The sequence below is a fragment of the uncultured Gemella sp. genome, assembly GCF_963515875.1.
In the GTDB taxonomy this organism is placed as follows: Bacteria; Bacillota; Bacilli; order Staphylococcales; family Gemellaceae; genus Gemella.
This window is the reverse complement of the sequence record NZ_CAUPZX010000001.1, coordinates 57,672-115,342: the sequence shown is the minus strand read 5'-3', so window position 1 is coordinate 115,342 and position 57,671 is coordinate 57,672. Positions and strand designations below refer to the sequence as shown.

Below are 57,671 nucleotides of genomic sequence, written 5' to 3'. Positions count from 1 at the left end.
TGGATTAGAGAACCCTTTTTAAGCAGTGAGAAAAAATATGATAAAAAAGTATTTCATGGACATAGTCCTGTAAAAGTTGAACCATATTATGAGATAAAGGATAATCGAATTAATGTTGATGGTGGTTGTGTTTATGGAGGGAAATTAAATATTATAGTAATTGAAGGTAGTAGTATAAGTATAAAACAAAGTGAGATTCTAAAAGAGGATATATATAGTAATAAATAATAAAATGGAGCTGACTAAAAAGTCCTTAATTTTTAAAAAGATATATAAAAACTCATGGTGCAGTGATTTATTGATATCTAGGTTCATTTATAGAGGCTTTTTGGACATATAATAAACATTGCGGGAGTGACTCGATAAAATCGATTTCTAAGAAATCGTGATTTTTGAGTTACTCCTATTTTTAATTTTATAATAAAAAAAACCGAGCACAATTGTCTCGGTCTCTTATAGAAAAGGAAAGTTTATGAAGTTTATAACTATTTACTAGTTATGTATCATATTATAAGACTTATACCTTAAATATACTTTAAATTTAGTTTTAACTATAATTAAATTAAAAATAGTACAAACATTGTTAAAACAATGTTTATATACATATATGAAAATGAAAATTAAAAATGATAGTTTTATATAAGTAATGAAAATAAAATAACAAAACATTTTGAAATATTTCTAAATTGTTACAAAATGTATTTTGTATTACAAAATTTAAAATCTATTGATTAGAGATGTAGGAATAGATTATAATATAGGAGAAGTAATTATTAAATTAATAATAATGAGGAGAAGAGATGTAATGAAAAAGAAGAGCTTAAAATTAACTGGTAAAGTATTAGCAGGACTGGTATTATTTTCAGGAATAACATCAGTGCCTACAAAAGCAATTGATGTTAAACCAGTTGCAGTAGATGTAAATGTAGCTAATGTGAAGGCAAATGTCTTTGAAAAAGATGGACACTTCTATGCTAAATTAGTAGCAGATAGAGAGGTAGCTAATGTTGTAGCGCGTATTACAACTGAAAGCAAAGCTGAGTTTTTAATTAAAAGAGATGTTCTTAAAGCAGGTGAAGAAGTTGTTGTTGAATTAGATTTAGCAGCGCAAGTACCTACTAGAAAATTACCTCACACTGGGGTTAAAAAAGAATCATTTACTACAGTAAATGAAGTAGGTGGTCATACGTTTAAAATCACGGTTCGTTACGAAGTAGCGACAGAAGAGGGTAAGGCTCAACAAAAATCTAACAATGACCTTAAAAACAAGGTAAAAGAAGAAAAAACGGAAACACCAACAAATGTGCCAAGTATATCTGATTTGGCTAAAAAACCTGCACCTACAGTAGCTGATCCAGCACCAGTTGCAACTCCAGCTGAACTTGAAAAACCAAAAACAGCAGATAATGTAAAACCATCTGATAAGCCAGCAGGGTTATTAAATACTCCGGTAACAACTGCTACTACAGAGCCAAAAACAATCATGACAAGTGCTCCAAAGACAGGAACAACTCAGCCAAAAGAAACAAAAGTAGAGCTTCCTAAGCAAACTACTCAAGCAACGGTTGCTTCATCTTTTGAAGAACAAATCAAACAATCATTTTTAGCTCAATTAAATCAATTACGTGCTAAAAATAATCTTGGGCCATTAACTCAAAATGCGGCCTTAAATACAGCTACTGCAAATCGTGCGAACTACGTAGCGAATAATGGTGGAGTACATGCAACAGTTCATGGAGATGGTGGAGCTTTAGAAAAAGCAGCAGCAGCTAGTGCAGGCTTCCCTGGAGCTAATAGTATTCTTTATAATGTTGTTCAAGTAGGGCAAAGTGGTACAGCTGATCAAATCGCTTATCAATTGTTATTTGAACTATTTTCAGAAAAACATAATGTTACAACTGCACACCCATATGGGCACAGAAATACACTTCTTTCTTCTACGTCAAAATTTGTGGGAGTAGGTGTTAAGATTTCAAATGGTTTAGTAACATTAGTCCAACACCAAGATAATTTTGGTGGATATAACGGATCTACACCAACTCCAGGCGTATTCTTAGATGGTAACTCTTATATTGAAAAATAATATATAGAAAGTTTTAAAAACAGCTAATTAAGTAGTCTTAGTTAGCTGTTTTTTTGCTCTTTGTCAAGTTCAGGGCATGGGGGAAAATCACTCTAGAAATCTAGGTAGCATTTTGTTGCTTAGATTTTTTATTGAAGCTTTATAATATTAGTTGTCTATTTTATATTAAAAAAACGAATAATACTTTTAAAATGTGTTGTGTAGTAGTATAATTATAGATAAGTAGTAGAGCAGGAGGTAAATATGTCAGAGAAGAAAATGAATATGATAGTTTGCGGAGGTTGAAACTCGAAAATAGGGCCGGGAGCCTTATCAGATATACTAAGAGACCTTCCTAAAAAAGAGGATAAAAACTTAATAGTTGGATATGAATCTTCAGATGATGCAGCAGTTTATAAAATATCTGAAGATAAGGCGATTATTCAAACATTAGATTTCTTTACAACAATGATAAATGATCCGTATTTATATGGACAAATCGCAGCGACTAATGCACTTAGCGATGTATATGCGATGGGAGGAGAAGTTATTTCGGCGTTGAATATAGTAGCTTTCCCAGAAAATATGGACTTAGAAATTTTGCATCAAATATTAAAAGGTGGAGCGGAAAAGGTACATGAAGCAGGCGGAGTTCTTGCTGGAGGACACTCTATTCATGATGCAACACCAAAATACGGATTATCAGTAACAGGAATAGTTCATCCTGATAAAATATTACAAAATAACAATTGTAAAGTAGGGGACTTATTAATCGTAACAAAACCTTTAGGAGTGAGTATTATTAATACAGCTCATATGGTAAAAGAGTGTTCAGAAGAAGCATTTGCTCAGAGTGTTAAACAAATGACTACACTTAATAAATATTCAGCTCAAATGATGAAAGATTTTAACGTTAATAGTTGTACAGATATTACAGGATTCGGTTTTTTAGGACACCTTGTAGAAATGTTGGATGGAAAATATTCAGCAGAAGTATATTCGAAAGATATTCCATATATCGAAGAAGCGTATAAATGTGCAAATGAGTTTATAATTACTGCAGGGGGTCAACTTAATAGAACATTTGTTGAACCAAATGTAGAATACCAAATTAAAGATTTTGCATTAGAAGAAATAATGTATGATCCACAAACATCAGGAGGACTTTTAATTAGTTTACCAGAAAGTGAAGCGTACGAATTATTAGAAAAGCTAAACACTCTTGAGATTAAGAGTGCTATAGTTGGAAAAGTTATAGAAAAACAAGAAAAAGCAGTTATTGTTAAATAATAAAAAGATAAAAGGAGAATATAAGTATGAAAAAAGAAATTTTAGATGCACAGGGTTTGGCCTGTCCACTGCCAGTTATTCAAACAAAAAAATTATTGTTGGAGAATGATGTAGTAGAAACAATCGTAGACAATGTTATAGCTACTCAAAACTTAGAAAAAATGGCTACACAATTAGGCTTCAATTTCTCAGTGAAAGAAGAAGCAAAAGATAAATATATCGTCACTATTTCTAAGGGAGAAGCGAGCGACGGTGTAGTAGTGGATACATTGTGTGATAAATGCGTTGTTCCTGTAACTCAAGCTACACGTGCACTAGAAGAAGATACAAAAGTAACTTTATTAGTAAAAGCTGAAGATAGTGTAGAAAGTCTTAGAAAATTTGCTGATAAAAATAGTTATGAGTTTAAAGTTTCTGATATTGAAGGTGGCTTCAAAGTTGAAATTACAAGAGAAGAAACTCCGCAATTAGAGGCTTTACCAGTAGTTAAAGATGACAGCTATATCGTTGTGATTAACAAAGATCAGATGGGACATGGTAGTGAAGAACTAGGTAAAAGATTAATTAAAGCATATCTTTATGCTTTAGGTGAACAAGAAGTTCTTCCTAAAAAAATTATTTTCTACAATAATGGTGGAATTTTAGTAGATAAAACTCGAAGCCACGTACTAGAAGAGCTAAAAACACTAGAAGAAGGTGGAGTAGAGATAGTTTGCTGTGGTGCATGTATTGACTACCACAATATTGATTTAGCGGTTGGAAATCCAACAAACATGTACTTCATCGTAGAAGACATGAGAAAAGCTAATAGAGTAATTCAACCGTAGGAGGAAACATGGTAGAAGAAGGATTAGTAGTTTTTAATAGTACACACGATTCAATAAAAGCTGACAACATTTGTCTAGAAAGAGAAATGGGAGCGTCTCTTATTCCAACACATCCATCTATAGGTGTTGGTTGTGGATTTATGCTAAAAACAGCTTGGGATAATTTTGATAATGTTGTAAGAATGTTAGATGATGAGAAAATCGAATATCGTGGTTTGTATTATTCTAGAAAAGCTGGAATCAAAAGAATTATAACAGAATTAAAAGATTATAAATTAAAATAAAATTTTGAATAGAGGTTATTATGGAGAACGATGAAAATCTATTTAGAAAAATTCTCTCGCGTAATCTCTATTCTTAATATAATATGTAAAGGTGAATTGAATGAACAACAATGTAATTATTGGGACTGCGGGGCATATAGATCACGGAAAGACAACTTTGATAAAAGCTCTAAGTGGAATTGAAACTGATACTACGCAAGAAGAAAAAGATAGAGGAATGTCGATAAATCTTGGATTTGCTTATTTTGACCTACCAAGTGGAAAAAGATGTGGTGTAGTTGACGTTCCAGGGCATGAAAAATTTATTAAAAATATGTTAGCTGGAGTTAGTGGAATAAACTTAGTATTATTACTAGTTGATTCAAGAGAAGGTATAATGCCTCAGACGAAAGAGCATATTGATATATTAACGTTACTAGGAATTGAGAATTACATTATTGTAATGACGAAGATAGACTTAATTGAAGAAGAGTATCGTGAACTTGTAAAAGAAGATATACGAGAATTTATCGCTGGAACAGTTCTTGAGAACTCACCTATTATAGAAGTAGATTCAATTAGTAAAAAAGGTTTAGACAATCTGTTAGAAACAATTGATAAGAAAACAGAAGATATTGAAGCTAAAAATGTAGAGAAAAATGCTAGATTAAATATCGACCGTTCATTCCAGGTAAAAGGATTTGGAACAGTTGTTACAGGAACGCTTACAGAAGGTGTAGTGAATGTAGGAGATGAGCTAGTTATTTATCCAAAAGGAATTAAAACAAAAGTTAGAAATATTCAAGTCCACGCAAAAGATGTAGATAAGGCTTATGCAGGGCAAAGGACAGCAATAAACTTAGCGAATATAAAATTTGATGATGTAAAACGTGGAGATACTCTTGCAACAGTAGATTCGTTAACGAAGACTTATATGTTAGATAGTGAGATTAAATTAATCAATGATGAGAGAGCTAATCTTGAACTATGGGATAGGGTGCGTGTATATATAGGTACTGAAGAAGTTATGGCAAGGGTTGTACCACTTGGAACAGACTTATTAAAAGCTGGAGAGAGTAGTTTTGCACAACTTAGATTAGAAGATGAAATAGCGGTTAAAAATTATGACAAGTTCATCATTCGTACTTATTCACCGATGATCACAATTGGTGGAGGAGTGATTTTAGATGCTAGTCCTAACAAACATAGAAGATTTAATGAAGAAATTCTTGAAAAACTAAAAGTACAACTTGAAGGAAATTCGACAGATTTAATAGCTAATTATATACTATCTCACAATAACTATTTGGTTTCAAAAGACAGTATCATAAAAGATTTACAACTTCCAGAAGAAGAGATAGTGGAATCAATAGCACAACTAATAGAAACAGCTATAGTTTATGAGACAAAGTTAGGTTATATTCATAAGAAAAAATACGAAGAAGTATTAGAAAAACTGAAAAAATTATTAGTAGAATATCACAATAAATTTAAATTAAAAGTTGGTATTCCTAAGATTGAAGTACTTTCTAAGTTTAAACTTTCTCAAAAAGAAACATTAGAGTTGCTCGATTTATTTATAGCAAATAACGAGATTCGATTAGAAGGTAACTTAATAGCCGAAAAAGATTTCGTAGTTAATTACGATAAGAAACAGTTAGCAGAAAAAGAAAGAATAGAGAAGGCCTTATTAGAAGGAGGATTTACACCACCGACTATTAAAGATTTAACAAACGGAGAAAAACCGAAGGTTGAAATACTAGAATCTCTAATCGACAATACAATAGTCAGATTAGATGCTGATTTAGTATTACATGCTAATGTATTAAAAGAAGCTATTCAAAAAGTAGAAGAACATTTTAAAACAAATGATCAAATGGGCTTAGCGGAATTTAGAGATATGTCTGGTTCTAGCAGAAAATATTCAATGGCAATTTTAGAGTATTTAGACAAACTAGGTATTACTCGACGTGTAGAAAATTATCGAGTATTATCGAAAAATAATTATGAAGGGAGTTAAGTCAATAAAAAAAGTGACTTAGATAAGGTAAGGGGTATGAGTTATTATTTTGACTATGGTGCAACATCACTAAAAAAACCAAAAGAAGTTGCTGACAAAGTATATGAAGTGTTATCATCGGCAAGATACGCTAATGCTTCAAGAGGTAGTTATTATGAAGCAAATAATGCATTTCGTGAAGTGTTTGAAGCAAGAAGTGATATTGCGAAATTTTTTGGTATGAAAGATGAAGATAGAGTAGTATTTACAAGTAATTCTACAGAGAGTCTAAATATTGCTATATTAGGATTATTAGAAAAAGAAGATCATGTAATTACGACTTCTATGGAACATAATTCAGTATTAAGACCAATTTATTTAGCTCATGAAACAATTGGATGTGACTATACGGTTGTTCGAGCTGGTAAAACAGGATTAATCGACTATGAAGAACTAGAAAAAGCCATCAAACCTAATACAAAAATGATTGCTATCACTCATGGTTCAAATGTTACAGGCAATATAGTAGATTTGAAAAAAGTTGCTGCTATCTGTAAAAAACACAATATTATTTCAGTTGTGGATGCCTCGCAAACAGCAGGAGTAGTACCTATTAATATGGATGAATTAGGCATAGACGTACTATGTTTTACTGGGCATAAAAGTTTATATGGACCACAAGGTATTGGTGGATTATGTGTAAGGCTTAGAGAACCTGAAATCAAGAGATTTAAAGTTGGTGGGAGTGGAGTTAGAACTTTCGATGAGAAGCATCCGGGAGAATATCCATTGCGCTTAGAAGCGGGAACACTGAACACTGCGGGAATCTTAGGTTTACATGAGGGAATAAAATATATAAATAAACAGGGAATAGAAAATCTTTATAAAAAACAGATGAACTTTGCAAATAAATTTTATAATGAATTAAAAGACTTAGACTGTTTAGAGTTTTATGGAGATTTTACGAAAGAACGTACGGCAGTAGTTTCGTTGAATTTCAAAGGTATTTCAGCTTCGGATGTTGCAGATGTTCTTGCTGAAGAATATGATATTGCAGTTAGACCTGGAGCACATTGTGCCCCGTTGATGCATGAGGTATTGGGAACGAAACAACAAGGTATAGTAAGATTTTCTTTTTCTAGTATGAATACAGAAGAAGAGGTAGACTATGCTATCAACGCTATTAGAACATTAGCAAAAGAAATTTAGGAGAATTATTATGTCAAAACAATTGTTATCACAAATTCCCGCAATAAATAAGATTTTATTATTAGATGAAGTAAAAGAACTGATAAATGAATATGCAGAAGTTGCGGTGAAATCAGCGATAAAAGACTATATTGATAGAATTAAACAAGAAATACTAAATGAAGAATTATTCGAAGTTCCAAGTTTAGAGAAAATAGTCGCAGAAGTTACACAAATAGTGAAAAAAGAAGATAGAAATTCTTTACGCCGAGTTATAAATGCAACTGGGACAATATTACATACAAACCTAGGCCGTAGTTTATTAAGTCAGAAGATTAAAGAAAATATTGAGAGTGTAGCATTTAACTATTCTAATCTTGAGTTCGATATAGACAATAAGAAACGAGGAAGTCGTTATGTTCACCTTATTGATATTATCAAAAAATTAACAGGTGCAGAAGACGTACTTGTAGTTAACAACAACGCTGCAGCAGTATTATTAACATTAAATACGTTAGTTAAAGATAAAGAAATAGTGGTTTCTCGTGGAGAATTGGTAGAAATCGGTGGAGCATTCAGAATTCCTGAGATTATTAAACTAAGTGGTGGAACACCTATCGAAGTAGGGACTACGAATAAAACACACTTAAAAGACTATGAGAACGCGATTAATGACAATACAGGAGCGTTGTTAAAAGTTCATACTAGTAACTATAAGATTGTAGGATTTACTAAAGAAGTATCTAATGAAGAGATATCTTACCTTGCACGTGAGAACGAATTAGTGTCTATAAATGACTTAGGAAGCGGTCAGTTCGTTGATTTTTCTAAATATGGATTACCTTATGAGCCAACTGTAAAAGAAGTGCTTGATAGTGGTATTGATATAGTAACTTTCAGCGGTGATAAACTGCTAGGAGGACCACAAGCAGGTATTATCGTTGGTAAGAAAGAATATATAGAAAAAATGAAAAAGAACCAACTTACTCGTACGTTACGTGTAGATAAGATGACTTTAGCTGCATTAGAAGCTACATTAAAACTATACTTAGATGAAAAAGAGGCATTAGAACACATTCCTACATTACATATGATTTCATTATCAAAAGAACGTTTATTTGGTAAAGCAGAGGATCTAAAAACAAGACTTAGTGACTTAGACTTCAAGATTACAATAGCTGAAGATAAAGCAGAAGTCGGTGGCGGAAGCTATCCAGCAAGTTACTTAGAAAGTGTTGTGGTAAAATTAGAACATCCAAGACTAAGTGCTACAGAATTAGAACGTCGACTTTTAGAAGTAGAAATACCTATTATTACACGTATTAAAGACAACGAATTAATATTTGATATGAGAACACTTCGTACAAGAGAATTCGATTTAGTTAAACAAGCTTTAATAGAAGTTGCGAAGTAGATTAGAATTTAAGTTGCAGTAAGTTGCATGTTAAAATAAAAATGCAGCTGTAAAAAAGTGAAAAGCTTGATGTATCAATGTTTTTAGCAGATAAAACAGAATAATTTAAGTTGCAGTAAGTTGCACGTTAAAGTAAAAAATTAGCTGTAAAAAAATTAAAAGCTTGATATATCAATGTTTTTAGATGATGAAATAGAATAATTTAAGTTGCAGTAAGTTGCACTTTGAAGTGGAAATCTAGCTGTGAAAAAATCAAAAGCTTGATATATCAATGTTTTTAGATGATGAAATAGAATAATTTAAGTTGCAGTAAATTGCATGTTAAAGTAAAAAATCAGCTGTAAAAAAATTAAAAGCTTGATATATCAATGTTTTTAGGTGATAAAATAGAATAATTTAAGTTGCACATTAAATATTTGATGAAATTAGAAGGTGAGTATATGTTTAGGGAAATAAATATAGAAGATACACAAGAAGTAGCAGAAATTTGCAAAGTAGCATTAGGTTACGATGTAGATATTGAAAATGTAAAAATACAGATAGAAAAATTAACTAATGATAAAAATCAACATATTATTATCGGTTATGAAGATGAAAGCACAAGGAAGATTATTGGTTTTGTTCATGCTCAAATGTATGAAAGCTTTTATAGCGATTTAGGATTAAATATTCTAGGGCTCGCTGTTAACCCTGATTTTCAAGGTAGGGGAATAGGTAGAAAACTTATGAGTAAGTTAGAAAACTATGCCGTAGACAATAATATTAGTTTTATTAGGTTAAATTCTGCCTTGAAACGTGAAGAAGCACATAAATTCTATGAACATATTGGATATACCTGTGATAAAGTTCAAAAAAGATTTATAAAGGTATTTGAGTAAGGATGTTGAAACAGAAGTTTTGATGTTTTAGCTTACCTTTAGAAATATTAAAATAAGATTTATATAATCAAGTGCAAAGTGTTTGATTATGTAAATCTTTTTTGTTTATTTTTTGTTTTATAGAGAAAATAGGTAAATGTAAAATACTGCACGAGGATCACATGAATTCGCACGAGAATTATATTAATAAGCTTTTTTTGTAAGTATGAATAAAATAAATTTTTATAAAAAACACACGAGAATCACACGAGATTGTAAAAAATCGCACGAGAATTATTTTAAGTGTTGTGATGGAGAATGTTGATTTAAAGCTATTTTCTATATGAGGAAACAAAATAAAACCTTATGAAAAACACACGAGAATCGTACGAGATTGTAAAAAATCACACGAGAATTTTGTTAGAGATGAAGCTTTATGAAAATAATATTTGTTTTAATAATAAAATATTCACTCTTTTGTAATATTAGGTTATAATAGTAAAATATTAGAATTTAAATTGTTGATTTATATAAAATAGGAAGATGTGATATAATTAAATTATGAATGATAAATTAGAAAAATTACAACCATTTACAAAATGGACAGGAGGGAAACGAAAGTTACTTCCTAAACTAAAAGAGTTATTACCGGTAGATTATAATAATTATTACGAACCTTTTATAGGAGGAGGAGCTCTATTTTTTGAATTAGCTCCTAAAAATGCGACTATTAACGATTTTAATGAAGAGTTAATTAATTGTTATATTCAAATAAAAAATAATCCTAAGGAATTAATTGAGGTTCTAAGGAAGCATAAAGAAAGAAATAGTAAAGAGTATTATTTAGAGATAAGAGGATTAGATAGATTAGATACTTTTAGTAATCTATCAGATATAGAGCGAGCAGCTCGAATAATGTACATGTTGAGAGTTGATTTTAATGGATTATACAGAGTTAATTCAAAAAATCAATTTAATGTTCCATATGGGAATTATTCTAATCCTAAAATTGTAGATGAAGAATTAATCAACAGTATTAGTGATTACTTAAATCTAAATGAAATTAAAATTTTAAGTGGAGATTTTGAAGATAGTTTAAATACAGTAAGAGAAGGAGATTTTGTTTATTTTGATCCACCGTATATTCCTTTAAATGAAACTAGCTCGTTTACATCATATACTCATGAAGGATTTTCTTATGAAGATCAAGTTCGCTTACGAGATACAGTTAAAAAATTAACAGAAAAAGGTGTAAAGGTTATGGTGTCAAATTCTTCGAGTGAGTTAACGATAGAATTGTATAGAGAATTTAATATACATTATGTAGATGTAACTAGAACCAATGGAGGGAAATCTAGTAGTAGAGGGATAGTAAAAGAAGTCATAATTACAAATTATTAAGGGAGGATAATTATGGATATATATTATAAAAAAGATAACTGTACACTTGCTTTAGGTGATACGTTTGAGGTTATCGAAAAAATTAAAAGTGAAAGTATCGATATGATTTTTGCTGATCCACCATATTTTTTAAGTAATGATGGATTTTCTAATTCTGGAGGTAAAGTAGTCTCTGTTAATAAAGGTGATTGGGATAAAATCTCATCTTTTGAAGAAAAGCACAACTTTAATAGAGAATGGATAAGAAAAGCTAAGAGGGTTTTAAAACCAAATGGAACGATTTGGATTTCAGGGACATTACACAATATTTATTCAGTGGGAATGGCTTTAGAGCAAGAAGGATTTAAAATTTTAAATAATATAACATGGCAAAAAACTAATCCTGCACCAAATTTATCCTGCAGATATTTTACACATTCTACAGAGACTATATTATGGGCTAGGAAATCTGATAAGAAATCTAGACATTACTATAATTATGATTTGATGAGAAAAATAAATAATGGGAAGCAAATGAAAGACGTTTGGACAGGGTCTTTGACAAAAATTAGTGAAAAATGGGCGGGAAAACATCCTACTCAAAAACCTGAGTACTTATTAGAAAGAATTATTTTAGCCAGTACAGAAAAAGGGGATTACGTTTTAGATCCTTTTGTAGGGAGTGGAACAACAGGAGTTGTAGCTAAAAGATTAGGTCGTAAATTTGTAGGAATAGATTTTAAAGAAGAATATTTAGATATTGCTAAAAGAAGATTGGAGGCAGTAAAATGATTAAAGACGGAATAGGTGGAGTAAATACGAAGACTGGTTTGGAATTTGAGCTGCAGACAGATTTAAAAGAAATTATTTCTAAATTAAAGAATTACGAAGTGAGAAATTGTGATTTTGATACTTCTAGAAAAAAAGGAAAAGTCGTAATAGGGAAAAAGCTACGTTCAGAAGAAAAATCAGCTAGATGGATAGTATTATATAAACAAGAAGAAGTAGCTAGAATTTACAGAAAAGAAGGTTTATATAGGTATTTTGATGAAATTGATGGTTACGACTATACTGAAATAATATCTAGTAAATTATTGCCAGATGATGCAATTTTTGTGATAGAAAAAAATACAGTATTTATAATAGAGAAGAAAACTCAAAGTGGGAGTGGTAGTGTAGATGAGAAATTACAAACTTGTGATTTTAAATTAAAACAATATAGAAAGCTATTTTCTCCATTAAATAAAGAAGTTAAATACTATTATTTATTAGAGAAAGAATGGTTTTCACAACGAAAATACAAGGATGTATTAGATTATGTTATTTTAGTAGGTTGTGGATATTATTTCAACTATATACCATTAAGTGCGCTGGGATTGCCGATAGAGGAGGAATGTATAGATGAAGTTTAGTGAATATTTATCTAGTCACGTTAATGACAAATTAGATTATTTCTTTTCCACATTATCAGTCACTAATAGAACCCCAGAATATTATGTGAATTGGGATAAAGTAAGAAGAGAAACAAAAGCATTTGAATTAGAGTTACACACTTTAAATTATTTAATAGGAAAAGAAAGTATTTATAGTGAGGCTTTAAGGTTATTTCAAAAGCAACCACAGCTTTTGAAAGCTATTCCTAGTTTAATAGCCAGTAGAGAAAAAGTTTTAGATATATTATTCTTTGATGTAGATGATATTATGAATTTTTACCAACTAGATTTCAAAAATATTGATAATAGTCAATTAGAAAAGTATGTAGATTTCATGAAAGATGCAGGTCTTTTAGAATTTTTACAAAAAGATGCGAATCGTTCATTAGTTGATTATGTTTATGGTGTAGAAGCTGGTTTAGATAGTAATGCGAGAAAAAATCGTAGTGGTACGACAATGGAGAATATATTAGAGCGTAATGTAGAAAAAATTTGTATTGAACAAAATCTAGTTTATAAGGCTCAAGCAACAGCAAATTATATAAGAAGCTCTTGGGGAATTGAAGTACCCGTAGATAAATCGGAACGTCGTTTCGATATTGCAGTATTTTCAAAAGAAAAAAATAAAGTATGGCTTATTGAAACTAACTACTATGGCGGAGGTGGAAGTAAACTGAAATCTGTCTCTGGAGAATTTACAGAACTAAGCAAATTAATTCAAACAGCTAAAGATGATGTAAGTTTTTCATGGGTAACTGATGGACAAGGCTGGCATACAGCACGTTATCCTCTATCTGAAGCTTTTGGACATATAGACAATATTTTTAATTTAGAAATATTAAAACAAGGGTATTTATTTGACTTGTTTAAAAAATAATATATAGGAGGAACCATGTCAGATTTAGAAAAATTATTTTTTAAGATAGATAAACAGGTAGAAGAGAACAAAGGCGAAGGGTTGTATTTTGACTCTTTAGTGAATTACTTAGCTTTGGAGAATGATGAAGATTATTTTGATATTGTAGACAATTTCTCTAAAGAAGACATTAAGAAAGCCTATCAGTTTTTACTTTTAAAAGCTCTTAAAGAGTTGAATAACCCAAGTTATGACATCACACCAGAAGTTATAACGATGTATGTATCTCATATTTTAGAGTGTTTATACAATAATGAGAGAATTTCTGTAGCTGATTTTGCTAGTGGAAGTGGAAACTTCTTAATTAATTTATCGGCTTTATCAAAAGGAGAGTATGAACTAACTTCTGTAGATGTTGATAATAATTATGCAAAATTACAACAAAATATTTTCAATTTATTAGAAACTAATGTTGAGATCATTAACCAAGATGCTCTTAAGCCTTTAAATATTAAAAAACAAGATGTAATTATCAGTGATGTGCCTTTTGGCTACTATGCTGATGAAGATAATAGCTTAAATTATAAACTTTGCAGTGCTGAAGGATATAGCTTAAATGCCTTATTATTCATCGAGCAAGCTGCGAATTACTTGAATAATAATGGGGTAGGGGTATTAGTAGTACCTAAAAAGGTTCTAGAACTTGAAGATAATTTTAAGAAATTCTTAGAAGAAGAAATTAACTTAAATGCGGTAATTACTCTACCTGATGAGATGTTTAAAAATGCGTCTCAGCAAAAAGCTATTATTCTTATAACTAAAAAAGGTCAAACAAAATTGCCAAATCAAGTATTCTTAGCTCAAGTGCCAAGTCACAATAATAAAGAAGGATATGCTAATTTTATTGAAGAATTTAAAAAGTGGTTATCTGAAAAGTAGTATCATCAATGAACAAATGAAAAGGTTATTTTCGTAGAAATATGTTAATAAATTGCTATTAAAGGTTGACAAGAACGTAAGAATATAATACAATATGTAAGTAGATTGCTTAAAAGCAGTCTTATTGATTAAATGTTTTGTATTTATTTTATATCTTAAACATTTAATTAAGTATTAAATTAAGATTTTGTAGTATCGGAGGGAGGGAAATCCAATGTCAAAAACTGTAGTTCGTAAAAATGAATCACTAGAAGATGCACTACGTCGTTTCAAACGTGCTGTTTCTAAAAACGGAACTATCCAAGAAGTTCGTAAACGTGAGTTTTATGAAAAACCAAGCGTTCGTCGTAAGAAAAAATCTGAAGCGGCTAGAAAACGTAAATATTAATAATTGATAATAAAAACGCAATTTATTAATAAAATCTAAAAACTTTCCCTCTTTTAGATTTATTTAGAAATAATGACCTCATCTTAAGATGAGGTTTTTTTATATAGGGAATATGACTGCTCTTGTTAAAAGAGAGAAATTGTGTTATTCTTATTTTAATTATAATTACTAGGAGAATAGTATGTTTGCAATTATCTGTTTAAATATTATGTTATTAATTTCATGTTGGTATCTAATTGCTGAGAATCAAAAAAATAAAACAAAAATCAATAGTATACAAGACGATTTAAATAAAGCAATTAAAAGAATAGCAACATTAGAAGAAAAAGAAGAGACTCAAAATTAGAATTGTTGAGTAAAAAAATACAGATTAAACTTAAAAAAGATTCCACCCTAAATGGATGGAATCTTTTTTTAAAATTCTACTTTTCTTATTTTCTTATCTAATTCAGCTATATTTTTAGCATTCATTAAAATCATTAAGAATTTAACTTCTTTTTTCCATTTTTCAATCTCTTGAATCAGAGCATCTTTTCCTTCGTTCACAAGAATTTCTAAGAATATTTTAGAAACACCAACTGCTTTAGCACCTAAAGCTAGACATTTCACAACATCAAGAGGATTACGAATACCACCGCTTGCGATAATATCAATTTTATCTTTATAAGCATAGGCTATCTCTAGGCTTTCTGCGGTAGTATATCCTATTGCTTCTAGATAAGTTGATTTATCAGTTCTTCGTCCATTTTCGATTCTTGCGAAGTTTGTTCCACCCATTCCACTGATATCAACTGCAGGGATATTTAAGTCGATAGCTAGTTTAATAGTAGCTTCATTCATACCAAAGCCTGTTTCCTTTAAAATTACAGGAATCGGAGACTTAGAGCTAACTTCTTTTAGGTTAGAGTACCAACTTTCGAAATTATGATCTCCTTCTGGCATTATGATTTCTTGAAGAGGATTAGTATGAAGTTGAATGTATTTTGCTTGTGATTTTTCAATTGCTTTTAAAACAAGTTTTGGGTCTTTATCCAAGCCTAAGTTTACTGAATAGCCTTTTGGATAAGCTTCTTCGTCCTCTTTACTCTTAAGAGCAGGAGAGTATGATCCTGGGAAAAATTTAATTCCACATTTTTCACTAACTTCCATAAAGTCTTGATTGATTTTATTACAATCTTCTCCACCAGCAGTTATAGCATTGATGAAGAATGGATATCCCCAACGATCCCCACAAACTGATGTAGAAGTATCCACATCATCTAATCCGAAAAGGGGGATACTGTTGTAATCAATTGCGTATGAGTCTAAGCTAGTTACTTTTGTTTTATCAGCAAGTGCTAATCTAATATGATCTTTTTTTCTCATAATTAATCCTTTCGTAGTATACTATAGTTTTTCTAAGTTCAGCTGTAGCTGATACTTATCGTTATTTTTCTCGAATCCTAATACAATATCACCACTACCAGAACCACTCTGTTTACCAGCAGAATGACTTTCTATATAGTTTTTCATTGCTTTTGTTTCCATTGGTATTTTAGAGAAACTTTCTAAATATAATAGATTTTCTCTAAGTTTATTTATCGTATTAAGAGCATTTGATGCATCTGTTTCTGCTAAATTCTCTTTTAAAGTTTTAACTAAAGTATTAGAAGTCTCTACAAAAACTTTAAATTCTTCTTTGTAATTATCTTTATGTTTTTTCCACAGTTTTACGTGTTCTTTCGTATCTACAGCTTCACCCGTCCAACGTGCTAGTATGCTTAAATCAGCTTTTGTATGAACTTTCTCAATACGAAGTCCATCCCAATCTGAGTTTATTATTTCTTTAATAGATTTGTCTTGACGTATCATATTATTAACGAATTCGGCATTGAATTTCTCGTAATATGTAATACCATCATTAATACTCGCAGCAACGTCTCCCATAGATCCACTTAGATTGTGTTTGATATTGAATAGGGCAACTAATTTGAAAATAGTTTGATCCCTATAACCTATATTTTCAAATGATAATATAGCGCGAGCTATAGCTACAAGAACAGCTCCAGACGAACCTAAACCGTATTTTTTATCGTCATTGTGAAGTTCATTGTAAATAGTAAGAGCAAAAGTCTTTTTACTATTTGTATATTCTGTTAAAAATAGAATAAATTGTTGAACTAGTGTGAAGTTACTATTATCTTCAAGAAGACCAACAGAAGTTTTATTGATTGTGTCAAAGATAGTAGTTTCATCACTTTCTTCTACAAATACTGTAATTTTTTTAGGAACACTTGTTATTAGTGCAGAAGCGTAATCTTCTAAAATCGCATATTCACCAGCGAGATAGAGCTTACCGTAGGCTACTCCATGCACAAAATTATTTTTTTCTTCCATAATTTTGAAATTTCCTCATGTAATTTATCTTGATCTTCCTTTAAGTAAAGTACTTTCACATTTGGGCCAGCATCCATAGTGAAGTAACATCTATAGCCTTTAGAACGCAGTTCTTTAACAATATTCATCGCTATATGACTCTCTTCGGTTAAGAATGAAAAGCTAGGAGTTGATGTAGATGTAGTAGCATGCATAGCTAAAGCATTATTTTCTGTAATTTCTCCAATTTTTTCGAAATCAGCTTCTTTTAAAGCTTTTTTCATTAATACGAAATCACTTTTTGCTTTTTCAACCCAAGCATCGAATGTTGTTGATGTTTGAACACAGCGCTCCATAGCTACACGACTAGAAATTTTCTTTCTATCTTCATTAACTACAAGAACCATCATTCCAAAATCTAAAGAACACTCTAATTCTTCAACATTCCCATCTTCAAGCCATGCAGCAAGTTTATAAAAACTTCGACAAGAAGAACCAGATCCTTCTTTAGCTATCTCGACTAATTCTTTAGTAGTTTTGTTTAATTTGAAATATTCATTACAAGCAAGAACTAAAGCCATAGTACCACTAGAACTTGAAGAAAGTCCTGCAGCAGTAGGCACTGTATTATAACTTCTTATAGTTATAGCTTCACGATTAGTTGGTGTGAATTTAGAGATGAATTTAATCATTTTATCTACTTCTTCTTGACTTTGTTTTTCGTCATTAATATAAAATTCATCAATATTATTATCGTTTTTTTCGATTTTTGTTTTTGATAAAAGATTGTCTAATCTTAAAGAAATATTAGGATTATAAGGTAAGACAGGATCTTTAGATTTTTTCCCCCAGTACTTAACTAAGGCAATGTTAGCATAACCTAAACTGTAACTATCCATGATGAATATCCTTTCTCTTTTAATACATTTTGAATTTCTAATGCATTTTCTTTTGTTTTACTAAGACTAATGCAGCAACCACCAGCGCCACCACCAGTTAGTTTGGCACCGACTGCATTGTTATTTTTACAAATTTCCACAACCTCATCGTTACTAGCGTGACTAACTCCAAGTTTGCGCAGTAAATCATGAGCTTTGTACATATATTGTCCAACAAGATCGATATTTTTATTTTTTAACGGTTCGATTACTAAATCAGTGATTCCACCTAATTCAGCAATATATCCTTCATATTTATCATAATTATCCGCTATATGTTTTAGAGTTTCTTTAGTAATTCCAACAACTCCTGTATCGATAATTAGTAAATAACTATTTAGATCAAAATCCAATTCACTAGCTCCCTCTTTTTTTGAAAATAAAAGGGGAGTATCACTAAGTACTTGATTAACATCTATACCACTTGGATTGCCGTGAATAAATTTTTCGCATTTATTTGCAATTTCTCTTACATTTGGGAGTTTTTTGGCACGTGCAATAGCTATGCTCAGCGCAGCAGAAGATCCTAGCCCACGGCCCACAGGAATGGTACTAGTAATATTAATTTTTGTTTTCTTATCAATTCCACATGTATCAGCGATAAAACTTAAAATTTTATCACGTTGTTGAATTGTCTCTGTGTCTTCTAATATAACTTCGACGTTCATCTGTGGAAGAGGAATAGTTATACCTTTATATCCATAAACGACGGCATGTTCGCCGAAGAATATTGCTTTTGCGTGTGTCATAAATTTAAAACTCCAATTTTATATTTAAGTATATTTTAAGCTATTTAATTAAAAGATAATTAATAGTGGTAAATACTTTTATATGTACAATAATTATACTTTTAGTATTTGTTTTTGTCAAACATCGCTATAGTAAAAAAGATGAAATTATACTAGAAATAACCTTGGTTAAAAGAAGTATAATTCCATCTAGAAATATTTTAATGTGAGTGACAAGTAATACCATGTGGTTCTAAGTGTACTAAAGTTTCACAATAATAAAATTCTTTAGATAATGCCTTTTCGATTTTTACGGTAATGTCGTGACTTTGTTTAACATTTAGTGACGGTTCGACAGTAACGGTGATATCGATAAAGTATAGTAAGCCATGAGTTCTACCTTTCGTATCGACTATCGAAGTAACGCCATTAATATCATTTACAATATCGTTAACTTTATCTATTACCTCTGTATCTACTCCATCTGTAAGAACATGTGTAGATTCCTTGAAAATACTAATTGCTGTGTAAATAATAAGTAATCCAACTATAATTGCGACTACTGAATCAGCGATAGGAAGACCAAAATATGTAGCGATGATTCCGACTAGTGTTCCGATAGAAACAAAAGCATCGCTTAGATTATCAAGAGCTGCAGCTTTTAGGGATTTACTCCCGATTTTCTTAGCTAGACGAATATTATAGAAATATACCCCAAGCATAATTACACTAGCTATAAATGCTACAACTGCAGATAGTATGCTAGGTTTTTCAATTGTTCCTGAGATGATTTTTTTTATCGCGTACATTACTACTTCAATTCCAGCGTATAGCATAATAAATGAAGCTATTAATGTAGATATAAGCTCGGCTCTAAAGTGACCGTAAAGGTGATCTTCATCTGCTGGTTTTCTAGAAATTTTCAAACCGATAAGAACACAAACTGATGAGATTACATCGGTAGCATTGTTAATACCGTCAGCAACAAGAGCCGATGATTTAAAGAATATACCCGCTCCAAGTTTTAAAACAGTCAACAACAAATATGATAGAATACTAAGTTTTGCGCCTTGCTCGGCACGTTTTAATTTATCAAAAATTGAGTTATTCATGGCTTCTCTCCTAAAATAATGTTTTATTATTATAACAGGTTTAAAAAAATTATTCAAGAGAAAATTTGTTATTCATTAAGTAAAATTATTTCTACAAGGTGAACTTTTATAAAAACTAGCTCGACCAATTGAATAATCGAGCTAGTTTACTATATCTTTTTAGAATAGTATTTTTTGAAAGTTAAAAAAATGTATATGCACGAAAGTGCACTAAAAATTCCATAGAGGTATAAGATGTTAGTTGATACTGTTACTTCTAGAGAAAGAAAGTCTGGAATTATTTTCAATTTATCTAGAATAGGTATTAGGACAAATGATAATTCAAAGATAATTAGTGATGATATATAAATAAACCATTTATTTTTCTCTGTTTTTTTATAAATTAGTATGTATAAACAAATCAATGAACCTAATACCCATAAGATTATAGATAATATTGTTAAAATTGGTTTGATAGTTTTAGTAAATATAAAAGGAGCCAAAGAACTAATAATTAAAATTAAAAGATAAACTAGAGAAAATCTAAATATTTTCATTTTGTTTTCTTTTGGGAGTTCAGCGATTATTGATGAAGATAATTTGTTTATATCATTTCCAAAAACATCGGTAAAGTTTTTTCCTTGTTTTTGATATAGAATCAAATCTTGTAATATTTCTAGCAATTGAATTTCTAGAGCAGATTCATTTTTTGTATTATTTTTCATTCGACAAGCGACTAAAAGCTCTTCATAATATTTCTTATTATTTTTATTAAGTTGAGATCTAAGTTCGTTATTTTGTTTTATTAAATCAGCGATGTTCATAATAATTTCTCCCTGTGGACGTTATTTATTTTCTAAAATTTTTGTTATTGTAGTACTTATATTCCCCCATACATTTTTAAATGAGGTTATATACTCTTCACCATTTTTTGTAATTGAATAATATTTTCTAGGAGGTCCAGAGTTACTTTCCTTTAAATAGCTAGTGACCATATTTTCCTTTTCTAATTTTAAAAGAAGAGGATAGATAGTACCTTGCGCAACCATATCTAGACCGTAATTGGAAAGTTGCTCAGTAATTTCGTAACCATACATCTCATTGTTTTTTATTAATTGTAAAATACATGCTTCTAATGTACCTTTTAGTATTTGAGAAGTGTTAATTTCCATTTTTATCCTCCTTTCCTGAGCTTTTATTATTAATATAAAAATTATAAATTTACACTATCTTGTTATACATAATAGTATCATAGTAAAAGTATCTTGTAAAGCAAAATAGTGGGTGAAAATATTAAAATTATATTAATAAAATGCTATAAGATAAAGGATGAAATAAAAAAAAAAGACAAGGCCTAAAAACCTTGTCTTAACTATTATACCAGCAGCCGGGGTCGAACCGGCACGATGTTGCCATCGCTAGATTTTGAGTCTAACATTATTAGTTTTAAATCTCAGAAATATTGATTTTATAAGCTTTTTTTCTATGATATGTTTTTAAACTTAGTATCACTTCTAAATTTTAGATACTTTTTAGTAACTATAAAATGCTAGAAAGCATACTCCTTATAAAAAAGAGTTTTGGCCTAGTTTTGTGCGATTTTATTATCCATATCTGTAATAAGAGAGGCTAAATTAATTGCCTTTAATGATTGTAGAAATTGGTTGTGAATATCATTTAGACGGGGGTCAAGAATAGCGTGAACAACACGCCCAACTTCGCAATTTGGATTGGTATCATCATGTGGTTTAAAAATAGTTTTATGAGGATCTTCAACAGCTAAAAAAATATCCCAGAGAGTAAGTTCCTCTGGCTTTTTCGCTAAATGAGCTCCACCTACTCCAGTTTCAACTTTTACCAATCCAGATTTTTGTAATTTTCCTAATAAATTGCGGACAATTACAGGGTTCGTTTGAATACTATCAGCAAGAAAAGTAGAAGTTACCTTCTCTTTATTTTCAAAATGATATATAGCTAGTAGGATATGAACTGAAGTAGCTAATCGTGTAGAATATGACATCTTTTCTTCCTTCTTTAATTTTCTTATACTAATTATATCACATTTCCGGTAACAAAAAAAGTTACAACTTTTTTGTTGTAACTATTGACATTACATCTAAAACTTGCTATACTGTAATTGTGAGTTGTAATAATAGAGGTTACAACTAATAGATGAATTTTTGGAGGAAAAATAATGTTAAAAGAGGAAAAAATAATGTCAAAAGTTGCAGTAATTAGTTCAAATGGTCGTGTAGCTCGTCTTATCGTAGAAGAGCTTGTAGGTCGTGGATACGATGTCACAGGTTTTAGTCGTGGAGAAACAAATGCTTCAAAAGCGCAAACATATATTCAAAAAGATATATTTGACATCACAAAGGAAGATGTAGCTGATTTTGAAGTTGTAGTTAGTGCATTCGGAACATGGGCTTCTGAAACTCTTCATCTGCATGTTGGAGTGATTAATCACTTATCAGATATCATGGCTAATTCAGATGCTCGTCTTGTAGTTGTTGGTGGAGCGGGTAGCTTATATGTCGATCCAGAGCTAACAGTTCAATTGGTAGAGACTCCGGATTTTCCGAAAGAATACTATGCACTTGCTAAAGCACAAACGGATGCACTTGATGTTCTTCGAAAACGTAATGATGTCAAATGGACATTTGTTAGTCCAGCAGCTGATTTCCAAGCAGATGGTGAACGCACAGGGGAATATATTCTTGGTGGAGAACAATTAACGCTAAATAGTCGTGGTGAAAGTATCATTAGTTATGCTGACTATGCTCTTGGTTTTGCAGACGAAATTGAAAAAGGAAATCATATTCAAGAATGCATCAGTTTAGTTTGTAAATAATCAATAAAAGCATAATATTTTGTAAATAAAAAAACGAGGTTGAGATTTTTCTCAATCTCGTTTTGGTAGGGAAATGATTTTGTTATCTATAAGGAGAAACTAATGAATCAAGAAGAAAGAAGATTGTATTTAATAAAGGTGCTCTTATCAGAAAGAGCAGAGTATGCAGATATTATAATTCCTGATAAAGTTGAACAGCAAAAAGTACTTTTACGAGCTTTGTTTAATGTTCGTACACCAGAAACTGTGTCAGCTGAGTTTTTAGATATTCAAAATGCATACCTTCAAGAAGAGTTAACACAAAAAACAGTAACAAAATTGGCTGATTTGACTCCGGTTTCTGGTCAATTATACCTATGGAAAGGTGATATTACGACATTAAAAGTAGGTGGTATTGTTAATGCTGCTAATAGTCAACTTTTAGGTTGTTTTTACCCCAATCACAAGTGTATTGATAATGCTATTCATACTTTTGCAGGTGTTCAATTACGGCAAGAATGTCATAGGCTGATGAAAGAGCAGGTGCACTTAGAAAAGACGGGCGAGGCTAAAATAACCCCTGCTTATAATTTGCCAAGTAAATATGTTTTACATACAGTTGGGCCTATTGTTGAGGGTGAATTACTATCTAATCATGAAAAAGATTTAATTAGTAGTTATCGCTCTTGTTTAGAATTAGCGGATGCTAATGGTTTAAAAAGTTTAGCATTTTGCTGTATTTCAACAGGAGAATTTCATTTTCCACATGAGAGAGCAGCAGAGCTGGCAGTAGCAACTGTTCAAGAATATTTAAAAGAGACAGATAGCAAGATGGAGGTAATATTCAATGTTTTTAAAGAAGACGATGAAAGAATATACAAAAGATTACTTGGAGCAGATTAATGACATCATAAAGAAATTAGAAAAAGCAGATGCTGTTCTAATTGGTATTGGCGCAGGATTATCAGCTTCTGCAGGTCTAACTTATTATGGTGAACGTTTTGATAACTATTTTTCTGATTTTAAAGAGAAGTATGGTATTGAAGACATGTATTCTGGTGGCTTTTATCCTTTTGCTACAAAGGAAGAATATTGGGCATGGTGGAGTCGTCATATTTTTATTAATCGCTATGAAGCACCAGTTGGTCAACCCTATATCGATTTATTAGACATTGTTAAACATAAGGATTATTTTATTTTATCAACTAATGTCGACCATCAAGTACAGAAAGCGGGACTTGATAAAAAAAGGCTTTTTTATACACAAGGGGATTATGGTTTAATGCAATGTTCGGTTCCTTGTCATTATACCAACTATGATAACAAAGATTTGATTTATCAGATGGTTGAATTTGAAAAGGAAATGAAAATCCCATCTAATCTTATACCAACTTGTCCTAGGTGTGGTGCTCTTATGACTAATAATCTAAGGATAGACAATCGTTTTGTTGAAGATGAAGGATGGCATAAAGCACAAAAAAGGTATAGCGAATTTTTGGAAGAAAATAGCAAAAAAGAAATCATTTATTTAGAACTTGGTGTAGGTATGAATACACCAGGTATTATTAAATATCCTTTCATGCAAATGACTTATGCTAATCCCAAAGCAACCTTTATTACATTAAATCAAGAAACGTTTAAATATCCTGATGAACTTTCAAAGCAATTAATACAACTTGATGGTGATATTGGTAAAAATTTACAAGCAATTCGCCAAAGAATAGAATCAAAATCTATAAGTAATTAAGTAAACTAAAAAGAGTTTGGGACATTTTTCCCATGCCCCGGATTTAGTATACAACCATAAAAAAAGACAAGGCCTAAAAACCTTGTCTTAATCATTATACCAGCAGCCGGGGTCGAACCGGCACGATGTTGCCATCGCTGGATTTTGAGTCCAGTGCGTCTGCCAATTCCGCCATGCTGGCATATGTATATAATAACACACAAAAAATACTTTGTCAATTTCAGTACAAGGTATGGAGTAAGAGCTCTAGGTAATAATTTTAGATAAATAACAGAGATTTTAAATAATTTTACTTATATTTTAGTTTTAAGTTGTATAATATGATAGTAAAACTATGTAAAGAAATATTTTTCGAGTATATTATTATATAATTTATTTTAACTAATCAAATAAAAAATGTAAGGGTAAAGCAAATGAGTTATATCTACAGAAGTAGTCATTTGTGAAAAATATTATAAACAAGTGTTTTCAGTTGACAAACTAAAATATTTTTTTCAATAGTATATTGTAAAACGACAATATATGTAGTATAATAATATAGTATATAGAATTATAAAAATATTAATGTTATTTTTATAAAGGAGTGTGAGTGCTGGTGGTAGTTACATTGTTTACATCGCCAAGTTGTACTTCTTGTAGAAAAGCTAAAGCTTGGCTTATAGAAAATGATATAGACTTTGTGGAAAGAAATATCTTTTCAGAAGCTCTAACAACGGATGAAATTAAGGATATTTTATCTATTACGGAGCATGGAACTGAAGATATTATTTCGTTTAGATCAAAAACTTTTCAAAAATTGAATTTGGATATTGAAAGCATGTCGATTCAAGAATTGTATAAAGTTATTCAAGATAATCCAGGAATGCTTAGAAGACCTATCATTGTTGATGATAAGAGATTACAAGTAGGGTATAATGAAGATGAAATAAGAAGATTTCTTCCAAAGGAAATAAGAGTAAATCAATTAAAACAAATAAAAAATATGGTTAAGTAAGTACATCCTGATACTACTTTTACCGATTAATTTAAAGGTTGATATTAGGTATCAGCCTTTTTTTATGAGATGATACTTAGTAACAATACTGTAAGGTGTTAGATAAAATGAAAGAAAGAGGTACTTGATGGAAAGAGAAGATATTAAATTTATTACTGGAGAAATTCATTTCTTAGAGTTAGTAGAAAAGAAAAGTTCATCATTAGTGTTCAAAGGACCAAATGATGAGGAAATTAGTTGTAACGAGTCGGACGTTGAGAGTTTAGATGATTACGAAATTGGAGAAGAGTATTCGATGTTCGTATATCCTTCACGAAGTGGGAAATTATTTGCTACACCAAATATTCCAGAAGTAACGTATGGTGACTATGCTTTTAGTAAGGTAGTAAAAGTTGAAGAAGATAGGGTAGGTCTTGATATTGGATTTTCTCGTGAAATTCCACTTCTTGGAGAGGATTTGCCAAAGTTGAAAAGTGTTTGGCCTAAAGAAGGTGACGAGTTATTTATTACCCTGCGTCGTGATTTTAGTGGGCAACTTTTTGCGCGTTTAGCTACTGAAACTATCGTAGCATCACTTTACTCTAAAGCTACTAAGAGTATGAAAAACAAGGATATCGAAGCATATCCATATCGTTTGATGAGAGTTGGAACTTTTTTATTAACGAAAGATGGATATAAAGTTTTTGTTCATGAAAGTGAACGTGAGAAAGAGCCACGTTTAGGCGAAAAAGTTACACTACGTGTTATAGGGGTTAAAGATAATGGAGAGATTAATGGTTCATTTTTACCACGCGCACACGAGAGAATGGATAGCGATGGTCAAGCTATAATGGACTATATCGAAAACAATGGTTATTGCGAATTTACTGATAAATCAGACCCAGAAGAGATTAAAGCTGTATTTGGAATGAGTAAAGGAAGCTTTAAACGTGCTGTAGGAAGATTATTCAAGAATAAACTGATTATGATTGAAGAAGACGGATTATATAAACGTAAAGGAAGATAAGACTATGAAAAAAATAAAATTAGATAAAAATGCATTATTAGGTGGAATTGTTTTAGAAAATAATAGATATCAAGTTGTACATATGAATTTAAAAACTGGAAATCAAACAGATTCGTATAGTAATGATAAAAACATTTTATTATTAAATATCAGTGGAAAAATTACAGTTTCTTTTGAAGAACAAGTAGAACCTGTAAATGAATTTGAACTATTAGAAATTCCAGCAGGAGTAGAGCATGTTATTACATGTTTACAAGATGCACAGATTTTTGTAGTAAAACTATAATTTACATGAGTGGCTTAAATGAAATATCTTTTTAGGCCACTATTATTATTAATTATTGAGTAGAGGAATAACATGGAAGTACAATTTTTAGGAACAGGAGCTGGGCTTCCTGCAAAGTTTAGGAATACACAGAGTTTTGTGTTTAATTTCATGCAAGAATTAAAAGAATGTTGGATGTTTGATTGCGGGGAAGCTACTCAACACCAGATTTTAAGAACAACTATTAAGCCGACTAAAATAACTAGAATCTTTATAAGTCATCTTCATGCCGATCACGTTCTAGGATTAATAGGATTCTTATCATCTAGGAGCTTTCTCTTGGATACAAATGCTTCAAAAATTACTATATATGGGCCAGTTGGAATAAAGGAATTTATAGAGAAAAACTTAATGTTCACACATTGTTCACTTTCTTATAGCATGGAATATGTTGAAATTTCTAGTGAACAGTGTATAATAGATAATAAAACTGTAACTGTTTTTAGCTATCCGTTAACTCATAATGTGGAATGTTTTGGATATAAAATAATATTCAAAAAACAAAAAGGTAGTCTAGATGTAGATAAATTGAGGGAATTAGGTATTATGCCTGGTCCATTTTATAGAGAAATAAAAGAATCAGATACTTTTGAATTTAATGGAACAGCCTATAATTCTAGTGATTTTTTATCTGAAGATAAACCGGAAAAAGAGATCGTGGTTATACCAGATACTAGGTACTTTAACGAATTGGCAGATTTTGTTAAAAACAGTAATATCATTATTACAGAGTGCACATATTTGCTTAAGGAAGATGCACATCACGCAAGAAAAAATTATCACTTGAGTATAGTAGATATTGAAAAGATGATTGCAGAAAGCAAAGTTGAAAGTTTATTCTTGACACATATTAGTGCTAGATATGATAAAAATATAGAAAATGGTGTTATAGAGACGCTAAGCGGTATATGTAATGTAAGAATTGCACATGATTTAGAAGAATTTAGTTTGTAAAAATTTGGAGGGAATTATGAAAAAAGATTTAGAAGAAAAAACTATTGAAGTTGAAAAAATATTCAAAGGAAAAGTATTAGATGTTGAAGTACACACTGTAACTTTACCTAATGGAGAAACTTCAAAACGTGAACTGATAAATCATAGAGGTGCAGTAGCAATACTTGCGATAACAAAAGATAACGAAGTAGTTTTTGTAGAACAATACCGAAAAGCGATAGAGGCAGTAACTTTAGAAATTCCTGCAGGTAAATTAGAACCTGGAGAAGATAATAAAAAATTATCTGCTGTAAGAGAATTACAAGAAGAAACAGGGTACGTTGTAGAAGAAGATAGACTGGAGAAATTATGTGATGTTCACGTTGCGTTAGGATACAGTTCTGAGCTAATTACAGTTTATTATGTAGATAATTTAGAATATCCGGGTAAACAAAATCCAGATGAAGATGAGTTTATTAATTTAAAAAAATACAAAATTGAAGATGCATTTAAGCTTCTAGATGATAATGTTATAACTGATAGTAAGACTATGCTTGCATTAGCTTACTTAAAAAATAGGAAAGGCGCGAAATAGTATATGAATATTTATGATGAAATAATTAAAATAATTCAAAAATCTCCTTATAAGTTGACACCACAAAGGGAGAAAATTGTTGAAATATTAGTAGATAACGATGATCAGCACCTTAGTGCAGAGGAATTATATTTTATTTTAAAAGAAAAAACACCTGATATTGGTATAGCTACCGTTTATAGAACGTTAGATATTTTTTATGAATTAAAGATTTTAGAAAAAATCTCTTTCAGCAATGGTGTTTCTAAATATCATTTAAGACAATCTGTAGATGACGAACTTCATCATCATTTAATATGCACTAATTGTAATAACATAGAGAAAGTATCTAATCCTATATTTAATAAACTTATTGAATATATGAAAAAAGAATACTCATTTGAGGTTCAAGATAACTCTTTATCATTTTATGGAACGTGTGCTAAGTGCAAGGATAAAGGTGAAAATTAATGCTTTTTGATAAATTAGAGAAGATATTATTACTAATCTCTAGTGTTGTTTACATAGTTTATATAGGTTTTGTTGGTGGAATGATAAACTTATTTAGGGAGTACGTCGGAAATGAGTACTTAAGAAATAAGATAGTGGATCAAATCCGTGAACAAACACGTTTAACTCAAGACAGCGCAAACGTATCAACAAAGGATATGCACTTTGTTTTCCAAGTAATGGGTCAACTAGCGTGGTTGTATTTCGCACTATTAGTGATATTGTTTTTATTGTTACTATTTGTAATATTTAAAAAAGGGATTAACCATAACATAGTTGCATTTCTATTTTTAGTTTATAGTATTTTGCTATTGATCTTTAGCTTAGGAATATTATTTATTAGCTGTATAATATACTTCTTCCTAGGTATAAGAATAATATTAATTAGGAATTCAGAAAAGTATAAAATTTAGTTTTCGGAGAAATTTAGTTTCTTCGAAAACTTTTTTATAAAATTTTTATAAAAATATCATTATGTTGAAGTAATCGAATAGTAAAATATTAGAATACATAAAAATATTAAGTCTATTAAATGATAATCTAAAAATAAGGTTATATATAGTTAAAGTATAAATTGAATATAATCTATGGCGATACTACATATCTATCATATAATAATTAATAATTATAAGCGAAAAAAATTCTACACTTATTTAGAGTTTTCTTAATAAATATTAGTTTGCAAAAAATAGGTAAAGCTAATATAATTCTTAGTATAGTTTATTTTTTAGGAGGTCTTATGAAAAATAAAGTTATTAAGATATTAAAGAGATTAATGATAGTAATAGTGTCTATTCTCTTATTAGTAGGAGGATATGGTTATTATTTTGTTCATAAATCTTTACCGACAGTTGAAGGAAAGGCAGAATTAAATATTTTAGAAAAAAATGTAAAAGTGTCACGAGATAAAAATGGAATTCCAACTGTGGAAGCAGAAAATGATAGTGATTTATATAAAGCTCAGGGTTATATTCATGCTCAAGATAGATTATTTCAAATGGATTTAGCACGTAGACAGGCAAGTGGAAGATTATCGGAAGTTGTTGGAGAAGCAGCACTAGAAAATGATAAAAAGTTTTTAGTATTTTCTTTAAGAAAAGCAGCAGAAGCCTCTTATAATGATTACTCAGAGGAAGCTAAGAAAATATTAGAAAGTTATGCTCAAGGTGTTAATGCCTATATCGAAGAAGCTAAGAAAGAAAGTAAATTACCTTATGAATTTTCTTTATTAGGATATTCTCCTGAGAACTGGTCACCTATTGATTCGTTAACGGTAGGTAAATATATGGCATATGACTTAGGTGGACACTGGGATCACTTAGGCTTTAATAACTGGCTTTTAAATAATTTGGGGGAAGAAAATCTAAAACAGTTACTTCCTGATAGTTTTTCAAAAAATAAAGATAATGAAGAAATTATAAAAGCGAATCAAGGTATAGATGTGAGTATAGATAAGAATACAGCTAAAACTGAGCGACCGCCTATGGAAAATGGTAGTAATGACTGGGTTGTTTCTGGCAAGAAAACTAAGTCAGGTAAACCGTTGTTGGCAGATGATCCACACTTAGGGTTAGGTACTCCATCAGTTTGGTATCAGATGTCACTTTCAACACCAAATAACAAAGTTTCAGGGGTGATTTTCCCAGGGGTACCGGGTATCATACTTGGTCATAATGAACATATAGCGTGGGGAGTAACTAACTTTGGACCAGATGTTCAAGATTTATATATAGAAAAAAGGCAAGAGAATAATCCATATAAATTTAAATATGATAATGAGTACTATGATGCAAAGGTTGATAAGTATTCAATAAAAGTAAAAGGAAAAGACGCTGTCGATTTTGAGGTTGTTAATACGAAACATGGACCAATAATTGATCAACTGCTGAAACCATTAGGAAATAAGGATGTGAGTTTTTCAATGCAGTGGACAGCATTAGAATCAACACAGGAGCTGGAAGCTATTTTAAATATTGATAAAGCTAAAAATTGGCAAGAATTTGAAAAATCATTAGAAAAATTCAAAGCACCAGCTCAAAACTTTGTTTTTGCGGATAATGAAGGAAATATATCTTATAAATCAAATGGTAATGTACCTATTAGGAAAAAAGGTGATGGGAATCTTCCTGTTCCAGGTTATAGTAGCGATTATGGATGGAGTGGTTATGTTTCTTATGATAAATTACCGAAACTTGTTAATCCGGAAGAAGGATTTATAGCGACAGCGAATACTGAAACTGTGAAAACTGATTATCACACATCTAATGTTTGGGCACAACCATACAGAAAAGCTCGTATAGATGAAGTATTATCAAAAAGAAATAACTTGACTGCTGATGATATGAAGAATCTTCAAATGGATACGAAAAATCTTTATGCACAAGAATTTTTACCTAACTTTTTGAAAAATATAAGCGTAGATAAGATTTCTAAAAAAGAGGTCTATGATAAACTGAAATCGTGGAATAATGTAGATGATAAAGATGAGGCAGCACCGTTAATTTTTGACTTATGGATGAAAAAAATTCAATCGCACATACTAAAAGATAAGATGAATGCAGATGTTCACAAATTCATGCCTCATAAAGAGAGTTATGTAGATAAGATACTTAGAGATAGTTTAAATGGTAAAAAAGTAAATCTTATTGAGGAGAAAAATGGACTACAAGAAGTATTAACAAATAGTTTAAATGAAACTATAACTGAATTAGAAGGTAAATATGGGAATGATGTATCTAAATGGAAGTGGGGAACAGCTCATACATTAGGATTTAGACATCCATTATCTAAATCATCAGCGTTGTTAGCATATTTCTTAAATCCGAAAGAATATCCTATTTCAGGTTCTAAAGTTACGGTTCAAGCAGCTAGACAAAATGATGAGGGATTAGTTAATCATGGAGCATCATGGAGATTTGTTTATGACTTTTCTACAAAAATGGGGTATCATGTTGTAGGTCCTGGACAAAGCGGACACTTCTTAAGTGATAATTATGATGATCAAATTGAAAAATGGGTAAAAGGAGAGTATACTAGCGAATCTATAGGAAATATTCCTAAAGATAAAGTATTGGAACTTGTACCTAAAAAATAAGAAAAAGTGACTTGAAAGTTAAGATCTTTAGAGAATCTTAATTTTCAAGTCACTCCCTTTATATTTAATTAATAACAAAATAATAAACATCATGTTATAATTAGAATATAGTACTAAATATGTAGAGTAAGTAGGAGAAAAAATGAACGTTAGAGAAAATTTTGAGAAAATAACAAAAGAAATAGTTGAAACTTGTGAAAAAGTAGGTAGAAATCTAGAGGAAGTGAATTTAGTCGCTGTAACTAAATATGTTAGTGATGCTAGAGTTGAAGAAGCGATAGAAGCTGGAATTACTGATTTTGCTGAGAATCGCCCGCAAAATTATGTTGAAAGAAAGGATAAGTATTCTAATAAGACGTGGCATCTAATTGGAAGTTTACAAACTAGAAAAGTACGTGATGTGATTAATGATGTTGATTTCTTTCACGCATTGGATAGAGATAGCTTAGCTAAAGAAATCGAAAAACGTGCAGAAAAAGAAATTAAATGTTTCGTACAGGTGAATGTTTCTGGAGAGGAGAGTAAACATGGTTTAACTTCAGAAGAAGCCATTGACTTTATTAGATCATTGGAACAATATTCAAAAATAAAAGTTGTCGGACTTATGACGATGGCACCTTTTGTTGAAGATGAAGAAATCCTACGTAATTGCTTTAGAAAATTAAGAGAGTTACGTGATGAAGTAAAAGGGCTGGATTTATCATATGCACCATGTGAATTTTTATCGATGGGTATGAGTAATGATTATAAAATTGCAATTGAAGAAGGTGCGACTCACATAAGGGTTGGTACAGCTTTAGTGGGTTGTGAATTAAAATAACAATTGAAGGAGGGGGGAGTATGCAAAGAGTAATAAATATAGGTGATTTAGTCGTTATGATTAAGTACAGAAGAAAAATGAAAAACATTTATTTAAAAGTTGAAAGAAACGCTGATGTAGTAGTGAGTGCCCCTCCAAGAACTCCTAACTATATCATAAAAAAAATGGTTCAAGAAAATATTGATGAGATAAGAGAAAGAAGAAACAATATATTAAAAAATGGCCATACTATAAAGTACTTTGTGACTGGTGAAAAACACTTTATCTTCGGAAGAGAGTTTGAATTAGAGATAAGGCTAGGAATTAAGAATGAAGTGATTTTTTCTAATGAAAAGATAGTTTTAGTTATTAAGAATAAGGAACAAAATAGAGAACAGATTGTTACAAATTATTTAAGAAAAGTTCTTTATAACAAGGCTTTAGAGTTTATTAATAAATATGAAGAAAATATGGGTGTTCACGCAGAACAGCTTAGGATTAAAAAGATGAAAACACGTTGGGGAACATGTAATATCAAAGCTAAAAGAATCTGGATAAACTATGAATTAGTAAAATATCCAATTGAATGTTTAGAACATATCGTGGTTCACGAACTTACTCATCTTCTAGAAACAAATCATACACCTAGATTCTATGAATTATTAGGGAAATATTATCCTAACTATATAGGAAATGATAAACTCATAAAAGAATTTAGTAAAAAATTAGTTGGTAGATAGATAAAAGGGATAAGTATTACAATTTTTTTAAATTTTAACATTAATTTGTAAGAGTTTAAATAATTATTAGAAGCTATTTTACTTACTCTTAAAAACAATAATTTAAATATGTAACGATTGACTTTTTACGCTATTTACTATATAATTAATCAAGAGTTTTTAGTATTTTTATACTAACATTTTTGATGATACTTAAAAGTATTTTTGGAGGAAAAATAAATGTCACAAATTTTAAATAAAGAAGATGGAAAAGTAGTTATCTCTTTTTCAGCAACAAAAGAAGAATTTGCGAAAGGATTAGACCAAGCATTCAAACGTGCAGTTAAACGTGTTAATGCACCTGGATTCAGAAAAGGTAAATTACCAAGAGCCGTATTCAACAAAATGTATGGTGAAGAAGCATTATATCAAGACGCAATTGATTATGTATTACCAAGAGCTTATACAAAAGCTATTGACGAATTAGAAGTTTCACCATTAGCTATGCCTGATATCGATGTTAAAGAAATCAGCAAAGAAGAAGGTGTTAAATTCGAAGCAGTTGTTACTGTTAAACCAAACGTTGAATTAGGTGAATATAAAAACCTTGGATTAGAAAAAGACTCAGTAGAAGTAACTGATGCTGATGTAGAAGAAAGATTAGATAGTTTATTAAGCCGTCAAGCTGAATGGCAAATCAAAGAAGGAGAATCTAAAAAAGGTGATATCGTAGTTATCGACTTTAAAGGATTCATCGGAGACGAAGCTTTTGATGGTGGAGAAGCTAAAGGTTACGAATTAGAATTAGGATCAGGATCATTCATCCCTGGATTCGAAGAACAATTAGAAGGAAAAGTTGCACCAGTTGACACAGAAGTTAACGTAACATTCCCAGAAAACTACCAAGTAGCTGACCTTGCTGGTAAAGAAGCTAGATTCGAAGTTACAGTTCACGATGTAAAAGAAAAAGTTTTACCAGAATTAACTGATGAATTCGTTAAGGAATTCTCTAAAGAAGCAGCTTCAACTGTAGCTGAATACAAAGAAAAATTAAAAGAAGAAATCAAATTAGAAAAAGAAAACTTAGCAGAAAAATCTTATTCTGATAAAGTAATTTCTACAGCTGTAGAAAATGCAAAACTTTCTGTACCAGAAAAATTAGTAGAACAAGAAGTTGATTCTATGTTTGAACAGTTCACTGGAAACTTATCTCGTCAAGGATTATCATTTGATTTATACCAACAATTCACTGGAAAAGGTGAAGTTGAACTTAAAGCTGAAATGAAATCTGACGCAGAAAACAAAATCAAAACTTCATTCGTATTAGGTGAAATCGCTAAAGTAGAAAAAGTTGAAGTAACAGAAGCTGACATCGATGCAGAAGTTAAAGAACTTGCTACTATGTACAACATGACTGAAGAAGGAATCAAACAACGTATTAGTGTTGAAGACTTACGTGGTGAGTTAGTAATCCAAAAAACAGTTGATTTCTTAAAAGCTAACAACTAATTTTAGCAAATCATCCTTAAGCATATAGAGTGTCTAACATTCTATATGCTTTTTTTAGAGAAAATAATAAGGCGGTGATTTTATTTGAACGAATATATTAAAAAACTAGAACAAGAGTTCTCATTAATAAAGAGTGGGTTTAAGGAAGAAGAGAAAAGAGCGTTAGCTAATTATAAATCTAATGATAAAGAGTATGTTAAAAGATTAGCTTTTTTATCCTATGAATCAAAAGTATATCAAGTTCGAATGTACGGAGTATTTCTTTTCGGATATTTATCAGATGATAGTGATATTCTAACTTTTATGAGAGATGAAGTATCCAAAGATGATAATTGGAGAGTGCAAGAGGTACTTGCAAAAGCGTTTGATGAATACTGTAAAAACACTGGTTATGAAAGTGCAATACCTGTAATAGATGAGTGGCTAAGGTCTGATAATCCAAATACTAGAAGGGCTGTTACAGAAGGGTTACGAATATGGACTAGTAGACCGTATTTTAAAGTGAATCCACAAGAAGCAATAAAAAGAATATCGTCATTAAAAGAAGATGCTAGTGAATATGTAAGAAAATCAGTAGGAAATGCACTAAGAGATATAAGTAGAAAATTTCCAGAATTAATAAAAGAAGAATTAAAAACTTGGAATCTAGAAACTAAGGAAATCAAACAAGTATACAAACTAGCGAGTAGGTTTGTAATAGAGTAAGTATAATGAAATAAAGAAGTAAAAGGGTACTGTACTCAAAAAGTTAGACAAAATTTTGTTCTTAGTCAAATTCGGTTAATTACAAATGGTTGTTTTTCAGATGAAAACTAGTTTCAGGTTAAATTCCAGTTTTTTATTTAAAACTGGAATTTACTTTTGGAATTAACATGTAATAATTTTACTATATCCTATCCTTCAAATAAATTGACAAGAAGAAAATGAATATGTTAAAATGTAATTAAGTGAATTGGATGAATATATTCACATATAAACACGAAAAGCAACTGAAATTCCGCTTCAGTTGCTTTTTTATATGTACTAGCACACTCATTTTAGTAAGCTAATATATATTCATACATGAAGTGATACATGCACGTCGTGCCTAAATAGAGCTACTTCTTCTTGTTGTTTTTATCATTTAGGAAATAAAAATATTCTATAAATAGGAGAATAACTCCTACAAATAGCCCAACAAGGATTTGGATGAATATATCAACCATATAAACACCTCCCTTCCGGGCAAGTAGCCTACTTTTATTATAGCACTATAAATCTCATCAGAAAAGATATTTTTATGATATTTAGAATTAAAATTATTTTTTTAAGGTTATGTAAATAAAAGATAAAAGGTGATTCAAAATCCTAGAATTTTAAACAATTATATGAGAGTTCATAGATGCAGTGTTTATTGATATTTAAATTCTTTAAAAATCATGATTTTGGAGTTAACTATCCTTCAAATTAATTGACAAGAAGAAAAGGGATGTGTTAGAATGAAAATAAGTGAATTGGATGAATATATTCACATATAAACACGAAAAGCAACTGAACCGGAATTTCAGTTGCTTTTTTATATGTATTAGCGTACTCACTTTAGTAGGCTAATATATATTCATACATGAAGTGATACATGTACGTCGTGCCTAAATAGAGCTACTTCTTCTTGTTGTTTTTATCATTTAGGAAATAAAAATATTCTATAAATAGGAGAATAACTCCTACAAATAGCCCAACAAGGATTTGGATGAATATATCAACCATATAAACACCTCCCTTCTGGGCAAGTAGCCTACTTTTATTATAACACTACAAATCTCTTCAGAAAAGATGTTTTAATAATATTTAAAATTAAAATTACATTTTTAAGATTATGTAAATAAATGATGCAATTTAATCTAAAGGTTTAAATTTTATAGATTTTTATAATATAATGAAAGTAATAAGAGATGTCTATCCTCCTCCCCCGTTGTTATTTTTTTTTGGGGGGGTCGATATCTCTTTTTTGTGTTACTATTTTATTTGACTCATAGTACAATGATAACAGATAAGAAGTTGGTGCATTCCGTAGGGACTAGGTGATTTCTTATCTTCCTTTTTTATTTCATTTGTTCACTCACACTACTTACTTTTTCTAGTATTTCATCTAGGCTGAAGTAGCCGCTTTTTTGAATAGATAGTCTTCCTTCAATATAAACTTCTACAGTTGGTGCTGAAAGAATGCCTCGTTGAGCAGCAATCTCCATATTTTCTTCTAATGAAACGTAGTATGCTGGAATATCTTTGTGATCTTCTTGCCACGTAGTAATTCTGTTTTTTATTGAGTGACATGGCATACATGTGGGTGTTCCGTATTGAATAATCGCTATGTCATTGTCATTGATAATTTTATTTAAGTCGTCATTTTTTGTGAAGTCAATCATATTTTATAATCCTTTATTTTTATATAAGAAGCAGTGTAGTATGCTGTCTTTCTTTTAATATTTGTATATTATAGTTGTTTTAAAGGGAAATTTCAACTATCATTAATTGTGCATATACATGGTTCAAAAATAGGGTATTATAAAAATTTTCTGAAAACTATTGACAATAATTTTAAACCATGATATTATTTATACAACGTAAATAGATAAGTATTATAAAAAGAGGCCGCGATGACTAATTTAAAAGGTAGCATCGCCGAAGTGATTTATTTCACTGGGGTTATGTCGAATAGGCATAGCACTGTCATTAGAAAATGCCCATTTTCTTCATGGTGAGCTTTTTATAATAAGGGCAAGAGGAATAGGATAGAATTATAAGCTAGACTACAAGGACCTTTTGTTCTTGTAGTCTATTTTTTATAACTTATTTGAAGGAGAAAGTAATGAGATTATTTGATGGTATGACGATAGAAGATGGTGAACTGAATATTTCGGGAGTTGGAGTAAGTGAGTTAAAATCTCAATACGGGACCCCCCTTTATGTTTATGACGAGAATATGTTAGTGAACCAATGTAGAACTTTTATTAATAATTTCAAAAGTTCAAGGTTTAGTACAGAAGTTCTTTTTGCATCGAAAGCTTTTAGCTGTTTAGAGGTATTAAGAATTGCGAATAGAGAAGGCTTAGGCGTAGATGTGGTTTCACTTGGTGAAATTCATACAGCATATAAAGCTGGATATGATATGAGACGAGCTTATTTCCACGGGAATAATAAAACTCGCGAGGAACTACAATATGCATTAGAAGTTGGTGTAGGAACTATCGTCATAGATAATGACTACGAATATGAAATGATTAATGAAATCGTAAGAGAGAGTGGGAATACTGTAGATGTGCTTCTAAGAATTAATACTGGTATCGATGCTCATACTCATGAATACATAAAAACTGCAAAAGATGATTCGAAATTTGGTTATTCAGTATATGATGAAACAATTTATGATTTAATCACAGATATTAATAATCAAAGTAACCTTAACTTCGTAGGATTTCATTCACACATCGGATCACAAATTTTTGAAAAAACTTCATTTTTCGAAGCTGTAAAAGTGGTTATGGAATTTACGAGAAGAGTTCAAGAAAGATTAGGTTTAACTATAAGTGTTCTTAATCTAGGTGGAGGTTTCGGAGTTTATTATACTGAAGAAGATAGACCCTTTGAACTTGCTGAATTTTTAAGAGAGTACATCGAAGTAGTTGAACGTGAAAGTGATAATTTTGGTTTAGATTTAACTAAGGTAGTTATTGAGCCAGGTAGAAGTTTAACATGTAATGCTGGTAGTACATTATACAGTGTTGGTGGAGTTAAGAAGACTTTTGCAGGTCGTGAATATGTGTTTGTTGATGGTGGAATGGCAGATAATCCCCGTTATGCATTATATAAAGCAAAATACGAGGCTATGTTAGCTAACAAGATGAACGAACAAGCCACTACAACTTATACAGTTGCTGGTAAATGCTGTGAGTCCGGGGATATGTTAGTAATGGATGCGAAATTACCAAAAGCTGATCAAGGTGATTTATTATTAGTATCATCGACTGGGGCGTATAACTATAGTATGAGTAGTAACTACAATAGATTACCGAAATTACCAGTTGTATTTGTAAAAGACGGAACTAGTCGCCTAGTAGTTAAAGGTGAGACTTTAGAAGATTTAATTAGACAAGATATTTAATTCAAAAAATAACATAAAAAATATTATTAAAAATATAAAAAAACAACATAGATATAAGGAGAACAAGATTATGACAATTTATACAGGAAGCGGAGTAGCAATAGTAACACCATTTTTTGAGGATGGAAGTGTAGATTATGAGACATTTGGAGAGTTAATCGAATTCCAAATTAGTGAAGGTACAGATGCGATTATCGTAGCTGGAACTACTGGGGAGAGTTCAACAATGCCTGACGATGAGCAAGTAGCGGTTGTTAAATTTGCGATTGATAGAGTAGCAGGCCGTGTACCGGTTATCGCAGGTAGTGGAGTTAACGATACAGCTCACTCAATTAGATTAAGCCAAGAAATTGAAAAATTAGGACCGGATGCATTATTAGTAGTAACACCGTACTACATCAAAACTAGCCAACAAGGTTTAATCGAACACTTTGAAGCGATTGCTAATAGTGTTGATTTACCGATCGTACTTTACAATGTACCAGGAAGAACAGGGCAAGTTATGGCGCCTGAGACTATTTTACACTTATCTCAGCACAAAAACATCGTAGCATATAAAGATGCTGTAGGGGACATCGCTCATACTTTAGCAGTTAGAAACTTAGTAGGGGATAAAATTGATATTTATTCAGGAAATGATGACATTAATGTACCGATTATTTTAGCAGGTGGTAAAGGAACAATTTCTGTTTTAGCTAACGTTTATCCAAAAGCTACGCATTTAATGTGTAAATATGCTTTAGAAAGACAAGTGGATAAAGCATTCGATCTTCAACTTAAATATTTAGACTTCATCCACATGTTATTCGCTGAGCCAAACCCAATGCCAGTTAAAAAATGTGTAGAATTAATCGGAAAATCAGCTTGTCACTACCGTCTACCGATGACACATGTTGCACCAACGTTAGCGACAAAATTAGAGCAAGAGATTGCAAGACTTAATTCATTACAAGGAGAGTAAAAATGAGAGTTTTATTAAGTGGTTATAATGGAACGATGGGACAAGTTCTAAAAAACTATATTCAAGATAGTACTGATTTAGAAATTGTTGCAGGAGTAGGGCGAGAATTATTAGAAGAGAAATTTGCAACTTATACTTCATATGAAAGTTTAGAAAAGGTTGCTGATGTGATTATTGATTTTTCTCATCACGCAGGGACTGCTGAATTAGTGGAGTATGCTAAACGTACAAGAACGAAAGTTGTAATAGCGACAACTGGTCACACTACAGAAGAATTAGAATTAATCGATGAACTAGCAACTCATGTTGGAGTAGTTTATGCTGGGAATTATAGTTTAGGAGTAAATGTCTTAGTCGAGTTAGTGAAAAAAGCTAGTGAATTGTTACTAGGATATGATATCGAAGTTATTGAAAAACACCATAATAAAAAAGTCGATGCACCTAGTGGAACTGCAAAAATGTTAGTTGATGCGGTTAAAGACGTGGAAGATTACAATAGAGTCTATGGTCGTCACGGAGATATGAAACGCCAAGAAAAAGAGATTGGAATTCATGCAGTTCGTGGTGGAACTATAGTAGGTGAACATGAAGTGATTTTTGCTGGTGAGGATGAAGTAATCGAGATTAAACATACAGCTCTTAGTAAAAAAATGTTTGCAAAAGGATCTGTTACAGCTGCACAGTGGCTTAACAGTGTTGAAGAACCTAGATTATATTCTATGAAAGATGTACTAGGTATAGAATAATAAAGTTAGAAGCGACTTAAATGAGTCTATAGAGGTGATAACAGAATCATCTCTAAGTAGTTTATAACTAGATAAATGAAGAAAGTAATCTAGTATAACACTTAAACAAAGAATATTATAATAAAGTTAGTTTGACATATGTAAAAATTAGATATAAAATAGAAAAAAATCATATAGATAATAGGAGAAAGAAATGAAATCAACAGAAGAGATTATTAAATTTATAGCAACATCTAAAAAGAAAACACCGGTTAAAGTTTACGTTAATTTTAATGCTGAAGTAGAATTTCCAGAAACTTTAGAAGTTTATGGTGAAGGAAACTCAAAAGTTATTTTTGCGGACTTCGCTGATTGGGTGGAATTTTACGAAGCTAATAAAACTGTGGTAGTAAATCACCGTGTTGAAAATGATCGCCGTAATAGTGGTGTACCGATGATCGATTTGACTCAGTTTAATGCTCGTATCGAACCAGGGTGTTCAATTCGTGAACACGTTAGTATCGGAGATAACGCGGTTATCATGATGGGAGCTGTTATCAACATCGGGGCTAAAATCGGAAAAAACACTATGATCGATATGAATGCTATTTTAGGTGGACGTGCTGAAGTTGGAGAAAATTCTCATGTTGGTGCTGGATCTGTATTATCAGGTGTTATTGAACCAGCTAATGCAACACCAGTTCGTGTAGGAAACAATGTTCTTATCGGGGCTAATGCTGTTATCTTAGAAGGGGTTCAAATCGGAGATAATGCCGTTGTTGCAGCTGGAAGTGTAGTAACAAAAGATGTAGCAAGTGGTGATGTAGTTGCGGGTGTTCCAGCACGAGTTATTAAAACACGTAGTGAAGTTGCAGAAGAAAAAGTAGATATTATTGCAGAATTAAGAAACTTATAATAAAGTAGGTAAAGAAGATGAAAGTAATTACTGAAGAGAATTTAACATCATGGCGTAGACATCTGCACCAAAATCCAGAGTTATCTTTGGAAGAACATAAAACTAAAGAATTTATCGCAAGTGTCTTAAAAGAATATGGTATAGAATATCAAGAAACTCTTGAGACAGGGTTGGTAGTGATTTTTAAAGCAAGCGTAGAAACTAATGATACGATATTATTTAGAGCTGATATTGACGCACTTCCTATTTCAGAGGAAAATGATGTCGATTTCAAATCAAAAAATGATGGAGTAATGCATGCATGTGGTCATGATGGACATACTACTATGCTTTTGGGAAGTGTTATTGAAGCGGCTGATTATTATAATAATAATGCTACGAAGGTGAACAGTATCTTTGTATTTCAACCTGCTGAAGAAACTTTTGGTGGTGGGAATTTATTAATCAATGATTTTGATTTTTCACCGTATAATGTTTTAGCAAGTTATGCATTACATATGAATCCAGATTATCCAGAAGGTCATATTGTTTCTAAACCAAAAGAAATTATGGCTAGTGCAAATGAATATAGAATTTATATTAAAGGGCGTGCAGCTCACGTTGGTTTAAAAAATACTGGAATCGATGCTCTTAACGTGGCTACAATGTTCTTCCAGGAGATGCTAAAACTTAATGCGTTGCACACTAAAGCACGTAATACTAATATTATTCATATTGGTAAAATGTACGGTGGAGATGCGATGAATGTCGTTGCGGAGAATGCATATTTAGAAGGAACGATTAGAACGTATAGCATGGAAGATTTAGCGACGATTAAAGCTGCGATTGAAAATACGTGTGTAGGACTTGAGCATCTTACTGGCGTAAGTATCCGCGTTGATTTTGCTGAAGGGTATCCTGCGGTAATTAATGATGAAGTTCCTTATCAAGTAATTAGAGAAGTCATAGAAAAAGAAAGTATCGACTATATTGAGTTGGAAGAAGCTTATCTGTATGGAGAAGACTTTTCATTCTTTAGTAGATTGTCTCCTATAAACTATAGTTTTTTAGGTCTAAGAAACGAAGAGAAAAACTATGTTTCAGGATTACATACACCAACTTTCAACTTCGATGAAAAAATACTAAAAGTAGGCGTTCAATATTACCTTGGTATATTGAAATATTATAATGAGTAAATCTTATTGATTTTGAGTAGAAAGTAGGGGGCGACTCAATAACATTGATTCTATAGAATCAGGAGTTTTGAGTTGCCCTCATTTATTAAAGAAAGGATTTTTTATGGCAACGATTGAGTTAAATTACAATAATATACGACAAAATGCTATTAATTTAAAAGAACGAGCACAAGATATAATAGCCGTGGTTAAAAATAATGCGTATAATTTAAATTTAAGAGAATGTGTAAAATTATACTCAGAAGCAGGGATAAATTACTTTGCAACGACAAAAGAAGAGGAGTGCAAAGTAATAAGAGAAACACTTGGTGAGGATGCTAATATTTTTCTTTTAAATCCAACGTATGATTTTGATTTAGTTAGACAATATAATATCGAGATAAATATAGCGAGCTTTGAATATTTAAAAGAAAACCTTGAAAGTGTAAGAGGTTTAACATTACAGTTGGAATTTGCTGGTAGTATGAGACGAGCTGGAGCGAAAAATTTTGAAGAAGTATTAGAAATTATAGAATTTTGTAAAAAAAATAATTTAAAATTAAAAGGATTTTGGTCTCATTTTTCTTTTGCGGATGAGTTTGATAGTTTCTACGAAAAAGAAAAAGAGCTGGTCTTGAAGGTTCTTGAAGAAGCACAGAAAAATTATGATTTTGAAGTAGTTCATTTGCAAAATAGTGCTTCATTTTTACGTGATGGTGCGTTTGAGAAAACAACCCACCAGAGATTAGGGATTATTCTTTATGGAGCTATGCCTTATAATGTGAAGGAAAATCCAGTTGCTCTAAAAAATCTAGTTATCAGGAACCCGATAACTGTTTATGGTGAAATAATTAATATAGTAACCTTGAATAAAGGTGAGTGCATAGGGTATTCTAATTCTTATATAGCTGATGTTGATAAAAAAGTAGGAGTTGTTAATATTGGCTATGGTGATGGGATACTACGAGATAGATTAAAAGGAAAAACCTGTATAATTAAAGGCAAAGAGAGAAATATTTACTCGACGATGATGAGTCACTTAGTAGTAGAAATAGGTGAAGAAGAAAGTATCGGAGATAGGGTTTATATTTATGACGATAAGCAGCAACTTCATGATTATACTAAGTATTTTGGACCGAATTCTGTGCAACTTGCAGCCTTAAATTATGATAGTTTAATAGTAAAAAAAATATATTAAATGTTATAGGTAGTGCTTCAAAAATCGTAATTTCAAAGAAATCGATTTTTGAAGCACTCTCATTTTTTATATTACAAATATAAAAAAAGAAGCAACTCAGGATATTCCATGTGTTGCTTCTTTTAAAAAAGGAAAAATTTTAAATGAATTTAAATTAACAAGTACTAATTTAAATATTTTAGAAATCTTATTTATCTTGTTCCTCTTGGAATTTTTTAGCAATAGTTGCTTCAAAATCCGCAGGGATAGAACGTTGTTTAATGATGATAACGTCAGATTTAGCATATCTAACGATACCTTCAGACACTGATCCCATAAGCATACGTTTGAAACCAGTTAAACCAGAAGATCCACAAACTACAAGGTCAATACCTTTTTCATCAACGATATCTTCACTTAGAACAATTTTAGGAATCCCCTGTTCTACAATACCGAATACTTTAGTTAGTCCATCTTCTTTAGCAGATTCAACATAGCTATCAACTAATTCTTTAGTACGTTTATAGAATGAATTGAAAATATATGGATCTGATAAACCAGAAGTTGCGATTGTTGCATCAATTACAGAAGCGATATATAATTCTGCATCTTCATTTCTCTGAGCAATAGCTACAGCATTTTTAAATGCCCACTCAGCTTGTTTAGAACCGTCAACTGCGACTAAAATTTTAGAATATTTATTTTCCATGATCAAAACCTCCGACTTCTATGTCTTTACTTATATTATAACACATTTACAAAAAAAGTAAACGCTATTTTATAAAAAACTAGCATTAATTTTATTTTATAAAAATAAAGAAAAACCTATAGGAGGATACTATATAGCTCTTTTCCTATAGGTCTAAATGATTTTATTTTTTATTATTTTCTTTTTATTTTCATGAATATAGATTACACGTTTTCATCAATTACAGTAATAGTTCTTTTGCGCTTATGTTCTTTATTATCGATTGTCACTCTGTATACTAATTCATAAGTACCTGGTGTAGAAGTATCAACTTCTCCTTCAATAATCAGATCATCCAGATATGATTGTCCAGCTTTACGTGCAATGACTCCTTCGGAACTGATATCTATTTGTTCACCAACTTTAATTGTAGCATTTTCAGGAATGATAAAGTAGAAAGTACGTTCAAGACGACGTTCAAGACGCTTTCTATATTTTTCTTCATCTTCGGCACTCATACGATCTCGAAGTTTTTCATCTACTAAAGGCATTAATTCTACTTCAGTATCAGCAATACAGATTCTACTATTTACTAGCGTGAATGTTTGAGTTCGCCCAGGTCCACAGTAAGATTGACATCCTATGATAAATTCAGCATTTGGAGCTTTCTTTTTTAATTTTGGAATTAAAGTTTTAAGATTAACACCAAGACAATCATCACATAATCTAAATGTTACTTTATCTTCAGTAACAATATTTTTATCATTTTGAGTCATATTGTATCCTTTCATAATTTATTTATTTATTTGAAACTAAAATTTATTATATCACATAATTGTAATAAATAAAATTTTTAATACATTTTAAATAGAAATGTTTTTAGCTTTCTTCTTTATAACAAAATTTATTATAAATAGTGATATAAATAATATAAAGATGTGAATTATTATTTTTGTAATAAGACTTATGAAGAACTCTTCTGGAACCATTTGAATTAGATTTGATTCATCAGGGCTTAATAACCATAGGTCATTAGAAAATAGAAGTTGATGAAACTTAATCCAGAAAGAATTGAAATTATATGAAATTATACAAGCTAATCCTCCGATAACCACAAAAAATGATAGTAGTACTTTATTAAATGTTTTAGAAATATAGTATATTGTATTTCTTTTACAGAGTATTACTAATAATATAGTAGAAATAATGAATATTATTAAAAAAATTATCATTATTTTATGGCTAATATTGTATAGTGTTCTTACATCTACCATATGCAGTATATCTTTAGGCGTATACCATGAAGTATTTAGTTCTGCATTATAGTTGAGGTAATCTAGAAGATTAGAAGTATTATCTATTAATTTATCATATGTTGTTCCTATATTAGGGGCTAAATTTTCTTGTGTATAGAAGTTTTTATAAAAATCTAAATTAAAACAATTGTAAAATATTAGAGCAAGAATCGCACTAATAAATAGTGAAAAATTTTCAATAATAATGAGTAGTTGTACTATATATTTTTTCATTTAAGCACCTCCACTTTATATTATATCACATAAATATTATTGAAGAAATAAAGCTTTCGTAAAATTAGGTTTACATATTTACACAAATTAACAAAAAAATCTAAATTATAAAAGTTTTTGAGTAAAAAAAGTTTAATATTTGCATAAATTATGGTAAAATATATATATATAGTTATTTGTTTTGGGGGAAATCATGAATAAGTTTTTTAAGATCTATTTAGAGTTAAGAGAAAAAATAGAAAATAGGCAATACAGGTCTAATTCGCTTTTACCAAGTGAGAATGAGCTTGCAAAGGAATATGATGTTTCTAGGGAAACTATAAGAAAAGCATTATTGTTATTATTAGAAAATGGATATATTCATAAAATACAAGGCAAGGGATCTATTGTTCTTGATGTACATAGATATCGTTTGCCGGTGACGGGTCTTTTAAGTTTTAAAGAACGTCGTCAATTTCAAGATGTAGAAGCTATCACAAAGGTATTAGTTAACGAAGAAGTTGAAGCACCAGAATTTTTAGTAAGACTGGGTCTTGTTAAGAAAGGTGAAAAATTAATTTATCTTGTTCGCCAAAGAATAGTTGATGGTGAAGCTATTATATTAGATAAAGATTATATTAGAAAAAATGTAATAGAGAATATACCAACAGAACGTGTAGAAGAATCTCTATACGAGTACTTGGAGAAAGATTTAGGTATTAAAATTTCTTATGGAAATAAAGACTTTAAAATCGAACCAGTCAGCGAAGAAGATTTAACATATATTGATTTGAATGGTCATAAACATATAGCAGTATTAAGAAGCGATGTTTATACTGAGGGTACTGATTTCCTTCATTACACAGAAAGCCGTCATAGGGTGGATAAGTTTCATTTCTCTGAATTTGCTAGAAGAAGAGGAAGTAAATCAAACTAATATTATTGTAGAAAGAAGGACTGATATAAAAGTCCAAAATTTAAAAATAGTTTATATGCGAATTTATAGACGTAATTGTTTGTTGATATCCAAATTTGCTTTATAAAAGCTTTTTAGATAGTTAATAAACTTAGCAGGAGTGACTTAATAAAATCGATTTCTCTGAAATCATGATGTTGAGTCACTCCTTTTTTGTTGAAATTTTAAAGGAAAAATTTTTAAATAAAATTTTTTTATATGGTATTTTTACTATTTATTTATCTGTCTATCTGTCAGGAATAAACTTTATAAATATTAAATAAATATACAAATTTCGAAAAAAAAATACAAGCGTTTCCAGTCGAAAAATAATCATTGAAAAATACCAAAATAAAGTGTATAATAAGTATAACATTTAAATTTCCGGGAAATAATTTTCGGAAATATTTTGTGGGAGTGTGAAGTAAAATGAAGATAATTGTGTTTTCATTGACAGGTAATTGTAAGAGATTTGTAGACATGTGTAAGATTCCTGAAGAAGATGTTATTGACTTGTGGGATATTGATTATGAAGTGGATTTCGACTATATTTTGATTACTCCTACTATAGGTTTTGGAGATGTTCCTGAAGCTGTAGCGGAGTTTTTGAAAATAAATCACAAACATTTAAAAGGTGTAGTGGGTAGTGGAAATAAGAACTGGGGTAAAAGATTCGCCAATGCTTCAGAGACAATTAGTAAAGAGTATAACGTACCGTTATTAATGAAGATAGAACTACACGGGAATACAAAAGACTTAATAAAATTTAAAAAAATATATTTGGAGAGTGTAGAGAATGGAGAAATTTAATCACATTGAACTAAATAATGAAGTAACTAAAAGAGGTGACAATGGCTTTTTTAAATTAGAAAAGGATATAGAGGCTATTGAAGAATTTCTTCGTGAAGTAGACTTTCGTACTGTTAAATTTAGTTCAGAAATGAAGAGACTGAGATACTTAGTAGAGGAGAATTTTTACTACAATATCTTTGAAAAGTATATTGAAGATGAGATTTTGGAATGTTTAGAGCTTGCTGCTAACTTTAAGTTTGAATTCAAAAGTTACATGGCAGCAAGTAAATTCTATAAAGACTATGCATTAAAAACTAATGATAAAAAACAATATCTAGAAAACTTTAATCAACATGTATTTATTGTAGCGATGTATTTAGGGGATGGTGATGTAGAGTTAGCTAAGGAACTTATGGTTTCTATGCTTGAACAAAGATTACAACCTGCAACACCAACATTCTTAAATTCTGGAAGAAGTCGTCGTGGTGAGCTAGTATCTTGTTTCTTATTAGAAGTGGGAGATTCACTTAATTCAATCAATTACATCGACTCAACAGCAAAACAACTTTCGAAAATCGGTGGTGGGGTTGCGATTAACTTATCAAAATTACGTGCACGTGGAGAGAGTATTAAAGGTATAAAAGGCGTAGCTAAAGGTGTTATACCTGTTGCTAAGTCTCTAGAGCAAGGTTTTTCATATGCTGATCAACTTGGACAACGTCCAGGAGCTGGTGCTGTATACTTAAATATTTTCCACTATGATGTGTTAGAGTTTCTAGACACAAAAAAAGTTAATGCCGATGAAGAATTACGTCTTCCAACGATTTCAACAGGAGTTATCGTACCGTCACTATTCTTCGATTTAGCTCGTGAAAATAAAGACTTTTATATGTTTGGACCACATTCTATCTATGAAGAATATGGTTTAGTGTTAGATGATATTGATATAGCTAAATACTATGATGATTTTGTAGCTAATGAAAATATTATGAAGCGTAAATTCGATGCTCGTGATATGCTTAACCTAATTGCTCAAACTCAACTACAATCAGGTTATCCATACTTAATGTTTAAAGATAATGCTAATAAAAATCATGCACTTCGTGAAGTTGGACAAGTTAAGATGAGTAACTTATGTACTGAGATTTTCCAATTACAAGAAACTTCAGTAATTAAAGATTACGGTGAAGGAGACATTATTAAGCGTGATATTTCTTGTAACTTAGCTTCATTAAATATCGTAAATGTAATGGAAAGTAAAAAAATTAAAGAATCTATTTATTCAGGTATGGATTCACTAACATTTGTAAGTAATTCTACTAAGATTAAAAATGCTCCTGGGGTTGTAAAAGCCAATGATGAGTTCCACTCTGTTGGACTTGGAGCAATGAACCTAAATGGATATTTAGCTAAAAATTGTATAGCTTATGAAAGTGAAGAAGCAAAAGATTTTGCGAATGTATTCTTCATGATGATGAACTACTATACATTAGAACGTTCAATGCAAATTGCTAAAAAACGTAAAGAAACATTTAAAGACTTCGAAAAATCTGATTATTACAATGGAAGTTACTTTACTAAATATATTGAAAATGACTATTTACCAGTAACAGATAAAGTAAAAGAGTTATTTGAAGGAATCTATGTTCCGACAAAAGAAGACTGGAAGAGTTTAAAAAATAGAGTAAAAGAAAATGGTTTATATCATGCTTATAGAATGGCTATAGCACCGACTCAAAGTATCTCTTATGTTCAAAATTCAACATCAAGTGTACTGCCAATTGTTGATAAAATTGAACGTAGAAGTTATGGGAATGCTGAAACATTTTATCCAATGCCGTACTTAAGTCCAAAAACTCAATGGTACTATAAATCAGCGTTTACTATAGATCAAATGAAACTTATTGACTTAATGTCAGTTATTCAAGAACACGTAGACCAAGGTATTTCTGTGATTTTATTCGTAAATTCTGATATTACAACAAGAGAACTTGCTAGATATTATATTTACGCACATCACAAAGGATTGAAATCACTATATTATACAAGAAATAAATTACTTTCTGTAGAAGAATGTACGTCTTGTTCTATATAGAAAAGAGAGGATAAATTACTAATTATGAAAGCTGTAAACTGGAATAAACAAGATGACTTAACATTTATGTATTGGCGTCAAAATATTGCTCAATTTTGGGTTGATACTGAGTTTAAAGTATCAAAAGATATCAAGAGTTGGAACGAAGATTTAAATGATAAAGAACGTGAAGCTTATAAAAAAGTATTAGCTGGTTTAACTGGTCTTGATACTCAGCAAGGTGATAAAGGTATGCCTCTTGTATCTCTACATACAGAAGATATGAGAAAACAAGCTGTATACAGCTTTATGGGAATGATGGAGCAGATTCACGCGAAAAGTTATTCAACAATATTTACATCTTTAATCCCTTCACAAGAAACAGACTACTTATTAGATGAATGGGTTCCTAGTAATCCAGAACTTCAATATAAAGCGAAATTAATTGAAGACTACTATATGAAACTGTTTAAGCCAGAAGTTCCTAAATATGACTTATATATGGCTCGTGTTGCTTCAGTATTTTTGGAAAGTTATATTTTCTATAGTGGATTCTTCTATCCATTATATTTAGCTGGACAAGGAAAGGTAACAACTTCTGGAGAGGTTATTCGTAAAATTTTATTAGATGAAACTATCCACGGAAGTTTCACAGGATTTGATGCTCAAGAATTATTCAAAACTCTTACTCCAGAGGAGCAAGAACGTGCTGAAAAAGAAATGTATAAATTATTATTAGATTTATATGAAAATGAATTAAAGTACACTAAAGATATATATGATGAAATTGGATTATATGAAGAAGTAAAAGATTATGTAGAGTATAATGCTAATCGTGCTTTAGCAAACTTAGGATATCCAGGATATTTTGAAGATAAAGAGATTAATCCAATTATCGAAAATGCAATGAATACAAATACTAAAAACCATGATTTCTTTAGTGTTAAAGGTGATGGATATGTAGTTAGTATGAATATAGAATCAATTGAAGATGAGGATTTTATTTTTGAATAGGTAAAAATCATGAAAATATTATTAGTAAGACATGGTGAGACAGATTATAATAAAAATAGATTGATTCAAGGTCATAGTGATATTGAATTAAATGAAACTGGAAGAAATCAAGCGACAGAAGCAGGAAAAAAGCTAACTGAACATAATATAGATTATGCTTTTAGCAGTCCATTAAAACGCGCTGTTGAAACAACTAGACTTATGCTTGATAACTCTAATAATAATCAAAATATTTCCAAAGAGATAATTACTGATGAACGTTTAATTGAGAAATTTTTTGGGGTTTTTGAAGGTAGTACATTTGAAGAATATTTTTCTGCATTAGATGCACAAGAAGGTTTGGAATCAATCGAAAAAGATGAAGATGTATATGAGAGAGTTAATTCATTTTTCAATGAACAATATTTAAAATATAAAGATGAAACAATTTTAGTTGTTTGTCATGGTGCATTAATCCGTATATTTTTAACTGTAGTAGGAGTATATCCAAATACGACTACATTGGTGGATAATACTGGATTAAATATCTTAAACTATGATGGACAAGAATTTATATTAGAGAAATTTAATATTTAGATAACTAGGGAACGACTCAAAATTCTGATTTTGAAGAAATCATTTTTAAGAGTCGTTCCCTAATTTTTCAAGTAAAGGAGATGGAAATATGCGAATAATTTTAGCAAGACATGGAGAAACTGATTATAATAAAAATAAAATGGTTCAAGGTCACACTGACATACCGCTAAATGAAGAAGGTATTCGTCAAGGAATAGCAGCGGGTAAAAAAATCGAAGGATATAAGATTGATATAGCATATAGTAGTAATTTAGTAAGAGCGTATGATACTGCAAGATATATGCTGGATAATTCAAATAGTGAAGATAACAAAAAGCTACCTGTAATAAAGGATAAAAGATTAATTGAAAAATCATATGGAGGATATGAAGGTGTTTCTTTTGCTGAATATGGAGCAGGGATGAAGGCTGGAGAAACAAGAGGAATGGAATTAGATACAGAAGCAGCAGATAGAATAGAAGCATTTTTCAAAGCAAAATATCAAGAACATCCAGATAAAACTATGTTAGCTGTGTGTCATGGTGGAATAATACGTTCTTTCTTAACACAAAAAGGTATCAAAGAAGTGTCGAGAGGAGTAATAGTAAATACTTCAGTTAGTGTTCTTGAATATGATGGGAATAAGTTTGAACTCATAGAGTTTAATAAGTAAGTAGTTAATAGGAATTTTTGCTAATGTATTGCAAGAGGATAATTTTTTAAAATTGAGTTATTTAAAACTTTGATTTTGAAAGTTATCCTTATTTTTATTTAGAATTTAATAGTTGTTAAGATTACAACGTAAGATAAGTTTTTAAAAAATAATTTAGTTAATTTTTTTTATGTATCCTAATATTTATAGTAACATATGAGGTTGTTTCTGCAAACCTTGTAAATTGAAAATATTATGGAAGAAAATTTATCTATATATCTTTTCATATAAAAATTAAAAAGTCTAATTATTTTATATAAAATGTTGACTGGTTATATTAAATAGTATATAATTCTATATGAAAGATGATTTTAAAAGGAGTGTTATTATGAGATTGAATAAAAATACACCGTATGAGAAATATAATACATTTAGTATTAAAAAATTTAAAGTAGGTGTAGTATCTGTTCTAGTTGGTTCTACATTTTTTGTTGCTGGAGGAGTGGCTTTAGCAAATACTTCAAGTGAGAATACAAATAATGGAGCAGCTGTATCTACTGAGAATAATGTTGGAAACTCTCTTCAAGGAGTACCTCGTACAGCGGGAGTAAGAAATGAAAATGGTGTACCGGGAACAACATTAGGAAGTGATAGAGCAGCATCAACAGAAAATGGGTCTATTAAGCCAGAAGAAAATACTGAAACAAGCAACAATAATGAGAACTCTAGAGGGATTGCTAGTGCTACAGTACCAGCAAATTATGCTGGGAAAGTAAGTCTTATCGGTCAATGGACAGGTGAATCACACGAAAAAAAAGATACTGAAAATGCATATAAGAATGCTACAGATAAATTAGGTAATCCATTGCCTAATACCGGTCTTTTCCGTAGTGTCGCAAAAACTTTTCTTGGTTGGTCTGACAAACCACCTGTAGATGGAAAAATTGCAGATGGTGCAAGACTGTTCTCCCCAGAAGACACTTTAGCTACAGCCTTTCCAGATGGATTGAAAGCTGATTCCAAGCTATACGGTGTATATGCCAGTTTAAATGACCAGGATGAGCCTTTCCCTACAGATAAATTTTCTATGGGATTTGCGATTATAGGTGGAATGAATAAATTTAAAATTAACGATAATAAGGTTAATATTGATACAAATGTAAAATCGGATGATGTATTACCCAATACTAAGTTAAACAAAGACACAGAAGATAAAGAAAAAAATACACGTCGTATCATCGATGAGTATAAACCGGACAATAATGATACTACAAAAGTGAATGAAGTGGTTTTAAAAGCTGAGTTTGAAATGGATAAAACTACAGCGATGACTGTGTATAGAAATCCTCATATAGGATATGTTGGTCCTGTTTTATCTAATTCATATAAAGGGAATCAATTTGAATTGGGCGAAAGGAGAAAAACTTACACATATGTAGACTTAAATGTGAATTTAGACAAAGATTTAGTTGTTCCGGAAAAATTATATGCAGAGTTTAATGGTTACTCATGGAGACCTTTATATGCTCTTGGAATTAAGGAAGATGGAACGAAGGAAATCTTAAATGTGTATTCAAAAGATGGAACAGCGTTAGGAAATACAAAAGATAGCTTTAATTCAATCGTTAGTAATACGGACCCTAGAGTCACATTTGGTGTTGAAACTAAAGGTAACCATAATATAACATTTAGAATGATTCTTAGATCGTTAAATGATAAGGATAGTGATCGCCCGGAAAATGAACGTAATGAGCGTATAGCTGAGAGTGTAGTAAAACCGGATGAAGGCAAGTCTATTGCTGAAACAATTTTGCGCAATATGACACTTCGATCTCTTACATCAACAGAACTTAAAGCATTATTCCCTAATAAGAGTGATGAAGAAATCAATCAGATGGTTATTCGTATTAATCAAGAAAAAGCCAAAGGGTTAGCAGATACAAATGGTGAAACAGTTCTAAGAGTAACAGGTTCTGTTGAGGGTAATGTTCATCCAAATGCAGGGAAAATAGGTTGGTTTAATTCAGCCACAAATTTACCTATTAATAAAGTAGAAGCTAATATTTTAGAACTAGGTTATGTTACATTTTATAATGTATCTTATAAATTCGTAAGTGGAACGCCAGATAAGACATTGCCAGCAGCAATAGAAGGTTATAAACCAATAGACCAAAACCGTTATGCAAATCAGGCAGAAATAAATGCGACTCAACCGACAACTAGAGAGTATGTAGATGTAGAAAACGATGGTAAATGGGTATTCAAGAGCTACGATGCAGAAAGCAAAGCAGTAAATAAAGCAGATGTAGAGTTTATAGGAACATGGGAATTCGAAGCTAATAAGTACGGTGTAATATACAGATTCCAAAGTGGAACGCCAGGTAAGACATTGCCAGCAGCAATAGAAGGTTATAAACCAACAGACCAAAACCGTTATGCAGATAAAGCTAATGTAAATGCGACTCAACCGACAAAAACAGAGTACGTAGATGCAGAAAACGATGGAAAATGGGTATTCAAGAGCTACGATGCTGAAAATAAACAAGTAGATAAAGCAAATGTAGAGTTCATTGGAAAATGGGAATTTACAGCTAATAAATACGGTGTAACATACAAATTTGAAAGTGGAACGCCAGATAAGACATTGCCAGCAGTAATAGAAGGCTATAAACCAACAGACCAAAACCATTATGCAAATCAGGCAGAAATACATGCGACTCAACCGACAAAAACAGAGTACGTAGATGCAGAAAACGATGGAAAATGGGTATTTAAGAGTTATGATGCTGAAAATAAAGCAGTAAATAAAAAAGATGTAGAGTTTGTAGGAACATGGTTATTTGAAGCTAATAAATACGGTGTAACATACAGATTCGAAAGCGGAACTCCAGGTAAGACATTGCCGCAAGCGATAGAAGGCTATAAACCAATAGACCAAAATCGTTATGTAGATAAAGCTAATGTAGGTGCGACTCAACCGACAACTAGAGAGTATGTAGATGCAGAAAACGATGGGAAATGGGTATTCAAGAGCTACGATGCTGAAAATAAAGCAGTAAATAAAGCAGATGTAGAGTTTATAGGTAAATGGGAATTCGAAGCTAACAAATACGGTGTAACATACAAATTCCAAAGTGGAACAGAAGGAAAAGATCTGCCAGCAGCGATAGAAGGCTATAAACCAACAGACCAAAACCGTTATGCAGATAAAGCTAATGTAAATGCGACTCAACCGACAACTAGAGAGTATGTAGATGCAGAAAACGATGGGAAATGGGTATTCAAGAGCTACGATGCTGAAAATAAAGCAGTAAATAAAGCAGATGTAGAGTTTTTAGGAACATGGTTATTTGAAGCTAATAAATACGGTGTAACATACAGATTCGAAAGTGGAACGCAAGGTAAGACATTGCCACAAGCAATAGAAGGCTATAAGCCAGCAGACCAAAATCGTTATGCAAATCAGGCAGAAATAAATGCAACTCAACCAACATCTACAGAGTATGTAGATACAGTAAATGATGGTAAATGGGTCTTCAAAGGTTATGATGCAACTAAAAAACAAGTAAACAAAGCAGATGTAGAGTTTTTAGGAACATGGGTATTCGAAGCTAACAAATACGGTGTAACATACAAATTCCAAAGTGGAACTAAAGGGAAAGAATTACCTAAGAATATAATCGAATTAACTCCTACAGATAAAAATGAGTATATTAATGGAAAGGAAGTTAAAGCAGAATCTCCAGCAAAAACAGATGTGAATGATGGAAAAGGAAGTTGGGTATTTAAAGGTTATAAAGAGGATAAAAAAGTAATAAATAAAGAAAATGTTCAGTTCGTAGGAACATGGGAATATGAAGAAAAAGCTCCAGAGCCAAAGCCGGAACCTAAGCCAGAACCAAAACCAGAGCCAAAGCCGGAGCCAAAACCAGAGCCGAAGCCGGAACCAAAACCAGAGCTAAAGCCGGAACCAAAACCAGAACCAAAGCAGGAGCCAAAACCAGAGCCAAAACCGGAGCCAAAACCAGAGCCAAAACCAGAGCCAAAGCCGGAACCAAAACCAGAGATACAATCTAAAAAGATTGGCGTATTACCAAATACTGGTGAAAAACAGTCTAATGTTGAAATTTTCGGTGTGTTAGTAGCAGCTGGTGCAATAATGATGAGACGTAAAAGAAATGCTAAGTAGTAGATTGATGATCACTATTGAGGTAATTTAAATTCGAAAAAGATATGAACAGCAATTTCATAAAACTTCTTAGAATTGTCTAAGCTAATTCTATTGACAAACAGTGTTAAATTCTTTATACTATTAAGTAAATTAATATGTAAAACATTGAAGAGATAAGTAGGTTAAATTTGATTCATAACAGAGAGCTTTCGGTAGGTGTAAGAGAGCAAGAGGAGATATAATTGAAAATGGTCTCGGAGTAATAGTTATCTAATAGGTAATTACGAAGGTGCGCGATATAGCACGACGGTATGAACACGTACCGAGTAAGGTGAATATTTATATTCATAAACATGGGTGGTAACACGATAGACTCGTCCCTATTACATTAATTTGTAATAGTGGCGAGTTTTTTTATTTAAGATAGAACAATTAAGGAGAAAAAAATAATGCCAATATGTATACAAAACGAATTGCCGGTGAAAAATAAATTATTAGAAGAGGGAGTTGTTGTAATAGAAGAGAATAGGGCGAAAAATCAAGATATTAGACCTTTAAGGATACTAATTTTAAATTTAATGCCGAAGAAAGAAGAAACTGAACGCCAGTTGCTAAGACTTCTAGGAAATTCACCCCTTCAAATAACAGTGGAGTTCTTACATATGACAAGTCATATTGCGAAAAACACAGCACAATCTTACTTAGAGAAATTCTATAAAACATTTGATGAAGTGGAAAATAAGTATTATGACGGTCTTATTATTACAGGTGCACCGATAGAACATCTAGAATTTGAAGATGTTAATTATTGGGGAGAGTTGAATGATATTTTTGAATGGAGTAAAACGCACGTATTTTCAACATTAAACATTTGTTGGGCTGCACAGGCTAGTTTATATTATCACTATGGAGTGAAAAAAGAGCAGGTTAGCGATAAAGTATTTGGAGTTTTTGAACATGATGTTCTTATCGAAAATCATACTTTAACGCGTGGATTTACAGATACTTTCTTAGCTCCTCATTCTAGGCATACAAAAATAGAGGAGGAGAAACTTCCTACTATTTCTGATTTGGATATTCTTGCTAAGTCAGAAGATGTTGGAACGCTTCTTGTAGCGACTAAAGATTTAAGAAAGATTT

General features: G+C 31.0%; 57 protein-coding genes, 1 tRNA gene, 1 pseudogene, 1 riboswitch and 1 other annotated feature (2 of these 61 cut by a window edge). Of the genes and pseudogenes, 45 read left to right on the top strand and 14 right to left on the bottom strand.

All coding sequences use genetic code 11. The features are described from left to right. From RWL85_RS00590 to RWL85_RS00515, 16 genes are all read left to right on the top strand, one after another. Positions 1-228 carry the end of a metallophosphoesterase gene (locus tag RWL85_RS00590; protein WP_314083802.1) on the top strand. It extends 498 nt beyond the left edge of the window, so 228 of the gene's 726 nt are visible here — the last part of the coding sequence; its start codon lies off the left edge, out of view; it ends in the stop codon at positions 226-228. Between the two features lie 577 nt (positions 229-805). After that, complete coding sequence (locus tag RWL85_RS00585; protein ID WP_314083800.1) at positions 806-2,083, top strand: CAP domain-containing protein; 1,278 nt, start codon at positions 806-808, stop codon at positions 2,081-2,083. A 294-nt stretch (positions 2,084-2,377) separates the two neighbouring features. Beyond that, positions 2,378-3,352 (top strand): selenide, water dikinase SelD, encoded by a 975-nt coding sequence (selD, locus tag RWL85_RS00580; protein ID WP_399533325.1) that lies wholly within the window; start codon positions 2,378-2,380, stop codon positions 3,350-3,352. 26 nt (positions 3,353-3,378) lie between these two features. Continuing rightward, the gene (gene yedF / locus RWL85_RS00575; protein WP_314083796.1) at positions 3,379-4,179 is read left to right on the top strand and encodes a sulfurtransferase-like selenium metabolism protein YedF; all 801 of its coding nucleotides are present in this window, start codon (positions 3,379-3,381) and stop codon (positions 4,177-4,179) included. Positions 4,180-4,187: 8 nt separating this feature from the next. Beyond that, on the top strand, positions 4,188-4,463 hold the full coding sequence (locus tag RWL85_RS00570; protein WP_314083794.1) for a DUF3343 domain-containing protein: 276 nt from the start codon (positions 4,188-4,190) through the stop codon (positions 4,461-4,463). 100 nt (positions 4,464-4,563) lie between these two features. Next, positions 4,564-6,462 carry a selenocysteine-specific translation elongation factor gene (gene selB / locus RWL85_RS00565; RefSeq protein ID WP_314083792.1) on the top strand — a complete coding sequence of 633 codons (1,899 nt, stop codon included), beginning with the start codon at positions 4,564-4,566 and terminating at the stop codon, positions 6,460-6,462. A gap of 36 nt (positions 6,463-6,498) precedes the next feature. Beyond that, positions 6,499-7,650, top strand: a complete 1,152-nt coding sequence (locus RWL85_RS00560) for an aminotransferase class V-fold PLP-dependent enzyme (RefSeq protein WP_314083790.1) — start codon at positions 6,499-6,501, stop codon at positions 7,648-7,650. 10 nt (positions 7,651-7,660) lie between these two features. Then, positions 7,661-9,043, top strand: coding sequence for an L-seryl-tRNA(Sec) selenium transferase (gene selA / locus RWL85_RS00555; protein WP_314083788.1), 1,383 nt, complete (start codon positions 7,661-7,663; stop codon positions 9,041-9,043). Between the two features lie 419 nt (positions 9,044-9,462). Then, on the top strand, positions 9,463-9,921 hold the full coding sequence (locus RWL85_RS00550) for a GNAT family N-acetyltransferase (protein ID WP_314083786.1): 459 nt from the start codon (positions 9,463-9,465) through the stop codon (positions 9,919-9,921). 540 nt (positions 9,922-10,461) lie between these two features. Next, positions 10,462-11,301: a DNA adenine methylase gene (locus RWL85_RS00545; protein WP_314083785.1), complete on the top strand. Its 840-nt coding sequence runs from the start codon at positions 10,462-10,464 to the stop codon at positions 11,299-11,301. 12 nt (positions 11,302-11,313) lie between these two features. Continuing rightward, positions 11,314-12,072, top strand: coding sequence for a site-specific DNA-methyltransferase (locus tag RWL85_RS00540; RefSeq protein WP_314083784.1), 759 nt, complete (start codon positions 11,314-11,316; stop codon positions 12,070-12,072). Further along, on the top strand, positions 12,069-12,692 hold the full coding sequence (locus RWL85_RS00535) for a hypothetical protein (protein ID WP_314083782.1): 624 nt from the start codon (positions 12,069-12,071) through the stop codon (positions 12,690-12,692). Before RWL85_RS00540 ends, RWL85_RS00535 begins: the two co-directional genes overlap by 4 nt. Further along, a complete protein-coding gene (locus RWL85_RS00530; protein WP_314083781.1) occupies positions 12,682-13,590 on the top strand; it encodes a type II restriction endonuclease in 909 nt (302 codons plus the stop codon). Before RWL85_RS00535 ends, RWL85_RS00530 begins: the two co-directional genes overlap by 11 nt. 15 nt (positions 13,591-13,605) lie before the next feature. Then, complete coding sequence (locus tag RWL85_RS00525; protein WP_314083779.1) at positions 13,606-14,508, top strand: class I SAM-dependent methyltransferase; 903 nt, start codon at positions 13,606-13,608, stop codon at positions 14,506-14,508. A 214-nt stretch (positions 14,509-14,722) separates the two neighbouring features. Further along, positions 14,723-14,896, top strand: coding sequence for a 30S ribosomal protein S21 (gene rpsU, locus RWL85_RS00520; protein WP_003147339.1), 174 nt, complete (start codon positions 14,723-14,725; stop codon positions 14,894-14,896). Between the two features lie 181 nt (positions 14,897-15,077). After that, on the top strand, positions 15,078-15,242 hold the full coding sequence (locus RWL85_RS00515) for a cytochrome C biogenesis protein (protein ID WP_314083777.1): 165 nt from the start codon (positions 15,078-15,080) through the stop codon (positions 15,240-15,242). A gap of 68 nt (positions 15,243-15,310) precedes the next feature. Here the strand turns inward: RWL85_RS00515 and fni are convergent, their stop codons facing one another. From fni to RWL85_RS00475, 8 genes are all read right to left on the bottom strand, one after another. After that, positions 15,311-16,261, bottom strand: coding sequence for a type 2 isopentenyl-diphosphate Delta-isomerase (gene fni / locus RWL85_RS00510; protein WP_314083775.1), 951 nt, complete (start codon positions 16,259-16,261; stop codon positions 15,311-15,313). A 21-nt stretch (positions 16,262-16,282) separates the two neighbouring features. After that, complete coding sequence (locus tag RWL85_RS00505) at positions 16,283-17,272, bottom strand: phosphomevalonate kinase (protein ID WP_314083773.1); 990 nt, start codon at positions 17,270-17,272, stop codon at positions 16,283-16,285. Continuing rightward, positions 17,239-18,150, bottom strand: a complete 912-nt coding sequence (gene mvaD, locus RWL85_RS00500; protein WP_314083771.1) for a diphosphomevalonate decarboxylase — start codon at positions 18,148-18,150, stop codon at positions 17,239-17,241. The genes RWL85_RS00505 and mvaD overlap by 34 nt, the downstream gene beginning before the upstream one ends. Next, positions 18,132-18,938, bottom strand: coding sequence for a mevalonate kinase (mvk, locus tag RWL85_RS00495; protein ID WP_314083770.1), 807 nt, complete (start codon positions 18,936-18,938; stop codon positions 18,132-18,134). Before mvk ends, mvaD begins: the two co-directional genes overlap by 19 nt. Before the next feature lie 200 nt (positions 18,939-19,138). Then, the gene (locus tag RWL85_RS00490; RefSeq protein WP_314083769.1) at positions 19,139-20,029 is read right to left on the bottom strand and encodes a cation diffusion facilitator family transporter; all 891 of its coding nucleotides are present in this window, start codon (positions 20,027-20,029) and stop codon (positions 19,139-19,141) included. A 149-nt stretch (positions 20,030-20,178) separates the two neighbouring features. Further along, entirely contained in the window at positions 20,179-20,832 is a 654-nt protein-coding gene (locus RWL85_RS00485; RefSeq protein WP_314083767.1) for a hypothetical protein, read from the bottom strand. A 21-nt stretch (positions 20,833-20,853) separates the two neighbouring features. Then, complete coding sequence (locus tag RWL85_RS00480) at positions 20,854-21,180, bottom strand: PadR family transcriptional regulator (protein ID WP_314083765.1); 327 nt, start codon at positions 21,178-21,180, stop codon at positions 20,854-20,856. A gap of 413 nt (positions 21,181-21,593) precedes the next feature. Continuing rightward, positions 21,594-22,028: an Rrf2 family transcriptional regulator gene (locus RWL85_RS00475; protein WP_314083763.1), complete on the bottom strand. Its 435-nt coding sequence runs from the start codon at positions 22,026-22,028 to the stop codon at positions 21,594-21,596. A 174-nt stretch (positions 22,029-22,202) separates the two neighbouring features. On the opposite strand from RWL85_RS00475, the gene RWL85_RS00470 reads away from it, so the two are divergent. The 3 genes from RWL85_RS00470 to RWL85_RS00460 all read left to right on the top strand — a co-directional run bounded on the left by RWL85_RS00470 (position 22,203) and on the right by RWL85_RS00460 (position 24,585). Next, on the top strand, positions 22,203-22,859 hold the full coding sequence (locus tag RWL85_RS00470; RefSeq protein WP_314083761.1) for an NAD(P)-dependent oxidoreductase: 657 nt from the start codon (positions 22,203-22,205) through the stop codon (positions 22,857-22,859). A gap of 138 nt (positions 22,860-22,997) precedes the next feature. Then, on the top strand, positions 22,998-23,741 hold the full coding sequence (locus RWL85_RS00465; RefSeq protein WP_314083759.1) for a protein-ADP-ribose hydrolase: 744 nt from the start codon (positions 22,998-23,000) through the stop codon (positions 23,739-23,741). Further along, positions 23,686-24,585 carry a hypothetical protein gene (locus tag RWL85_RS00460; RefSeq protein ID WP_314083757.1) on the top strand — a complete coding sequence of 300 codons (900 nt, stop codon included), beginning with the start codon at positions 23,686-23,688 and terminating at the stop codon, positions 24,583-24,585. The genes RWL85_RS00465 and RWL85_RS00460 overlap by 56 nt, the downstream gene beginning before the upstream one ends. Positions 24,586-24,682: 97 nt before the next feature. Here the strand turns inward: RWL85_RS00460 and RWL85_RS00455 are convergent. Beyond that, a tRNA-Leu gene (locus RWL85_RS00455) sits at positions 24,683-24,766 on the bottom strand. A 414-nt stretch (positions 24,767-25,180) separates the two neighbouring features. Here RWL85_RS00455 and spxA point away from each other — a divergent pair. The 12 genes from spxA to RWL85_RS00395 all read left to right on the top strand — a co-directional run bounded on the left by spxA (position 25,181) and on the right by RWL85_RS00395 (position 35,753). Next, complete coding sequence (gene spxA / locus RWL85_RS00450) at positions 25,181-25,579, top strand: transcriptional regulator SpxA (RefSeq protein WP_172497960.1); 399 nt, start codon at positions 25,181-25,183, stop codon at positions 25,577-25,579. Positions 25,580-25,706: 127 nt separating this feature from the next. Beyond that, the gene (locus tag RWL85_RS00445; protein WP_314083753.1) at positions 25,707-26,585 is read left to right on the top strand and encodes an RNA-binding protein; all 879 of its coding nucleotides are present in this window, start codon (positions 25,707-25,709) and stop codon (positions 26,583-26,585) included. A 4-nt stretch (positions 26,586-26,589) separates the two neighbouring features. Next, on the top strand, positions 26,590-26,871 hold the full coding sequence (locus tag RWL85_RS00440; protein ID WP_314083751.1) for a hypothetical protein: 282 nt from the start codon (positions 26,590-26,592) through the stop codon (positions 26,869-26,871). A 72-nt stretch (positions 26,872-26,943) separates the two neighbouring features. Then, positions 26,944-27,864, top strand: coding sequence for a ribonuclease Z (gene rnz / locus RWL85_RS00435; RefSeq protein ID WP_314083749.1), 921 nt, complete (start codon positions 26,944-26,946; stop codon positions 27,862-27,864). Between the two features lie 16 nt (positions 27,865-27,880). After that, positions 27,881-28,438 carry an NUDIX hydrolase gene (locus RWL85_RS00430; RefSeq protein ID WP_314083747.1) on the top strand — a complete coding sequence of 186 codons (558 nt, stop codon included), beginning with the start codon at positions 27,881-27,883 and terminating at the stop codon, positions 28,436-28,438. Positions 28,439-28,441: 3 nt separating this feature from the next. Continuing rightward, a complete protein-coding gene (locus RWL85_RS00425) occupies positions 28,442-28,888 on the top strand; it encodes a Fur family transcriptional regulator (protein ID WP_314083745.1) in 447 nt (148 codons plus the stop codon). Next, complete coding sequence (locus RWL85_RS00420; protein ID WP_314083743.1) at positions 28,888-29,340, top strand: DUF4064 domain-containing protein; 453 nt, start codon at positions 28,888-28,890, stop codon at positions 29,338-29,340. The genes RWL85_RS00425 and RWL85_RS00420 overlap by 1 nt, the downstream gene beginning before the upstream one ends. Positions 29,341-29,666: 326 nt before the next feature. Then, the gene (locus RWL85_RS00415) at positions 29,667-32,021 is read left to right on the top strand and encodes a penicillin acylase family protein (protein ID WP_314083741.1); all 2,355 of its coding nucleotides are present in this window, start codon (positions 29,667-29,669) and stop codon (positions 32,019-32,021) included. Positions 32,022-32,163: 142 nt separating this feature from the next. Continuing rightward, positions 32,164-32,841, top strand: coding sequence for a YggS family pyridoxal phosphate-dependent enzyme (locus RWL85_RS00410; protein ID WP_314083740.1), 678 nt, complete (start codon positions 32,164-32,166; stop codon positions 32,839-32,841). A 20-nt stretch (positions 32,842-32,861) separates the two neighbouring features. Next, entirely contained in the window at positions 32,862-33,560 is a 699-nt protein-coding gene (locus RWL85_RS00405; RefSeq protein WP_314083739.1) for a SprT family zinc-dependent metalloprotease, read from the top strand. A gap of 219 nt (positions 33,561-33,779) precedes the next feature. Then, a complete protein-coding gene (tig, locus tag RWL85_RS00400; RefSeq protein ID WP_314083737.1) occupies positions 33,780-35,048 on the top strand; it encodes a trigger factor in 1,269 nt (422 codons plus the stop codon). A gap of 84 nt (positions 35,049-35,132) precedes the next feature. Then, positions 35,133-35,753: a DNA alkylation repair protein gene (locus RWL85_RS00395; protein WP_314083735.1), complete on the top strand. Its 621-nt coding sequence runs from the start codon at positions 35,133-35,135 to the stop codon at positions 35,751-35,753. Positions 35,754-37,129: 1,376 nt separating this feature from the next. On the opposite strand, the gene RWL85_RS00390 is transcribed toward RWL85_RS00395, so the two are convergent. After that, positions 37,130-37,453 carry a thioredoxin family protein gene (locus RWL85_RS00390; RefSeq protein ID WP_314083733.1) on the bottom strand — a complete coding sequence of 108 codons (324 nt, stop codon included), beginning with the start codon at positions 37,451-37,453 and terminating at the stop codon, positions 37,130-37,132. Positions 37,454-37,665: 212 nt separating this feature from the next. After that, a riboswitch (Lysine riboswitch) is annotated at positions 37,666-37,801 on the top strand. Between the two features lie 95 nt (positions 37,802-37,896). Between RWL85_RS00390 and lysA the strand changes: the two genes are divergently transcribed. The 6 genes from lysA to alr all read left to right on the top strand — a co-directional run bounded on the left by lysA (position 37,897) and on the right by alr (position 44,143). Next, entirely contained in the window at positions 37,897-39,189 is a 1,293-nt protein-coding gene (gene lysA / locus RWL85_RS00385) for a diaminopimelate decarboxylase (RefSeq protein ID WP_314083732.1), read from the top strand. 70 nt (positions 39,190-39,259) lie between these two features. Next, a complete protein-coding gene (gene dapA, locus RWL85_RS00380; protein ID WP_314083731.1) occupies positions 39,260-40,150 on the top strand; it encodes a 4-hydroxy-tetrahydrodipicolinate synthase in 891 nt (296 codons plus the stop codon). A 2-nt stretch (positions 40,151-40,152) separates the two neighbouring features. Then, the gene (dapB, locus tag RWL85_RS00375; protein WP_314083729.1) at positions 40,153-40,896 is read left to right on the top strand and encodes a 4-hydroxy-tetrahydrodipicolinate reductase; all 744 of its coding nucleotides are present in this window, start codon (positions 40,153-40,155) and stop codon (positions 40,894-40,896) included. A 193-nt stretch (positions 40,897-41,089) separates the two neighbouring features. Then, entirely contained in the window at positions 41,090-41,791 is a 702-nt protein-coding gene (gene dapD / locus RWL85_RS00370; protein ID WP_314083727.1) for a 2,3,4,5-tetrahydropyridine-2,6-dicarboxylate N-acetyltransferase, read from the top strand. A gap of 17 nt (positions 41,792-41,808) precedes the next feature. Continuing rightward, positions 41,809-42,966, top strand: a complete 1,158-nt coding sequence (locus RWL85_RS00365; protein WP_314083725.1) for a M20 family metallopeptidase — start codon at positions 41,809-41,811, stop codon at positions 42,964-42,966. Between the two features lie 103 nt (positions 42,967-43,069). Next, entirely contained in the window at positions 43,070-44,143 is a 1,074-nt protein-coding gene (gene alr, locus RWL85_RS00360; RefSeq protein WP_314083723.1) for an alanine racemase, read from the top strand. 187 nt (positions 44,144-44,330) lie between these two features. Here alr and RWL85_RS00355 read toward each other — a convergent pair whose 3' ends face one another. The 4 genes and pseudogenes from RWL85_RS00355 to RWL85_RS00345 all read right to left on the bottom strand — a co-directional run bounded on the left by RWL85_RS00355 (position 44,331) and on the right by RWL85_RS00345 (position 46,339). Further along, positions 44,331-44,831 carry a universal stress protein gene (locus tag RWL85_RS00355; protein WP_048802863.1) on the bottom strand — a complete coding sequence of 167 codons (501 nt, stop codon included), beginning with the start codon at positions 44,829-44,831 and terminating at the stop codon, positions 44,331-44,333. Between the two features lie 203 nt (positions 44,832-45,034). Continuing rightward, entirely contained in the window at positions 45,035-45,238 is a 204-nt protein-coding gene (locus RWL85_RS08540; RefSeq protein ID WP_399533323.1) for an immunoglobulin-like domain-containing protein, read from the bottom strand. A gap of 33 nt (positions 45,239-45,271) precedes the next feature. After that, positions 45,272-45,586: pseudogene (locus tag RWL85_RS08535) on the bottom strand (DUF5011 domain-containing protein); the annotation flags it as partial. A gap of 87 nt (positions 45,587-45,673) precedes the next feature. Beyond that, on the bottom strand, positions 45,674-46,339 hold the full coding sequence (locus RWL85_RS00345) for a DUF1461 domain-containing protein (protein ID WP_314083717.1): 666 nt from the start codon (positions 46,337-46,339) through the stop codon (positions 45,674-45,676). Positions 46,340-46,532: 193 nt separating this feature from the next. On the opposite strand from RWL85_RS00345, the gene treR reads away from it, so the two are divergent. The 8 genes from treR to metA all read left to right on the top strand — a co-directional run. After that, a complete protein-coding gene (gene treR / locus RWL85_RS00340; protein WP_314083715.1) occupies positions 46,533-47,255 on the top strand; it encodes a trehalose operon repressor in 723 nt (240 codons plus the stop codon). A 447-nt stretch (positions 47,256-47,702) separates the two neighbouring features. Continuing rightward, positions 47,703-48,083: a class Ib ribonucleoside-diphosphate reductase assembly flavoprotein NrdI gene (gene nrdI / locus RWL85_RS00335; RefSeq protein WP_314083712.1), complete on the top strand. Its 381-nt coding sequence runs from the start codon at positions 47,703-47,705 to the stop codon at positions 48,081-48,083. Next, positions 48,070-50,160, top strand: coding sequence for a class 1b ribonucleoside-diphosphate reductase subunit alpha (nrdE, locus tag RWL85_RS00330; protein WP_314083710.1), 2,091 nt, complete (start codon positions 48,070-48,072; stop codon positions 50,158-50,160). The genes nrdI and nrdE overlap by 14 nt, the downstream gene beginning before the upstream one ends. Positions 50,161-50,184: 24 nt before the next feature. Further along, a complete protein-coding gene (gene nrdF, locus RWL85_RS00325; RefSeq protein WP_314083708.1) occupies positions 50,185-51,153 on the top strand; it encodes a class 1b ribonucleoside-diphosphate reductase subunit beta in 969 nt (322 codons plus the stop codon). Positions 51,154-51,162: 9 nt separating this feature from the next. Continuing rightward, positions 51,163-51,729 (top strand): histidine phosphatase family protein, encoded by a 567-nt coding sequence (locus RWL85_RS00320; protein ID WP_314083705.1) that lies wholly within the window; start codon positions 51,163-51,165, stop codon positions 51,727-51,729. 88 nt (positions 51,730-51,817) lie between these two features. Beyond that, complete coding sequence (locus RWL85_RS00315; protein WP_314083703.1) at positions 51,818-52,381, top strand: histidine phosphatase family protein; 564 nt, start codon at positions 51,818-51,820, stop codon at positions 52,379-52,381. Positions 52,382-52,748: 367 nt separating this feature from the next. Then, positions 52,749-56,549, top strand: coding sequence for an SHIRT domain-containing protein (locus RWL85_RS00310; protein ID WP_314083702.1), 3,801 nt, complete (start codon positions 52,749-52,751; stop codon positions 56,547-56,549). Positions 56,550-56,687: 138 nt separating this feature from the next. After that, positions 56,688-56,916, top strand: a binding site (T-box leader). A gap of 64 nt (positions 56,917-56,980) precedes the next feature. Next, positions 56,981-57,671: the 5' portion of a homoserine O-succinyltransferase gene (metA, locus tag RWL85_RS00305; RefSeq protein ID WP_314083699.1), read on the top strand. Its footprint extends 227 nt past the window's final position; the window shows 691 of its 918 coding nt (coding positions 1-691); its start codon is at positions 56,981-56,983; its stop codon lies beyond the right edge, outside the window.

Coding starts and splice junctions, on each gene's coding strand:
- RWL85_RS00315 (WP_314083703.1), top strand. CDS start 51,818: ATGCGAATAATTTTAGCAAGACATGGAGAAACTGATTATAATAAAAAT.
- RWL85_RS00345 (WP_314083717.1), bottom strand. CDS start 46,339: ATGAAAAAATATATAGTACAACTACTCATTATTATTGAAAATTTTTCA.
- RWL85_RS00460 (WP_314083757.1), top strand. CDS start 23,686: ATGTTTTTAAAGAAGACGATGAAAGAATATACAAAAGATTACTTGGAG.
- RWL85_RS00570 (WP_314083794.1), top strand. CDS start 4,188: ATGGTAGAAGAAGGATTAGTAGTTTTTAATAGTACACACGATTCAATA.
- RWL85_RS00425 (WP_314083745.1), top strand. CDS start 28,442: ATGAATATTTATGATGAAATAATTAAAATAATTCAAAAATCTCCTTAT.
- dapB (WP_314083729.1), top strand. CDS start 40,153: ATGAGAGTTTTATTAAGTGGTTATAATGGAACGATGGGACAAGTTCTA.
- RWL85_RS00320 (WP_314083705.1), top strand. CDS start 51,163: ATGAAAATATTATTAGTAAGACATGGTGAGACAGATTATAATAAAAAT.
- RWL85_RS00485 (WP_314083767.1), bottom strand. CDS start 20,832: ATGAACATCGCTGATTTAATAAAACAAAATAACGAACTTAGATCTCAA.
- RWL85_RS00505 (WP_314083773.1), bottom strand. CDS start 17,272: ATGGAAGAAAAAAATAATTTTGTGCATGGAGTAGCCTACGGTAAGCTC.
- RWL85_RS00470 (WP_314083761.1), top strand. CDS start 22,203: ATGTTAAAAGAGGAAAAAATAATGTCAAAAGTTGCAGTAATTAGTTCA.
- RWL85_RS00535 (WP_314083782.1), top strand. CDS start 12,069: ATGATTAAAGACGGAATAGGTGGAGTAAATACGAAGACTGGTTTGGAA.
- selB (WP_314083792.1), top strand. CDS start 4,564: ATGAACAACAATGTAATTATTGGGACTGCGGGGCATATAGATCACGGA.
- RWL85_RS00515 (WP_314083777.1), top strand. CDS start 15,078: ATGTTTGCAATTATCTGTTTAAATATTATGTTATTAATTTCATGTTGG.
- selA (WP_314083788.1), top strand. CDS start 7,661: ATGTCAAAACAATTGTTATCACAAATTCCCGCAATAAATAAGATTTTA.
- mvk (WP_314083770.1), bottom strand. CDS start 18,938: ATGACACACGCAAAAGCAATATTCTTCGGCGAACATGCCGTCGTTTAT.
- RWL85_RS00420 (WP_314083743.1), top strand. CDS start 28,888: ATGCTTTTTGATAAATTAGAGAAGATATTATTACTAATCTCTAGTGTT.
- RWL85_RS00310 (WP_314083702.1), top strand. CDS start 52,749: ATGAGATTGAATAAAAATACACCGTATGAGAAATATAATACATTTAGT.
- nrdE (WP_314083710.1), top strand. CDS start 48,070: ATGGAGAAATTTAATCACATTGAACTAAATAATGAAGTAACTAAAAGA.
- dapA (WP_314083731.1), top strand. CDS start 39,260: ATGACAATTTATACAGGAAGCGGAGTAGCAATAGTAACACCATTTTTT.
- RWL85_RS00585 (WP_314083800.1), top strand. CDS start 806: ATGAAAAAGAAGAGCTTAAAATTAACTGGTAAAGTATTAGCAGGACTG.
- RWL85_RS00410 (WP_314083740.1), top strand. CDS start 32,164: ATGAACGTTAGAGAAAATTTTGAGAAAATAACAAAAGAAATAGTTGAA.
- treR (WP_314083715.1), top strand. CDS start 46,533: ATGAATAAGTTTTTTAAGATCTATTTAGAGTTAAGAGAAAAAATAGAA.
- lysA (WP_314083732.1), top strand. CDS start 37,897: ATGAGATTATTTGATGGTATGACGATAGAAGATGGTGAACTGAATATT.
- RWL85_RS00540 (WP_314083784.1), top strand. CDS start 11,314: ATGGATATATATTATAAAAAAGATAACTGTACACTTGCTTTAGGTGAT.
- RWL85_RS00405 (WP_314083739.1), top strand. CDS start 32,862: ATGCAAAGAGTAATAAATATAGGTGATTTAGTCGTTATGATTAAGTAC.
- RWL85_RS00525 (WP_314083779.1), top strand. CDS start 13,606: ATGTCAGATTTAGAAAAATTATTTTTTAAGATAGATAAACAGGTAGAA.
- yedF (WP_314083796.1), top strand. CDS start 3,379: ATGAAAAAAGAAATTTTAGATGCACAGGGTTTGGCCTGTCCACTGCCA.
- dapD (WP_314083727.1), top strand. CDS start 41,090: ATGAAATCAACAGAAGAGATTATTAAATTTATAGCAACATCTAAAAAG.
- fni (WP_314083775.1), bottom strand. CDS start 16,261: ATGAGAAAAAAAGATCATATTAGATTAGCACTTGCTGATAAAACAAAA.
- RWL85_RS00480 (WP_314083765.1), bottom strand. CDS start 21,180: ATGGAAATTAACACTTCTCAAATACTAAAAGGTACATTAGAAGCATGT.
- RWL85_RS00430 (WP_314083747.1), top strand. CDS start 27,881: ATGAAAAAAGATTTAGAAGAAAAAACTATTGAAGTTGAAAAAATATTC.
- rpsU (WP_003147339.1), top strand. CDS start 14,723: ATGTCAAAAACTGTAGTTCGTAAAAATGAATCACTAGAAGATGCACTA.
- tig (WP_314083737.1), top strand. CDS start 33,780: ATGTCACAAATTTTAAATAAAGAAGATGGAAAAGTAGTTATCTCTTTT.
- RWL85_RS00475 (WP_314083763.1), bottom strand. CDS start 22,028: ATGTCATATTCTACACGATTAGCTACTTCAGTTCATATCCTACTAGCT.
- nrdI (WP_314083712.1), top strand. CDS start 47,703: ATGAAGATAATTGTGTTTTCATTGACAGGTAATTGTAAGAGATTTGTA.
- RWL85_RS00530 (WP_314083781.1), top strand. CDS start 12,682: ATGAAGTTTAGTGAATATTTATCTAGTCACGTTAATGACAAATTAGAT.
- mvaD (WP_314083771.1), bottom strand. CDS start 18,150: ATGGATAGTTACAGTTTAGGTTATGCTAACATTGCCTTAGTTAAGTAC.
- RWL85_RS00440 (WP_314083751.1), top strand. CDS start 26,590: ATGAAAAAAATAAAATTAGATAAAAATGCATTATTAGGTGGAATTGTT.
- RWL85_RS00445 (WP_314083753.1), top strand. CDS start 25,707: ATGGAAAGAGAAGATATTAAATTTATTACTGGAGAAATTCATTTCTTA.
- RWL85_RS00550 (WP_314083786.1), top strand. CDS start 9,463: ATGAAATTAGAAGGTGAGTATATGTTTAGGGAAATAAATATAGAAGAT.
- RWL85_RS00390 (WP_314083733.1), bottom strand. CDS start 37,453: ATGATTGACTTCACAAAAAATGACGACTTAAATAAAATTATCAATGAC.
- RWL85_RS00355 (WP_048802863.1), bottom strand. CDS start 44,831: ATGGAAAATAAATATTCTAAAATTTTAGTCGCAGTTGACGGTTCTAAA.
- RWL85_RS00545 (WP_314083785.1), top strand. CDS start 10,462: ATGAATGATAAATTAGAAAAATTACAACCATTTACAAAATGGACAGGA.
- nrdF (WP_314083708.1), top strand. CDS start 50,185: ATGAAAGCTGTAAACTGGAATAAACAAGATGACTTAACATTTATGTAT.
- RWL85_RS00490 (WP_314083769.1), bottom strand. CDS start 20,029: ATGAATAACTCAATTTTTGATAAATTAAAACGTGCCGAGCAAGGCGCA.
- alr (WP_314083723.1), top strand. CDS start 43,070: ATGGCAACGATTGAGTTAAATTACAATAATATACGACAAAATGCTATT.
- RWL85_RS00365 (WP_314083725.1), top strand. CDS start 41,809: ATGAAAGTAATTACTGAAGAGAATTTAACATCATGGCGTAGACATCTG.
- rnz (WP_314083749.1), top strand. CDS start 26,944: ATGGAAGTACAATTTTTAGGAACAGGAGCTGGGCTTCCTGCAAAGTTT.
- RWL85_RS00560 (WP_314083790.1), top strand. CDS start 6,499: ATGAGTTATTATTTTGACTATGGTGCAACATCACTAAAAAAACCAAAA.
- RWL85_RS00415 (WP_314083741.1), top strand. CDS start 29,667: ATGAAAAATAAAGTTATTAAGATATTAAAGAGATTAATGATAGTAATA.